General features: G+C 46.6%; 64 protein-coding genes and 1 tRNA gene (1 of these 65 running past the window's edge). 20 read left to right on the forward strand and 45 right to left on the reverse strand.

Features of this window, described 5'->3' with window-relative positions:
* Positions 1-3,123 (forward strand): MBG domain-containing protein (locus KJB30_RS16110; RefSeq protein WP_214301248.1); only part of this gene is annotated, 3,123 nt, incomplete at its 5' end.
* Positions 3,124-3,256: 133 nt separating this feature from the next.
* Here KJB30_RS16110 and rplI read toward each other — a convergent pair.
* The 5 genes from rplI to KJB30_RS16135 all read right to left on the reverse strand — a co-directional run bounded on the left by rplI (position 3,257) and on the right by KJB30_RS16135 (position 6,388).
* Positions 3,257-3,700: a 50S ribosomal protein L9 gene (gene rplI, locus KJB30_RS16115; protein ID WP_214301249.1), complete on the reverse strand. Its 444-nt coding sequence runs from the start codon at positions 3,698-3,700 to the stop codon at positions 3,257-3,259.
* 24 nt (positions 3,701-3,724) lie between these two features.
* On the reverse strand, positions 3,725-4,684 hold the full coding sequence (locus KJB30_RS16120) for a YybS family protein (RefSeq protein ID WP_214301250.1): 960 nt from the start codon (positions 4,682-4,684) through the stop codon (positions 3,725-3,727).
* 10 nt (positions 4,685-4,694) lie between these two features.
* Positions 4,695-4,985 (reverse strand): 30S ribosomal protein S18, encoded by a 291-nt coding sequence (gene rpsR / locus KJB30_RS16125; RefSeq protein WP_214301251.1) that lies wholly within the window; start codon positions 4,983-4,985, stop codon positions 4,695-4,697.
* Between the two features lie 21 nt (positions 4,986-5,006).
* Positions 5,007-5,387, reverse strand: coding sequence for a 30S ribosomal protein S6 (rpsF, locus tag KJB30_RS16130; protein WP_214301253.1), 381 nt, complete (start codon positions 5,385-5,387; stop codon positions 5,007-5,009).
* Positions 5,388-5,509: 122 nt separating this feature from the next.
* Complete coding sequence (locus tag KJB30_RS16135) at positions 5,510-6,388, reverse strand: DUF2156 domain-containing protein (RefSeq protein ID WP_214301255.1); 879 nt, start codon at positions 6,386-6,388, stop codon at positions 5,510-5,512.
* Between the two features lie 114 nt (positions 6,389-6,502).
* Between KJB30_RS16135 and KJB30_RS16140 the strand changes: the two genes are divergently transcribed.
* Positions 6,503-7,696 (forward strand): pyridoxal phosphate-dependent aminotransferase, encoded by a 1,194-nt coding sequence (locus KJB30_RS16140; protein WP_214301257.1) that lies wholly within the window; start codon positions 6,503-6,505, stop codon positions 7,694-7,696.
* Positions 7,697-7,717: 21 nt separating this feature from the next.
* Here KJB30_RS16140 and KJB30_RS16145 read toward each other — a convergent pair whose 3' ends face one another.
* From KJB30_RS16145 to KJB30_RS16155, 3 genes are read right to left on the reverse strand one after another with little or no spacing between them, the layout of a single operon-like run.
* Positions 7,718-8,245, reverse strand: a complete 528-nt coding sequence (locus tag KJB30_RS16145) for a DUF2721 domain-containing protein (RefSeq protein WP_214301259.1) — start codon at positions 8,243-8,245, stop codon at positions 7,718-7,720.
* 3 nt (positions 8,246-8,248) lie between these two features.
* Positions 8,249-9,133: a carbon-nitrogen hydrolase gene (locus tag KJB30_RS16150; RefSeq protein ID WP_214301261.1), complete on the reverse strand. Its 885-nt coding sequence runs from the start codon at positions 9,131-9,133 to the stop codon at positions 8,249-8,251.
* A complete protein-coding gene (locus tag KJB30_RS16155; RefSeq protein WP_214301263.1) occupies positions 9,130-10,155 on the reverse strand; it encodes an agmatine deiminase family protein in 1,026 nt (341 codons plus the stop codon). Before KJB30_RS16155 ends, KJB30_RS16150 begins: the two co-directional genes overlap by 4 nt.
* Before the next feature lie 204 nt (positions 10,156-10,359).
* Between KJB30_RS16155 and ispE the strand changes: the two genes are divergently transcribed.
* The 7 genes from ispE (at position 10,360) to ychF (ending at position 16,688) form a co-directional block, all read left to right on the forward strand.
* Positions 10,360-11,202, forward strand: a complete 843-nt coding sequence (ispE, locus tag KJB30_RS16160) for a 4-(cytidine 5'-diphospho)-2-C-methyl-D-erythritol kinase (protein WP_214301265.1) — start codon at positions 10,360-10,362, stop codon at positions 11,200-11,202.
* Positions 11,203-11,222: 20 nt separating this feature from the next.
* Positions 11,223-11,297: transfer RNA gene (locus KJB30_RS16165), tRNA-Gln, on the forward strand.
* Between the two features lie 89 nt (positions 11,298-11,386).
* Positions 11,387-13,246, forward strand: coding sequence for a B12-binding domain-containing radical SAM protein (locus tag KJB30_RS16170; RefSeq protein WP_214301267.1), 1,860 nt, complete (start codon positions 11,387-11,389; stop codon positions 13,244-13,246).
* 171 nt (positions 13,247-13,417) lie between these two features.
* Positions 13,418-14,362 carry a ribose-phosphate pyrophosphokinase gene (locus KJB30_RS16175; protein WP_214301269.1) on the forward strand — a complete coding sequence of 315 codons (945 nt, stop codon included), beginning with the start codon at positions 13,418-13,420 and terminating at the stop codon, positions 14,360-14,362.
* A gap of 54 nt (positions 14,363-14,416) precedes the next feature.
* The gene (locus KJB30_RS16180) at positions 14,417-15,001 is read left to right on the forward strand and encodes a 50S ribosomal protein L25 (RefSeq protein WP_214301271.1); all 585 of its coding nucleotides are present in this window, start codon (positions 14,417-14,419) and stop codon (positions 14,999-15,001) included.
* Between the two features lie 6 nt (positions 15,002-15,007).
* Positions 15,008-15,589 carry an aminoacyl-tRNA hydrolase gene (gene pth, locus KJB30_RS16185; RefSeq protein ID WP_214301272.1) on the forward strand — a complete coding sequence of 194 codons (582 nt, stop codon included), beginning with the start codon at positions 15,008-15,010 and terminating at the stop codon, positions 15,587-15,589.
* Positions 15,590-15,593: 4 nt separating this feature from the next.
* Entirely contained in the window at positions 15,594-16,688 is a 1,095-nt protein-coding gene (gene ychF / locus KJB30_RS16190) for a redox-regulated ATPase YchF (protein WP_214301273.1), read from the forward strand.
* 81 nt (positions 16,689-16,769) lie between these two features.
* Here the strand turns inward: ychF and lpxC are convergent, their stop codons facing one another.
* The gene (gene lpxC / locus KJB30_RS16195) at positions 16,770-17,597 is read right to left on the reverse strand and encodes a UDP-3-O-acyl-N-acetylglucosamine deacetylase (RefSeq protein WP_214301274.1); all 828 of its coding nucleotides are present in this window, start codon (positions 17,595-17,597) and stop codon (positions 16,770-16,772) included.
* 31 nt (positions 17,598-17,628) lie between these two features.
* Positions 17,629-18,324 (reverse strand): serine O-acetyltransferase, encoded by a 696-nt coding sequence (gene cysE / locus KJB30_RS16200; RefSeq protein ID WP_214301275.1) that lies wholly within the window; start codon positions 18,322-18,324, stop codon positions 17,629-17,631.
* A 261-nt stretch (positions 18,325-18,585) separates the two neighbouring features.
* On the opposite strand from cysE, the gene KJB30_RS16205 reads away from it, so the two are divergent.
* Together KJB30_RS16205 and KJB30_RS16210 are read left to right on the forward strand one after the other, a co-directional pair.
* Positions 18,586-20,211 (forward strand): fumarate hydratase, encoded by a 1,626-nt coding sequence (locus KJB30_RS16205; protein WP_214301276.1) that lies wholly within the window; start codon positions 18,586-18,588, stop codon positions 20,209-20,211.
* Between the two features lie 92 nt (positions 20,212-20,303).
* Positions 20,304-20,942 carry a response regulator gene (locus KJB30_RS16210; RefSeq protein ID WP_214301277.1) on the forward strand — a complete coding sequence of 213 codons (639 nt, stop codon included), beginning with the start codon at positions 20,304-20,306 and terminating at the stop codon, positions 20,940-20,942.
* 25 nt (positions 20,943-20,967) lie between these two features.
* Here KJB30_RS16210 and KJB30_RS18545 read toward each other — a convergent pair whose 3' ends face one another.
* Both KJB30_RS18545 and KJB30_RS16220 read right to left on the reverse strand, forming a co-directional pair.
* A complete protein-coding gene (locus KJB30_RS18545; protein WP_367619003.1) occupies positions 20,968-21,300 on the reverse strand; it encodes a PilZ domain-containing protein in 333 nt (110 codons plus the stop codon).
* A 184-nt stretch (positions 21,301-21,484) separates the two neighbouring features.
* Entirely contained in the window at positions 21,485-22,147 is a 663-nt protein-coding gene (locus KJB30_RS16220) for an outer membrane protein (protein WP_214301281.1), read from the reverse strand.
* A gap of 182 nt (positions 22,148-22,329) precedes the next feature.
* Between KJB30_RS16220 and KJB30_RS16225 the strand changes: the two genes are divergently transcribed.
* Positions 22,330-22,614 carry a hypothetical protein gene (locus KJB30_RS16225; protein WP_214301283.1) on the forward strand — a complete coding sequence of 95 codons (285 nt, stop codon included), beginning with the start codon at positions 22,330-22,332 and terminating at the stop codon, positions 22,612-22,614.
* A 49-nt stretch (positions 22,615-22,663) separates the two neighbouring features.
* Here the strand turns inward: KJB30_RS16225 and KJB30_RS16230 are convergent, their stop codons facing one another.
* The 5 genes from KJB30_RS16230 to KJB30_RS16250 form a co-directional block, all read right to left on the reverse strand.
* Positions 22,664-22,879 carry a hypothetical protein gene (locus KJB30_RS16230; protein ID WP_214301284.1) on the reverse strand — a complete coding sequence of 72 codons (216 nt, stop codon included), beginning with the start codon at positions 22,877-22,879 and terminating at the stop codon, positions 22,664-22,666.
* A 98-nt stretch (positions 22,880-22,977) separates the two neighbouring features.
* On the reverse strand, positions 22,978-23,241 hold the full coding sequence (locus tag KJB30_RS16235) for a hypothetical protein (RefSeq protein WP_214301285.1): 264 nt from the start codon (positions 23,239-23,241) through the stop codon (positions 22,978-22,980).
* Positions 23,242-23,307: 66 nt separating this feature from the next.
* Positions 23,308-24,147: a rhomboid family intramembrane serine protease gene (locus KJB30_RS16240; RefSeq protein WP_214301287.1), complete on the reverse strand. Its 840-nt coding sequence runs from the start codon at positions 24,145-24,147 to the stop codon at positions 23,308-23,310.
* A gap of 111 nt (positions 24,148-24,258) precedes the next feature.
* On the reverse strand, positions 24,259-24,618 hold the full coding sequence (locus tag KJB30_RS16245; RefSeq protein WP_214301289.1) for a hypothetical protein: 360 nt from the start codon (positions 24,616-24,618) through the stop codon (positions 24,259-24,261).
* Positions 24,619-24,660: 42 nt separating this feature from the next.
* A complete protein-coding gene (locus KJB30_RS16250) occupies positions 24,661-24,843 on the reverse strand; it encodes a MerR family transcriptional regulator (RefSeq protein ID WP_214301291.1) in 183 nt (60 codons plus the stop codon).
* Between the two features lie 221 nt (positions 24,844-25,064).
* Here KJB30_RS16250 and KJB30_RS16255 point away from each other — a divergent pair, with 221 nt between their 5' ends.
* Positions 25,065-25,958: an ATP-binding protein gene (locus KJB30_RS16255; RefSeq protein ID WP_214301293.1), complete on the forward strand. Its 894-nt coding sequence runs from the start codon at positions 25,065-25,067 to the stop codon at positions 25,956-25,958.
* 85 nt (positions 25,959-26,043) lie between these two features.
* Here KJB30_RS16255 and KJB30_RS16260 read toward each other — a convergent pair whose 3' ends face one another.
* The 6 genes from KJB30_RS16260 to KJB30_RS16285 form a co-directional block, all read right to left on the reverse strand.
* Positions 26,044-27,489 (reverse strand): glyceraldehyde-3-phosphate dehydrogenase, encoded by a 1,446-nt coding sequence (locus KJB30_RS16260; protein ID WP_214301295.1) that lies wholly within the window; start codon positions 27,487-27,489, stop codon positions 26,044-26,046.
* 306 nt (positions 27,490-27,795) lie between these two features.
* On the reverse strand, positions 27,796-27,999 hold the full coding sequence (locus KJB30_RS16265; protein WP_214301297.1) for a cold-shock protein: 204 nt from the start codon (positions 27,997-27,999) through the stop codon (positions 27,796-27,798).
* Positions 28,000-28,164: 165 nt separating this feature from the next.
* The gene (wrbA, locus tag KJB30_RS16270; RefSeq protein ID WP_214301299.1) at positions 28,165-28,776 is read right to left on the reverse strand and encodes an NAD(P)H:quinone oxidoreductase; all 612 of its coding nucleotides are present in this window, start codon (positions 28,774-28,776) and stop codon (positions 28,165-28,167) included.
* 69 nt (positions 28,777-28,845) lie between these two features.
* Positions 28,846-30,492, reverse strand: coding sequence for a putative manganese-dependent inorganic diphosphatase (locus KJB30_RS16275; protein WP_214301301.1), 1,647 nt, complete (start codon positions 30,490-30,492; stop codon positions 28,846-28,848).
* Between the two features lie 56 nt (positions 30,493-30,548).
* Positions 30,549-31,907 (reverse strand): DEAD/DEAH box helicase, encoded by a 1,359-nt coding sequence (locus KJB30_RS16280; protein WP_214301303.1) that lies wholly within the window; start codon positions 31,905-31,907, stop codon positions 30,549-30,551.
* A 107-nt stretch (positions 31,908-32,014) separates the two neighbouring features.
* Positions 32,015-32,215 carry a cold-shock protein gene (locus KJB30_RS16285; RefSeq protein WP_214301305.1) on the reverse strand — a complete coding sequence of 67 codons (201 nt, stop codon included), beginning with the start codon at positions 32,213-32,215 and terminating at the stop codon, positions 32,015-32,017.
* 410 nt (positions 32,216-32,625) lie between these two features.
* Here KJB30_RS16285 and secA point away from each other — a divergent pair, with 410 nt between their 5' ends.
* The 6 genes from secA to KJB30_RS16315 all read left to right on the forward strand — a co-directional run bounded on the left by secA (position 32,626) and on the right by KJB30_RS16315 (position 40,186).
* Positions 32,626-35,316 (forward strand): preprotein translocase subunit SecA, encoded by a 2,691-nt coding sequence (gene secA / locus KJB30_RS16290; RefSeq protein WP_214301307.1) that lies wholly within the window; start codon positions 32,626-32,628, stop codon positions 35,314-35,316.
* Positions 35,317-35,377: 61 nt separating this feature from the next.
* On the forward strand, positions 35,378-36,559 hold the full coding sequence (argJ, locus tag KJB30_RS16295) for a bifunctional glutamate N-acetyltransferase/amino-acid acetyltransferase ArgJ (RefSeq protein WP_214301309.1): 1,182 nt from the start codon (positions 35,378-35,380) through the stop codon (positions 36,557-36,559).
* A 258-nt stretch (positions 36,560-36,817) separates the two neighbouring features.
* Positions 36,818-37,972 (forward strand): response regulator, encoded by a 1,155-nt coding sequence (locus KJB30_RS16300; protein WP_214301311.1) that lies wholly within the window; start codon positions 36,818-36,820, stop codon positions 37,970-37,972.
* Between the two features lie 81 nt (positions 37,973-38,053).
* Positions 38,054-39,115 carry an anthranilate phosphoribosyltransferase gene (gene trpD / locus KJB30_RS16305; protein WP_214301313.1) on the forward strand — a complete coding sequence of 354 codons (1,062 nt, stop codon included), beginning with the start codon at positions 38,054-38,056 and terminating at the stop codon, positions 39,113-39,115.
* Positions 39,112-39,930: an indole-3-glycerol phosphate synthase TrpC gene (trpC, locus tag KJB30_RS16310; protein ID WP_246545753.1), complete on the forward strand. Its 819-nt coding sequence runs from the start codon at positions 39,112-39,114 to the stop codon at positions 39,928-39,930. Before trpD ends, trpC begins: the two co-directional genes overlap by 4 nt.
* Before the next feature lie 25 nt (positions 39,931-39,955).
* Complete coding sequence (locus KJB30_RS16315; protein WP_214301315.1) at positions 39,956-40,186, forward strand: hypothetical protein; 231 nt, start codon at positions 39,956-39,958, stop codon at positions 40,184-40,186.
* Positions 40,187-40,193: 7 nt separating this feature from the next.
* Here the strand turns inward: KJB30_RS16315 and KJB30_RS16320 are convergent, their stop codons facing one another.
* The 5 genes from KJB30_RS16320 to KJB30_RS16340 are packed head-to-tail and all read right to left on the reverse strand — an operon-like array spanning position 40,194 to position 47,185.
* Entirely contained in the window at positions 40,194-41,525 is a 1,332-nt protein-coding gene (locus tag KJB30_RS16320; protein ID WP_214301317.1) for a S41 family peptidase, read from the reverse strand.
* 32 nt (positions 41,526-41,557) lie between these two features.
* Entirely contained in the window at positions 41,558-42,931 is a 1,374-nt protein-coding gene (locus KJB30_RS16325) for a sigma-54-dependent transcriptional regulator (RefSeq protein ID WP_214301319.1), read from the reverse strand.
* A gap of 46 nt (positions 42,932-42,977) precedes the next feature.
* A complete protein-coding gene (locus KJB30_RS16330; RefSeq protein WP_214301321.1) occupies positions 42,978-45,197 on the reverse strand; it encodes a sensor histidine kinase in 2,220 nt (739 codons plus the stop codon).
* Entirely contained in the window at positions 45,198-46,883 is a 1,686-nt protein-coding gene (locus KJB30_RS16335) for an ABC1 kinase family protein (protein ID WP_214301323.1), read from the reverse strand.
* Positions 46,883-47,185: a phasin family protein gene (locus KJB30_RS16340; RefSeq protein ID WP_214301325.1), complete on the reverse strand. Its 303-nt coding sequence runs from the start codon at positions 47,183-47,185 to the stop codon at positions 46,883-46,885. Before KJB30_RS16340 ends, KJB30_RS16335 begins: the two co-directional genes overlap by 1 nt.
* A 145-nt stretch (positions 47,186-47,330) precedes the next feature.
* Between KJB30_RS16340 and KJB30_RS16345 the strand changes: the two genes are divergently transcribed.
* A complete protein-coding gene (locus KJB30_RS16345) occupies positions 47,331-47,774 on the forward strand; it encodes a YaaR family protein (protein ID WP_214301327.1) in 444 nt (147 codons plus the stop codon).
* Between the two features lie 98 nt (positions 47,775-47,872).
* Here KJB30_RS16345 and rplQ read toward each other — a convergent pair whose 3' ends face one another.
* The 17 genes from rplQ to rplE form a co-directional block, all read right to left on the reverse strand.
* Positions 47,873-48,346 (reverse strand): 50S ribosomal protein L17, encoded by a 474-nt coding sequence (gene rplQ / locus KJB30_RS16350; protein ID WP_214301329.1) that lies wholly within the window; start codon positions 48,344-48,346, stop codon positions 47,873-47,875.
* 37 nt (positions 48,347-48,383) lie between these two features.
* Positions 48,384-49,406, reverse strand: coding sequence for a DNA-directed RNA polymerase subunit alpha (locus tag KJB30_RS16355; protein ID WP_214301331.1), 1,023 nt, complete (start codon positions 49,404-49,406; stop codon positions 48,384-48,386).
* A gap of 66 nt (positions 49,407-49,472) precedes the next feature.
* Positions 49,473-50,099, reverse strand: coding sequence for a 30S ribosomal protein S4 (rpsD, locus tag KJB30_RS16360; protein WP_214301339.1), 627 nt, complete (start codon positions 50,097-50,099; stop codon positions 49,473-49,475).
* A 29-nt stretch (positions 50,100-50,128) separates the two neighbouring features.
* Positions 50,129-50,524 carry a 30S ribosomal protein S11 gene (gene rpsK / locus KJB30_RS16365; protein WP_214301341.1) on the reverse strand — a complete coding sequence of 132 codons (396 nt, stop codon included), beginning with the start codon at positions 50,522-50,524 and terminating at the stop codon, positions 50,129-50,131.
* 25 nt (positions 50,525-50,549) lie between these two features.
* Entirely contained in the window at positions 50,550-50,918 is a 369-nt protein-coding gene (gene rpsM / locus KJB30_RS16370) for a 30S ribosomal protein S13 (RefSeq protein WP_214301343.1), read from the reverse strand.
* Positions 50,919-50,940: 22 nt separating this feature from the next.
* Entirely contained in the window at positions 50,941-51,054 is a 114-nt protein-coding gene (gene rpmJ, locus KJB30_RS16375; RefSeq protein ID WP_173197078.1) for a 50S ribosomal protein L36, read from the reverse strand.
* An 18-nt stretch (positions 51,055-51,072) separates the two neighbouring features.
* Positions 51,073-51,822, reverse strand: coding sequence for a type I methionyl aminopeptidase (gene map / locus KJB30_RS16380; protein ID WP_214301345.1), 750 nt, complete (start codon positions 51,820-51,822; stop codon positions 51,073-51,075).
* Entirely contained in the window at positions 51,809-52,471 is a 663-nt protein-coding gene (locus KJB30_RS16385; RefSeq protein ID WP_214301347.1) for an adenylate kinase, read from the reverse strand. The genes map and KJB30_RS16385 overlap by 14 nt, the downstream gene beginning before the upstream one ends.
* Before the next feature lie 2 nt (positions 52,472-52,473).
* Positions 52,474-53,781 (reverse strand): preprotein translocase subunit SecY, encoded by a 1,308-nt coding sequence (gene secY / locus KJB30_RS16390; protein WP_214301348.1) that lies wholly within the window; start codon positions 53,779-53,781, stop codon positions 52,474-52,476.
* The gene (gene rplO, locus KJB30_RS16395; protein WP_214301349.1) at positions 53,781-54,224 is read right to left on the reverse strand and encodes a 50S ribosomal protein L15; all 444 of its coding nucleotides are present in this window, start codon (positions 54,222-54,224) and stop codon (positions 53,781-53,783) included. Before rplO ends, secY begins: the two co-directional genes overlap by 1 nt.
* A 12-nt stretch (positions 54,225-54,236) precedes the next feature.
* Positions 54,237-54,416, reverse strand: a complete 180-nt coding sequence (rpmD, locus tag KJB30_RS16400; protein ID WP_214301351.1) for a 50S ribosomal protein L30 — start codon at positions 54,414-54,416, stop codon at positions 54,237-54,239.
* An 18-nt stretch (positions 54,417-54,434) separates the two neighbouring features.
* Positions 54,435-54,923 carry a 30S ribosomal protein S5 gene (gene rpsE, locus KJB30_RS16405; RefSeq protein WP_214301353.1) on the reverse strand — a complete coding sequence of 163 codons (489 nt, stop codon included), beginning with the start codon at positions 54,921-54,923 and terminating at the stop codon, positions 54,435-54,437.
* 20 nt (positions 54,924-54,943) lie between these two features.
* Positions 54,944-55,303, reverse strand: a complete 360-nt coding sequence (rplR, locus tag KJB30_RS16410; RefSeq protein ID WP_214301355.1) for a 50S ribosomal protein L18 — start codon at positions 55,301-55,303, stop codon at positions 54,944-54,946.
* 21 nt (positions 55,304-55,324) lie between these two features.
* On the reverse strand, positions 55,325-55,864 hold the full coding sequence (gene rplF, locus KJB30_RS16415) for a 50S ribosomal protein L6 (RefSeq protein ID WP_214301357.1): 540 nt from the start codon (positions 55,862-55,864) through the stop codon (positions 55,325-55,327).
* A gap of 25 nt (positions 55,865-55,889) precedes the next feature.
* On the reverse strand, positions 55,890-56,288 hold the full coding sequence (rpsH, locus tag KJB30_RS16420; protein WP_214301359.1) for a 30S ribosomal protein S8: 399 nt from the start codon (positions 56,286-56,288) through the stop codon (positions 55,890-55,892).
* Positions 56,289-56,326: 38 nt separating this feature from the next.
* Positions 56,327-56,512: a type Z 30S ribosomal protein S14 gene (locus tag KJB30_RS16425; RefSeq protein ID WP_214301361.1), complete on the reverse strand. Its 186-nt coding sequence runs from the start codon at positions 56,510-56,512 to the stop codon at positions 56,327-56,329.
* A gap of 20 nt (positions 56,513-56,532) precedes the next feature.
* A protein-coding gene (gene rplE / locus KJB30_RS16430; protein WP_214301363.1) for a 50S ribosomal protein L5 crosses the window boundary here: on the reverse strand, positions 56,533-56,675 show its 3' end. Its footprint extends 397 nt past the window's final position; only the last 143 of its 540 coding nucleotides appear in the window; its start codon lies beyond the right edge, outside the window — the gene reads right to left on this strand; it ends in the stop codon at positions 56,533-56,535.

Here is a 56,675-nt window from a genome sequence, read left to right on the forward strand (position 1 = left end):
CTTTCCGTTGCAATTACCTATGCAGGTAGTGCGACTGCTCCGACTGCAGCAGGTTCTTACGCAGTAGTTGCTACGGTCTCCGACACCAATTACACCGGCAGCGCTACTGGAACTCTCGTAGTCGCCAAGGCCACCCCGGTGATCACTTGGGACAACCCTGCGCCGATTATCGTGGGAACAGCACTTTCCGCAACACAGCTTAATCCTAGAGCCAACGTTCCGGGTACCTTCACCTTCACCCCGGCTTTAGGCACAGTGATGAATACGGTCGGTACTCAGACCCTGTCCGCGTTCTTTACACCCACCGATGCTGCAAACTACAACAATGCATCGGTAACAGTTGCATTGACCGTAAACCCGGGTGTAAAGCAGGATCCAACTATCACCTGGAACAACCCGGCGTCGATTACCTACGGTACCGCCCTCGCCGCTACACAGTTGAATGCTACATCCGGCGGAGTAGCCGGTACCTTCGTCTACACTCCCGCAGCAGGTACCGTGCTGAATGCCGGCACACAGACCCTGTCGGTTACGTTCAATCCGACCGATACCACTACCTACAACAGTGTGAGCAAGACCGTTACCCTGACCGTAAACAAGGCGGCAGCAACGATAGCAATATCCGGCCTTAGCCAGACCTATAGCGGTACCGCCAAAAGCGTCACCACAACCACCACCCCTGCCGGTCTGATCAGCAATTGTACCTACAACGGCAGCACTACCCTCCCGACTGCAGCTGGTAGCTATGTTGTGGTCTGCACAATAACCGATGACAACTACACCGGCACTGCAACGTTCAGCCTGGTCATTTCCAAAGCTGCTTCGACCATCACCTGGGCAACCCCTGCTCCGATCACCGCAGGAACAGCTCTTTCCGCAACACAGCTTAACGCTACTGCAAACGTTCCGGGTTCCTTCGTCTACACCCCGGCTTTAGGCACAGTAATGAATACGGCCGGTACACCGGCCCTGGCCGTTGCCTTTACACCCACCGACGCAGCAAACTACAGCAATGCATCGGCAACAGTTTCATTGACCGTAAATCAGGGTGTCAAGCAGGATCCGACCATCACCTGGAACAACCCGGCGGCGATCACCTACGGTACCGCTCTCTCCGCAGCACAGTTAAATGCTACCGCAAGTGTGGCCGGTACCTTCGTTTACACCCCAGCTACCGGAACTATCCTCAATGCCGGCAACCAGACTCTGTCGGTTACGTTCAATCCGACCGATACGGTTACCTACAATAGTGTGAGCAAGACCGTGACCCTGACCGTGAACCAGGCGGCAGCATCGGTTACTCTCTCAGGACTAACCACTACCTACAGCGGGACAGCCAAGTCTGCAACTGCAACCACTTCACCGGCAGGGCTCCCGGTTGCCATTACCTATGCCGGAAGCGCAACAGCTCCGACCGCAGCAGGTACCTATCCTGTGGTGGCAACAGTTACCGATACCAACTACACCGGCTCCGCAAACGGAACTCTGGTCATTTCCAAAGCTGCTTCGACCATCACCTGGGCAACTCCTGCTCCGATCACCGTAGGAACAGCCCTTTCCGCAACACAGCTTAACGCTACTGCCAACGTTCCGGGTACCTTCGTCTACACCCCAGCTTCAGGCACAGTGATGAATGCGGTGGGTATCCAAACTCTGTCGGCGACCTTTACGCCGGCTGACAACACCAATTACACTGCAGCAACAACAACAGTGGCATTGACTGTGAACAGCAGCGGTTCCATCAACCAGCCACCGGTCATCTCATCAGCCCCACTGCTGACCGCCTACAAGGATGGCTATTATTATTATCAGGTGGCTGCATCGGATCCCAATGGGGATAAAGTCACTCTATCATTGACGACACGTCCATCCGGCATGGCCATTGACACCAACACCGGTATTATTTCCTGGAGACCTAGCGACTCCGGCTACTTCTCTGTCTCTATTAAGGCAACTAACTCGACCGGTCTTTCCACCACCCAGAGTTTCAAAGTTTATGTCCGTGACAGTTCTTCATCTAACAGCTCACCCAAAATTACCTCAACTGCGGTAACCACCGCCGTTGCCGGTGTCCCTTACACCTATGACGTAAATGCGACGGACTACAACGGTGATACCCTGTACTACCGCCTTTACACAGCCCCGACCGGCATGAGCATCAATCTTGCCACTGGAGTCATAAACTGGACGCCAGCAGCATCGCAGGTTGGGTCTCAAAACGTCTCGATCATGGTTGTTGATAGCAAGGGCGGGAAAACATATCAGAACTTCTACATTAAAGTCACAGCAGCAACGCTGGAGAAGCCTGTCATTACCTGGGCAGCTCCCACTCCGGTCCTAGTTGGAACTGTTCTTTCATCAGCACAACTCAATGCCCAGGCAAATGTACCTGGTACTTTCAGCTACACACCTCCTGCTGGCACTGTGATGAATACAGCGGGGGTACAGGCTTTATCAGTACTCTTCACCCCTTCCGATACCACCACATACAGCAGTGCAAGTGCAACTGTGGGCATTGCAGTTAACCCTGAGGTAGTCATTAACAAGGCACCTGTCTTTACCTCAACTGCCTCCCTCCCCGCTGGCAACAATAGCTCTTCGTATAGCTTCCAGGCAAAAGCAACAGATCCAGAGATGGATACTATTGTCTACACGCTTGCCAATGCCCCCTCAGGGATGACTATTGGAACAACCTCCGGGTTGATCAACTGGAGTACTCCGGTCGTAGGCAGCTACAATTTCTCAATCATTGCGGATGACGGCAAGGGAGGAAATACTGTTCAGTCGGCCACCCTTTCCATCAGCGGAGCCACAGTCAACCTGCCTCCTGTCATAACTTCCTTGCCTGTTACCATTGGATACAGAAACATTTCCTACAGGTATGGCGTTCAGGCGAACGATCCGAATGGAAACAGCCTGAGGTTTACACTTTCCAAAAAACCCTCGGGCATGACGATCAATTCGTCCACAGGTTTCATCAGCTGGGTACCGAGTAGTGAAGGGAATTATGCTGTTACTGTCAAAGTTACTGATTCCATGGGAGCATCTGCCTTTCAGAACTTTACAATTTCAGTCAAACCCCGAGGTGCCTGGACTGGTTCAAGCGTTAGAGACAAACACTGATTATTATTACGGGGAGACATTGAACTGTCTCCCCAGCGTAGCCAACCTTTTTTCTATATTTGCAATACAGGACACAAAAAAGCCCATCGGATACACCGATGGGCTTTTTCTGTAATACTGATGTCTAGGCAGTTTATGCAGCCGTTACATTAACCTTTAGTTTGGCAGTAATTTCAGGAAACATCTTAACAGGAACAGTGTACTCGCCAACCTGTTTGATGGGATCAGCAAGAACAATCTTCTTGCGATCAATATCAAAACCATTCTCTTTGAGATAAGCTGCAATTTCCATGTTGGTAACTGAACCAAACAGCTTACCCTCTTCACCGGCCTGATGTGACAGGTTTACGGTCAGCGCCTCAAGTTTTGAAACCAGCAGTTTGGCAGACTCGAGCGCCTTGTCCTTTTTGTAAGCCATCTGACGTTTGAGGTGATCAAGAGCCTTGGCGTTTTTCTCAGTAGCCTCAACAGCCAACCCTTTGGGGAGTAGGTAATTGCGGGCGTAGCCAGGTGCTACCTTAACGATGTCGCCAATGTGACCAAGTGTATCAATGTTCTCATTCAAAATAACCTTCATAATACTTCTCCTTTCAAGCCTGTTTTACAGGTTTTCCTGTTTTCTGGGGGTGCGAAAATCACCCCACAGGTCAAATATTCCAACTACCGCAACAACAAAAGCAAGGTACGGCTGAAAAATAAGCATTACATAAAGTGCTGCCCGAAGAATGCCTGAATACATCTGTCGAGCAATAACAGATGTAACAACCGCCAAGCCCTGCAAAAAGTAAAGCATTGACAGTATGACCAGTACATTCAAGGCCGGTACAGTTATTACAGGATAGGCAGCCAGCAAGGCAAAGCCGGAAAAAATCAGCAGCCACACAAGCGGTTCAGGATTCCTGAATTGAGAAAATTCACCGACTTTTAACTGGAAGCCCCATCGTGGTGAAAAGCGCTTCAGAAGCGCAATATTAAAGCCAGCCATGGCGATCAGCATGACTGTCATCAAAGATGGGTAAATCTTTATGAGTAAAGCACCTGCCATGGTCATTGATTGTTTCATTGCCGCCAATTCATCACCAGTGATTCCGGCTTTCTCATAGATCCCGGCAGCTTGAGCAATACTATGATTGATCTCCTGAACCGCAATCAGATGAATATTCTTTCCAGTTACAAAGGTGAAAACAAGCGCTGCAATAACATAGAAAACAAGGTTAAGCAGTGTTGTCCAGATCAATGAACGTACTACACCAAATTTACGCACCAGCAACTCAGACATCACCAAGGCAATAAAAGCGCACTGTCCTACATATAAAAGTCCCGCACGCATTCCGAAAACGGCAACCAAAATCGAGGTCGTACCAAGGGTGATGATGACAGCAGTACCCATGCCAAATTTGAATCGGGAAAAAAGTGCAGGAAATGGCGCCAGCAGACCAGAAAATATGCCTGCTGGCGGAATGACAATGTACGCTGCAAAAAAAGAAAATGAACAGGCCACGCCCAGAACTGCAACTGCTAATTGGACGACCGTGCTACTATTCTTTGATGTACTACTCATTCAGGATGGGTTACGGAAGTACATGAGTTGAAGCTACTGGCAATAACGCCAGGTTGCGAGCACGTTTGATCGCTTCTGTAATCTCCCGTTGATGCATTGAGCAGTTTCCTGAGATGCGGCGCGGAATAATCTTGCCGCGCTCGGAGATGAAATAGCGAAGGGTGCGAGGCTCTTTGTAGTCAATAGTTAAGTTTTTTTCAGCACAGAAGCGGCATACTTTCCTGCGCTGGAAGGGACGCTTCTTTCTTGGGCCACCTGGGCCTGAAGGTCTTTGCTGAGAAGTGGGTCTTTCGTTGCTCATGATTTTCTATCCTCCGGGAAATTATTCGCTTGCCGTTTCTTCAGCGGTTACGTCGGACTCGACAGCCTCAGATTCGGCCACAGGGGCCTTCTTCTCGACAGCAGGCTTCTCGGGCTGATCAGTGATGTTGACACTCTGATACCTAAGCACCTTCTCATCAAGTCTGAGTCGACGCTCCAACTCAGCGATCATCTCGCGACCGCCATTGTAGCGCAGATACAGATACCGACCTCTTGCGAACTTCCGGATGGGATAGGCCAGTTTCCTGACACCCCAGTCTTCCAGCCGCTGAAAGTCACCCTTGTAGGATGCAATCACGTCTTGAACCTTATCTGCGATGACTTTGATTTCGTCTTCGCTCAGGTCCGGCTGGAGGATGTAAATCGTTTCGTACTTCCTCATGTTGTGTTTCCTCCTCACGGTTTTCGAGCTCCGGTCCAACCCGGAACAAGGAGATTCGACCGAAGTCGATCTTAAAAGAACAGCATTTATACTGTTTTACCACTTAAAATGCAATATATATTTCAGCTAGACCCAAGAACAGCACGATACTTTTTAACCAGCTCAATCGGCTTGTAAGAAAGCTTAGCACTACGCAACCCAGCTTCCCCCAAATCCTGTTCACGATTGACATATTTACATTCTTGAAATATCAGCCTACTGAATTCTCGATTTACTAATTGTGCAATTCCATCCATAAAAGGATCACTTTTTTCAAAATGACAAACAGCCGTCTCTCTGTTGAGACGTTCACCAAGCTCAAATGCTCTTACGATACCTCCAACTGACACAACAACCCCTGCCAGCCCAAGCTCATCTGCCCGGACTACGGCCTCTGCAGCTGCCTTTACCTCATATCCCCCCGATAAATTAATTTTTCCGCGAATCCTGCGCCACTCATCAAGAAGCGCAAGGCACTCTAATTCATGTCGCCTTTCGAACAGCTCAACCTTATATTCATGATGAGAGGTGAAGTAGTTGATACGATTTTTTTTATTGTGAAAACGGTTGCCCGGAAGCGCAGCCAACTCCTCGCGCAAATATAAATAATCAAAAGCATCGCGGTCTTCTTTCGTCACAATTGCTCCCCTTAAATATCTGGAAACAAAAACATCGTCCGCGCCATACAACTCGATTCCATCTGCAAAAAGAAAATCAAGGGCTCCAGCAATATCTCCAGTGAGCGGCGGCAAAAAATAGCTGCGGCCATCATACCCTACCCCCATTACAACAAGTGCATCTGCCACCATTGTCAATTGATAGTCGTGGGCCTCCCGGAACAAATATAAACCGGCAAAGCTCATTTCTGATACGCGTGGTTGAATCTCCGAGAAAACAGTATCCAGCAACTGCTTATCGCCTATTTCAATCGCTCGGGCATGGGGATAGCGAGGAATTTCCATTGAGTTCTCCAACAATTGTTGTAGTATTCCACCGCTCAGCGTTTTGACAACCTTAACAGGCATACAGAGTTTGATTCTCCACTATGCCTGCAAAATTTTCTCGGAGAGATAATCATGGCAATTGCGAACAAAATAGCCAATCATATTTCCAAATCCTCATGGATCCGCAAGATGTTTGAAGAAGGCGAGCGCCTGCGTCTAGAAGTCGGAGCGGAAAAGATATTTGACTTCACCTTGGGCAACCCCGACGTAGAGCCTCCTGAAGCATTCCAACGAGAATTATGTACTCTTGCCCAGAATCCCCTGCCCGGCATGCACCGCTATATGAACAATGCCGGATATGAAGAAACCCGCGCAGCAGTTGCAGAAAAACTTTCACGCGATGCCGGCCTCAGCGTGAGCGCCAAGCATGTCATTATGACCTGCGGTGCAGGCGGAGCACTCAATGTTGTGCTCAAGACTATCCTGAATCCAGGTGAGGAAGTCATCATTTTGGCTCCTTTCTTCGTGGAGTACAAATTTTACATCGACAATCATGGCGGTGTGCCGGTGGAAGTATCGACTGAACAGGAAACCTTCCAGCTTGATATTGATGCCATAGAAAAAGCATTGACTTCCAAAACCCGCGCCATACTCATCTGCTCACCAAATAACCCTACCGGCGTGATCTATCCACAGGAAAGCCTGCGCAAACTGGGTTCCCTGCTCAAAAACATCCATAGACGCAACGGCCACCTGATCTATGTCATATCGGACGAGCCATATGCTCGCATTGCTTATGACGGCAAAAGTGTGCCGAATATTTTTCCGCTGGTGGAGAGCTCGATCATCGTTACATCCCATAGCAAGGACCTGGCTCTGCCGGGTGAGCGCATCGGATATTTAGCAGCCAACCCAACTATGGATACCGTCATGCAGTTCATGGAAGGCGCCATTTTCAGCAACCGTGTGCTTGGCTTTGTGAACGCTCCGGCACTGATGCAGCGCCTTGTGGCGAAACTTCAGGATGAATCTGTTGATATCGCAGCCTACCAGGCCAAGCGCGACCTGTTGGTGACTTCTCTTACAGGCATGGGTTTTGAGATGGTGGTTCCTGACGGTGCGTTCTACCTTTTCCCCAAGTCCCCCCTGACTGACGATCTGGAGTTCGTCAAGCTCGCACAAAAGCACCGCATCCTACTTGTCCCCGGTGCCGGCTTCGGCGCCCCAGGATTTTTCCGGATCGCCTACTGCGTGGACATTGATCTGATAAAGAGGAGCTTGCCAGCATGGAGTGAATTGGCCAAAGAGGCTGGCCTGAAGGGGTGATCAGCAACATTTTTTTCAAATTTATGTGTCACCGCGAGATCTGCTAGCCGCCCTTTCCTGCAAAAATTCGATAAAATCGATGTGCCGATTAACAAAGGTAAGGTTGAAGCGGCTTTCATAGAGCAGTATCGCGCTTGCCGCAAACAAGAACAAGCCTCCGCACAGGGCTATGAGCGTCGGAATCCAGGCATTCTGAGGACTGCCATAGGCTGTATTGATGGCAATAGCCAAACTGGCCGCAATAAAGAAAGCCGTAGAGGTATAAAGGGCTGCCATTGATTTCTGAATCAAGGTAGCCCTTTTTTTCGCGCACGCAATCTGGGCGGAAATCGATGCCATACGCTGTTCAGGGTAGTCCAGCTTTCCCGCCAAAATGTCTTCCAATTCGCTTTTCATGACATTGACCCTATCAAAGATCCGTCCCAGACGGGCTGAAGTTGAAAATATCAGCGTTCCGCAGGCGGATATCAGGACCGCCGGAGTGATCATGGAGGTCAGAATTCGGGAACTGGAAAGCGCATCTAACAAATCTTTATCATTAATAACCATAAACTAGTCCCGGTACCGTTTGACAATATCCCCATAAGCATCAATGCGTCGGTCGCGCAGAAAAGGCCAGATTCTTCGTACCGTTTCGCTCCGCTCCAGGTCCACTTCTGTCAACAGAATTTCCTCGCAATCCCGTGACGCTTCGGCAAGAATTTCACCCTGGGGTCCGGCAACAAAGCTACTCCCCCAGAACTGGATGCCACAGGCTGAAACATCCGCAGATGATTCAAAACCTACTCTATTGACTGCCAGCACCGGCAGGCCGTTAGAAACAGCATGGCCGCGCTGACTGATGATCCACGCATCGCGCTGACGTTCTTTCTCATCCTGACTGTCCGCCGGATCCCATCCGATGGCAGTGGGATAAATCAAAAGATCGGCGCCGGCCATGGCCATCAAGCGGGCACCTTCCGGATACCACTGATCCCAGCAGACCAGCACTCCCAGTGTCCCTACGGAGGTCTTTATGGGAGTAAAACCTAGATCACCCGGCGTAAAATAAAATTTCTCATAAAATCCCGGATCGTCAGGAATGTGCATTTTACGATAGGTGCCTGCAATACTACCATCCTTCTCGAACACCACAGCCGTATTATGATACAGACCCGGCGCCCGGCGCTCGAAGAGTGAGGAGACGATCACCACTCCCAACTTACGGGCCAGATTACCCAGCAACTCGCACGATGGACCGGGAATCGATTCAGCCTGGTCAAACAGTGTTGGGTCCTCAACTTGGCAGAAGTACAGCCCGGCATGCAGTTCCTGAAGAACAACCAGTTCTGCCCCGGCAGCGGCCGCCTTATGGATCAACTCCGCACTCTTTGCCAGGTTTGCCTGTCGGTCATCGCAACAGGTCTGCTGCACTAGCGCGATCTTGACTCTTTTCATAGCAACACTCCATGGGGAAGCTGCATGGTCACACAGTGAAGCGAGCCATGCTGTTCTGCCAATGGAAGGCAATCAATCCCAACAATTTCACGTCCAGGAAAAGCCTTCCGGATACATTCCAGGGCTAGAGCATCCTTTTCCTGCTCCCGATAGGTCGGAACCAGCACAGCTCCATTAATAACCAGAAAATTAGCATACGTCACCGGCAGCCTGCATGCTGATTCACTGAAACGTGCCTTTGGCCAAGGAAGCGGTATCAGCCGATAAGGTGAACCATCAGGTGCCCTGAAAGCAGACAATTCCTGTTCCATCAGCTTCAACTCGCCATAATGCTCGTCCCGCTCGTCATCACAGGCAACATACACAATCACGTTCCCCGGGCAGATGCGCGCCAATGTATCCACATGGGAATCCGTATCATCTCCGGCAAGAAAACCATGATTAAGCCAAAGCACCCGCTTGGCACCAAGCAACGCAGCCAGTGCCTGTTCGATCTCGCTCTGGTCAAGTTGTGGGTTGCGGTTCGGTGACAGCAGACATGTCGAGGTAGTAAGGATGGTGCCGAGGCCGTCACTTTCGATACTGCCCCCCTCCATTACCAGACCGATAGTCTTAAGATTTGGAATGAAGACTCCCTGCTCTTTAAGTTGCTTTGTGACCAGATTGTCATAATTAGCAGGGAACTTGAGCCCCCAGCCATTGAAACCGAAATCAAGCAGTACCGGCTGGCCGTTGTATTCCACCGTAATTGGCCCGAAGTCTCGCGCCCAGGTATCATTGGTCGGCATCTCACAGACAGAGATACGAGACAGGTCAATACCGGCGGCTTTCAGATACAGTTCAGCCTCAGCACGACGCGGGGCAGCCACTATAACTTGCTCGAAACGGCTCACTTGACGGATAATATCAAGAAACACAGGGCGAACATCATCCAGCATATAAGCCCAGTCAGTGCCTTCATGGGGCCAAGCCAACAGAACACCATCCTGCTGTTCCCATTCGGCAATAAGTCTCGGATTCATCGTATAGCCTCCATTGAATTTCTGCGTGAACAGCCTGTTCATGCAGACTTAAGTATCGAAGAAGTATATAGTGACACTTTGTCTGGTGCAATATATAACCATCTGCCACCCCCGCTCCAGGCACTGGATTAGAGTTTTGACTTGCTTTATATCGTCCTTTGCACTAGTAAAAGTTTTCGAAGATATTACGGTATGGAGAATGTGGTGAAACATCTTTCCCTTCAGGCACCAGCCAAGGTCAACTATCTGCTCGATGTCATCAGACGACGCACGGATGGGTATCATGATCTGCGCATGATCATGCAGCGGGTCAACCTTTGCGATGAAATCAGTATTATTTTACAGGACAAGCCCGACTTGAACGTCACCTGCGGCAGACAGGGTGTGCCGGATGGTCCGGGCAATATCGCCTGGAAAGCGGCTCGAACGATGCTGGACTTGGCAGAAACCGGAAAGGGTGCTGCCATTTCTATCACCAAGAAGATCCCTGTTGCAGCCGGGCTGGGGGGAGGAAGCAGTGATGCTGCCAGCGTTTTAATGGGCATGAATGAGTTGCTGGGACTGCACCTCTCTGATGAACAATTGATGCAAATTGGCGTTAAGTTGGGGGCAGATGTTCCTTTTTTCATATTCAAAAATACTGCCCTGGCTGAAGGCATTGGAGAGCAACTTCGTACCATGCCCACCATGCCCCCCGCCTGGGTTGTGTTGATAAATCCCGGAGTACATGTATCGACTGCCTGGGTATATAGAAGTTTACAGTTGACAAACGAAAAAAAGTTAGCTAAGCTTCCGAAGTTTTTCGATGATGTTAATAGTGTCTGCGGCATCTTCTCGAACGACCTGGAAGAAGTGACCATTCCCGCCTTTCCGGTTATAGGGGAGATAAAAAACAAAATGCTTGAATTGGGGGCATCGGGCGCCATGATGTCCGGCAGCGGGCCCACAGTTTTCGGCCTTTTTTCTGATAAAGACAAAGCTGAGAAAGCACAACAAGCATTGAGCGACAACAGCGGCTGGTTTTCTGCTGTAGTAGAAACACTTTAAATTGTTCCTTTAATTGATGATGGGGCGTCGCCAAGCGGTAAGGCATCGGATTTTGATTCCGACATTCCCAGGTTCGATCCCTGGCGCCCCAGCCAATAAAAAAGGGTTACGTTATATGCGTAACCCTTTTTTCATTTAACAACCTTTTGCACAAGTCAATATGGTTGAACATGAAGGATCTTACGTGCGTATTGTTATGGTTGCCATCCATCCCTACCCCTCACCCCAAGCCATCCCCTTATCCAACGCTTTCCTGCAAAGCTACCTGGCTGCAAATCATGGCATCGCCGCCGAAACACAACGTGCTGACTTTTATCTAAGTGACCCAACAGAAACATGCGCTGCCGAATTAGAGGCTTTACAACCAGATGCAATCAGTTTCTCGATATACGTCTGGAACCGCTCCAAGACCAGAGAGATTGCGGCCTTACTGAAAAAGCGCCTACCTAAAACAATCATCTTTGCCGGCGGACCTGAAACAACAGCCGATCCCGAAGGAGTGCTGGCCGAGATTTGTTTTGATTTTCTTATAATTGGAGAAGGGGAAATTGCCTTTAAAGAAGTATGCACACGCTTAGCATCAAGTGCCGATCTAAATGGCATTGCCGGTGTACTGACCCGCACCACGCCACCTCATGAGAAAAATACTACTCCTTTACTCCAAGACTTGGACGCGATTCCCTCACCATGGTTAACCGGTGTCCTGGACAGTCGCAGCTACAGGGGCATTTTGTGGCAATTATCCCGTGGCTGCGGGTTCACCTGCGATTTCTGCTTCGATTCTCGAGGCATCCATGGCGTACGCCGCTTTTCCCTTGATCGAATCAAGGAGGAATTGCGACTTTTTGCCTCTACAGAAGTTTCACAGGTTTTTGTTCTGGATTCTACCTTTAACATGGATATCAAGCGGGCTAAGGAAATCCTTCGGTTGATCAAAAAGTTTGCACGGGGAATTCACTTTCATTTCGAGATTCGCAGCGAATTCATAGACCGAGAAATGGCCCGCCTCTTTGCCGATATCACCTGCTCTCTACAAATTGGCCTGCAGAGCTCGAATGCCCAAGTAATGAAAAATGTGGGGCGAGTCTTTAACAGGGAAGATTTTACAGCCAAAGTGGATATTCTCAATCAAGTAGGCGCGGTCTTCGGCTTTGACCTAATGTACGGACTGCCCGGTGACACCCTCTCCGGCTTTACCGTAAGCTTGGACTACGCTTTAAGCCTTTACCCCAACCATCTTGATATTTTCCCACTTGCAATTCTGCCTGGCACTGCCCTGGCTGCTCGCAGCGGTGAACTTGGCCTACATTATCTCGCTCACCCACCTTATACACTTATCTCTTCACCAACTTTCGATGAACTGCAGATGGAACATGCTCATCGTCTGGCGCAGGCTTGCTCCATCTTCTATACCCGCGGTAAGTCAGTAGCATGGTTCAACAGCCTCATAGTAGCTCTTAACACAAAGCCATCAATTTTCCTCACACAGTTTGATGAGTGGATTAGAAAAAAAGCCGCAGATATAACCGAAGCGGAATTGAGTGATGAAGAAATTTGGCACCTGCAGAGAGATTTCATATCCCAACTACTCACTCCCAAAAAACTAAAGCGGCTGCTGCCGCTCGTATTAGATCTTGTAGATTACCATTTTTATTATGCTGCGGCCATGCAGGCTTCCCTACCCAGCCCCTTGAACGAACAGGAATTGCAGCAATTACAAGTGCTGGATCTCACCTGCCAGCTTGCCTCCTCAACCAGAATGGCTTCCTTTAACTACGAAATACTGGACATACTTGAAGCTGGCGAGCCAATTATTCGTACTTTTATTGAGCACCATCAAAAACACGGCTCACATGCTGTCATCTACCCTACTCATGACGGCATTGCCACTGAATCCCTCATTGAACCATATTACCGACTGCTGGAGCATCTAGACCCCAAAACTCCCTGCCGCCAGATTGCTGCACAGCTAAATATCCCGAAGGATGAAGCAGCTTCATTTCTGGAGTTTGCCCTTGCAGAAGGAATTATCATTAAAGCTTAATTTCAAGAGCTGCTTGAACCTGAAACCATACGTCCGGCACAACTACGACTCAGTTATCGAGACAGCAATCACAATATGAAAGTGGTTGCTTTTCTGTATTTCTTTTAGTATACCTTGCATTTCCTTTTATAGCTGTTACAGATTTTTAGGTGATCGAAAGGTATCAACGGCATGCAAAACAAAATAAGAATTTTCACCGGCAGCTCGAACCCGGAACTGGCCAAAAAGATATGTGAAAGTCTGAGTGTACCTTTGGGAACCGCTCGGGTCCGCACTTTTTCTGATGGTGAAGTCATGGTGGAAATTGGTGAAAATGTCCGCGGCCGTGACGTCTACATCATCCAGTCTACCTGTGCCCCCACCAATAACAATCTCATGGAACTGCTTGTCATGACCGATGCACTCAAGCGTGCTTCGGCGGCCACGATTACTGCAGTGATTCCATACTATGGCTATGCCCGTCAGGACCGCAAAGCCGCTCCGCGTACCCCCATAACCGCCAAACTGGTTGCGGATTTAATTACCACGGCAGGAGTTGATCGGGTTGTCACCATCGATTTGCATGCGGGACAGATTCAAGGTTTTTTCAATATCCCGGTTGACAACCTTTATGCCGCGCCGGTCATCCTCAACTACCTAAAAGGACGTTTCGAGGGTCAGCAGGTTGTTATGGTTACTCCGGATGCCGGAGGCACCGAGCGTGCCCGCGCCTTTGCCAAGCGTCTTGGCTGTAGTCTGGCTGTTATCGACAAACGCCGCACTGGACCAAATGTGGCCGAAGTGATGCACCTGATCGGTGACGTGCGTGATAAAGTAGCCATCATTCTTGATGACATGATAGACACCGCCGGCACCTTGACACAGGCTGCCAAAGCGCTGAAAGAAAATGGCGCAAAAGCGATTTATGCCTGCGCCACCCACGGGGTTTTGTCCGGCCCTGCAATTGAGCGCATCAACAATTCCGATATTGAAGAAATTGTTCTAACTGATACCATTCCACTTGGAGTGAATGAAACACAGACCAACAAGGTGCACATGCTTTCAGTAGCTGACCTGCTGGCCGAGGCGATCAAACGAATTCACCAGGACGAGTCAGTCAGTTCGCTATTCGTTTAAATAATTGAAGCGTACAGGGTAGGCAATGCCTGCCACTACCAGTGGAGGAATACTATGCAACAGAAACAGATGAACGTCGAATTGAGATCAAAAACCGGTAAGGGCATCAGCCGCCAGCTTAGAATAGCGAATATGGTTCCGGGTGTTGTTTATGGCAAAGGTATGGATCCCATGGCCGTCAGTATTAATTACCGTGAACTGCAGGCTGCCATGTCTGGCAGTGGCGGCCAAAACAACCTGATCACTTTGATTGGAGGCGGCAGCCTGGATCAATCTATGGCAATAATCGCCGACCTGCAAAGGGATCCCATCAAAGGCACCTACAAGCATGTCGACTTGCACCGCATCAACATGAATGAGAAACTGCGCATCGTTGTGCCAATCGTCCTGAAAGGCACAGCCATCGGCGTCAAGGAAGGCGGCCTGCTGGATCTGGGCCACCATGAGCTACATGTTGAATGCCTACCAGGCAACATCCCCGATCATATAGAGATTGATATTACCAATCTCCAGGTTGCCCATTCCATCCATGTAAACGAAATTACACTTCCGGAAGGTGTTAAGATTATCGATAACCCCAAAATTCCGGTAGTGAGCATTTTGGGCAGAGCCAAGGAAGAGGCCCCGGCCGAAGCATAATTTTCAATGCAAACTTTTCTTATAGCGGGGCTAGGCAATCCTGGCCCCCAATATCAATGGACCCGCCACAACGCGGGTTTCCTTTTTTTAGACCGTCTGGTTCATCTCGAGAACAGCCCTCTAAACCGCAAGTCTTTTTCCGGCCTAGTCGGCGAATGGAGCTACCGCGACAACCGCCATATTATCCTCAAACCCCAGACATTCATGAACCTGTCGGGTAAGTCCATCATGCAGGCGCTCCAGTTCTATAAGCTCCCCTTGTCACAATTGATCGTCATTCATGACGAGCTAGACCTTCCATTTGGATCGGTCCGTTTCAAACAGGGGGGCGGACACGGTGGCCATAATGGCCTGCGCTCAATCATGGATCAGTTGGGCAAGGGAGATTTTTTAAGGCTTCGCATCGGTATTGGCAGACCGCCTCACGGCGATACAGTCAATTATGTCTTGGGCACAATTCCACCTAAGCAGATGGAGCACTTGTCTCGGGTACTGGATGGTGGTGTTGAAATGCTGGAAATGATGTTGGACCAGGGCCTACCAAAGGCCATGAGCCTTTTTAACAACAAGAGTTTTCTGGAAGGATAACATTATGGGTTTCAATTGCGGTATCGTCGGCCTGCCTAATGTGGGCAAATCCACCATTTTTAATGCGCTGACTTCGGCCGGTGCGGAATCAGCCAACTACCCCTTCTGCACAATAGACCCCAATGTGGGTATAGTGCAGGTGCCGGATCCACGCATGGATCAGCTCTCGGCCATCGTAAAACCGCAAAAAATCCAACCTACCACCATAGAATTTGTCGATATCGCCGGATTAGTCAAAGGCGCCAGTTCAGGTGAAGGACTTGGAAATCAGTTCCTGGGCCATATCCGCAGCACTGATGCTATTGTTCATGTGGTGCGCTGCTTTGATGACGAAAATGTGGTGCATGTCAATGGCAGGGTTTCACCGGCAGACGATATTGAAGTGATCAACACAGAACTTGCTTTGGCTGACCTGGATACGGTTGAGAAGAAAATCATGCGGGCCGAGAAAATGGCTCGCAGCGGAGACAAGAAAGCCAAAGAAGAAGTCGATTTTTATATGCGCGTCAAAGCCTTGCTTGAGCAGGTTAAAAAGCTCAAGGGGGTCGCGGAAAATGAAGATGAGCGCCTCTGGCTTCGTGACATGCATCTGCTAACAGACAAGCCTGTGCTCTATGTCGCAAACGTTGCCGAGGATGATTTGGAGGGAAACCATCCTAATGTTGCCAAGGTACGAGAAATAGCTGCCGGCGAAGATGCAGGGGTCGTCGCCATATGTGGTCAATTGGAAGCTGAAATTTCAGAACTTGATTCCGAGGAGAAGCATGCTTTTCTGCAGGATATGGGCCTGGCCGAGGCTGGCCTAGATCGATTGATTCGAAGCGGCTATGAACTACTCGGCCTCATCACCTATTTCACTGCCGGTGTCAAAGAAGTGCGGGCATGGACCATCGTGAACGGCACCAAAGCCCCGGGAGCTGCAGGAGTAATTCATTCGGACTTTGAAAAAGGCTTTATTCGTGCAGAGGTGATTGCGTTTAACGATTTCATTGCCTGTAACGGAGAAGCCGGCGCCAAAGAAAAAGGGCTTATGCGCTTGGAAGGCAAAGAATATACTGTGAAAGACGGGGATGTAATGCACTTTCGGTTCAACGTTTAATTAGCTGGTTCTTACTCAACTGCAAAAGCCACTTTCAATCCAGTATAATGGATTGAAAGTGGCTTTTTTGTATGGAAATCATCAGTAAATGGAATAATTGGCAGTGTCCGAAAAAAGTTCCCTGAGCAGCATATTGTTAAGATAGTGCCCTGTCCGATTGGCCTCAACCTTGCCAAGAATGCGGTAGCCACTGGTATAGAAATCACCGATCAGATCCAATATCTTATGGTTAACCAGCTCTTTCCTGTACCGCAGTCCATGCGGATTTACAATATCATCCATTCCAATCACCACAGCATTATCCAGAGACCCGCCTTTAGCAAGACCGGCCTTCTTAATAGCTTCGATTTCTTCAAGAAGTGTAAAAGTACGCGAATTTATGATGGAAAAAGCATTTTCAACATCAGTTACCCTCTTTTTCTGTTTCCCCACCGGCTGACGAAACTCAATAGACATTGTTATATCAAGTGTATTGAGCGGCTTAATTCGAACCCAGGCATCTTTATGACTGACTTCAACCGGCCGCTGAACCTTTAAATAAACTCCACTATCGGGAAATTCATAGACACCCGCCTTCCACATTCCCTGATAAAACTCCCAGGCAGAACCATCAAGAATAGGTACTTCCGGCCCATCAATATAGACGAGGCAATTGGTTATTCCTGAAAAATAAAAAGCTGCCATGAGATGCTCAATAGTAGCTACAGAGATATCGCCATTGGAAATCTGTGTCGAAAGTCGGGTATCAGCCACCATGTCATAACGTGCCGGGATGATGGTTCCCTTGCAGACAAAGGCTATTCCAAATTCACGACGAGGCAAAAACTCCAGTGTAACCTGGCGACCGGTATGCAAGCCTATACCGGAAATCTTGAATATACGATTGATTGTTGTTTGGCGTTTGATCATGGGGTGACTATGGCAGAATAACGAAAATGCGTCAAGACGAGGCCGGTACGCGAGGCGGTGTGTTGATTAAACTCTTCAGTTGTTCGTGCTCTCTGGCAAGTGCATCGTATTTTCGCTCCAGTTCTCGAATTTGGTCAAACAGACAGGAAATCGCTTTGGCCTCAGGATCCGGCAGCTGACCATGCTGCAGGTCTGCCCTCCCTTCTTCCTTCTTCTGCTCCATTACCATCCTTCCGGGAATACCAACAACAGTTGCGTTTTCAGGCACAGCCTTTACCACAACCGAATTCGAACCTATCTTAGCCCCTTTGCCTACTGTAAATGGTCCCAAAATTTTTGCTCCAGAACCGATAACAACATTGTCTTCCAAAGTAGGATGGCGCTTCACCTTGTCCCACGTTACCCCACCAAGTGTTACGCCGTGATACAAGGTCACATTGTCGCCTATTTCTGCAGTCTCACCAATGACCACACCCATTCCATGATCAATAAAAAACTTACGCCCTATTTTTGCTCCCGGATGAATCTCAACACCTGTTAAAAAGCGACCGACATGAGAAGTAAAACGCCCCAGGAAGTAAAATTGACGTATCCAGAACCAATGGGCAATCCTGTAGATCCACAATGCATGCAAGCCGGGATAACAAAAAATAATTTCTAATATATTACGGGCAGCAGGATCGCGTTCAAAAACTGAATTCACATCTTCCCGGAGACCTTTAAACATTGCAAACTCCTAATACATCAGTAAACCATCGTTATTCACAGCTACCATACCCCATCAATTATGTCAAATACTTGCAGGTCAGTTTAAATATATCTTCCAGCACCGGATCCTTCACCGCTGTTCGTAACTCAACAATTACAGGTTTGAAAGCCGCAAACTTCTCTCGACAAAGAGATCAATCTTCTCTAAGATGCTTCAAATTGTATACACTATTATAGTGGTCCTTGAGACCATCATCACTATCACGAAAGGAGCTTCACAATGGCAACTCCCGAATTCATGTATCAGGATCCGTTTCCGCTAGACAAAGACAATACGAAATACCGGAAACTAGAGGGATCTGAAAAGTATGTAACCGTCGAAAAGTTTGCAGACAAAGACGTAGTGAGGGTTTGTCCAGAAGCTCTTTCGATTCTGGCAAACGAAGCGATGAAAGATGTTTCCTTCTTGTTACGCCCTGCACACAATGAGCAGGTTGCCACTATTTTGCGCGACCCTGAAGCTTCCATGAACGACAAAGGCGTGGCCATGGCCTTCCTACGCAATGCAGAGATCAGTGCCCAGTTTGAACTGCCGATTTGTCAGGATACAGGAACTGCCACTGTTGTTGCAAAAAAAGGACAGCAGATCTGGACCGGCGTCAGGGATGAAGAATACATCTCCAAAGGAGTTTACAAGACTTATACTGAGGAAAACCTGCGTTACTCTCAGACAGTAGCTCTTGATATGTATGAAGAAAAAAATACCGGCACTAATCTACCGGCTCAGATTGACATAATGGCTACGGATGGTGATTACTACAAGTTCCTCTTCATGGCAAAAGGTGGCGGATCAGCCAATAAAACCATGCTCTTTCAAGAGACCAAAGCTTTGCTCACCCCTGAAAAGCTTTACAAGTTTTTAGTAGAGAAAATGAAATACTTGGGCACAGCAGCCTGCCCCCCCTACCATATCGCTTTTGTAATCGGCGGCACATCAGCCGATGCCTGCATGAAAGCTGTGAAACTGGCCACCGCCAAGGAGCTTGATGCGCTACCAGCTGCGGGTAATGAACATGGTCAGGCTTTCCGGGATTTGGAACTTGAAGCAAAATTACTGGAAGCAGCTCAGAAACTGGGTATCGGTGCCCAATTCGGTGGCAAATATTTTGCCCATGACGTTCGAGTAATCCGCCTGCCACGCCACGGTGCCTCGTGTCCGGTCGGCATGGCTGTTTCATGCTCTGCTGACAGAAATATCAAAGCAAAAATCAACCGGGAAGGTCTCTTTATAGAAGAGATGGATCGTAATCCCGGGCGCCTGATTCCCGAGCAGTACCGCGGTAAACACGAGCATGGCGTGAAGATCAACCTCAACAGGCCAATGAATGAAATTCTCGCTGAACTTTCCAAACACCCTGTTTCTACTCCACTACTCCTGTCCGGTACAATCGTGGTCGGTCGCGATATTGCCCATGCTAAATTTAAAGAAATAATGGATAGTGGAAAACCGCTGCCTGAATATCTGCTTAATCATCCAATCTATTATGCAGGACCCGCCAAAACGCCAAAAGGCAAGGCTTCCGGCTCATTTGGACCAACTACAGCCGGGCGTATGGACAGTTATGTGGATGAACTTCAGTCAAAAGGTGGTTCACTCATCATGATTGCCAAAGGAAATCGCAGCCAACAAGTAACAGATGCCTGCAAGAAATACGGCGGGTTCTACCTAGGATCTATCGGTGGACCAGCTGCTGTTCTGGCCGAGGAAAACATAAAAAAGGTAGAGTGTATTGATTTCCCTGAGCTTGGAATGGAAGCCGTCTGGAAAATAGAGGTGGAAAATTTTCCGGCCTTTATCCTGGTAGACGACAAAGGCAATGACTTCTTCAAACAACTAGGACTGTGATGTAAGATATTATTAACCCGGCTGGATGCCCAGCCGGGTGTTTTTTTACCATATTTTTTTTAGATGCCCCGATCCCGCCCCGGAGGCAGAACATGGCTATTACCCTGATTATTGCAGATGACCACCCTTTGGTCGTAGCCGGACTGAGGAACCTATTCGCACAGGAAGAAGACTTCCGTGTGTTGGCGCATTGCAATGACGGTTCATCCACAATTCAGGCCGTAAAAGAGCATCAACCGGACATTGTCATCTTGGACATCCTCATGCCTGGCAAGGGAGGATTGGAAATCGTTCGCGAACTCCGAGAGTTGAATCTCCACCCAAAGATTGTACTTTTCACTGCCACCATTAGTGATGAATTGCTGCTGCAGGCTATTCTTCTTGGTGTCCAGGGGATTGTCCTGAAGGAAATGGCTTCCCACCTTTTGGTTCAGTGTATTCGAAAGGTATACGCTGGAGAACAATGGCTGGAGCGACGTTCTGCAAACGTTGCCCTGGAAAAAATCATGCGGAAAGAATCAGGCAGTAGAAGAGTGGCAGCGGTACTGACGCCGCGAGAGATTGAGCTTGTTAAGCTGATTTCTTTGGGCAGTCGCAACAAAGAAATTGCCGAGAAGCTTTGCATTAGTGTGGGCACTGTCAAAGTACATCTTCACAATATATACGAAAAACTCAATGTAAACGGTCGATTGGCATTATTGCGATATGCCAGGGAAAAAGATCTAGAGTAGTTAGGGTCTAATAGAACAAAACTTATCAGACACAAAAAGTATGTGAATCCAACTGCACCGCTACTCCATACCTTCCATCGTCAGGTCGAATCCTTATCACCGTCCCCCTACAATTCACATGCATCTGTCGGCCGGCGTCAAGATGGTTGAAGAGCAAGACGAAATCCACTTCCGTCGCCTTTGAAAGGTCGATATCTGTAAGAAAGTAGATCCCCACTGTGCTGTAGTCTCGAGTGACACCTGTACCTTTTTTGAATAGAATTGGTAGAGCTGCCTTTAAGCGCGGCGCGCGTCTCATATCTTGAACACTCATCTGGATCAACTCCATTAAAATGCAGTCTGAAAACAATTGCTCCATATTTTAAAAATAAATCTATTTTTCAGCAATACGCGAGAAGATATGTTTTTCTATATCTTTAGATATACAGTTCCACTTACTCTTGAAGCCTCGTTTCTATGCAGGAAGATCAGACATAAAACATAATTTAATCAAATAAGCCGCTCCTTTTCTGGGAAACGGCTTATAAACTAGAAACCGGAGATTAAAATTTGACGCGTACGCCTGCTACCGCGTTATGGCTCCTAAACTTCATGCTGGTAAACGTTTCGGGAGAATCAAAATCAGCATTATCAGTAGCAAAGTAACGGTATCCAAGGTCCATTGACAACCGTTTGTTCAAAGCGATATCAATACCTGCACCCGCTTGGTAAGCAAAAACTGTATCATCACCAGATCCATAAAAAAAAGTTCCAGCGTTACCCCTTGCAAAGGTATCACTCAGATGCAAGGTAGCAAAGCCGACACCTCCTCCAAGATAAGGAGTTACAGGAGACTCATTATGAAGATCAAAAAAACCATTGAACATCATGGCAAACACTCCTAGATTCCCATCAATCCTGCGAAATTGTGGGAGTCCTTGGACTGTGATAGAGTCTATCTCACTGTACCTATAAGAAAGTTCTCCTTCCAGCCGAAACATGCCGAAATCATAACCACCGCTACCCCCCAAATAAATCCCAGGATCAAATTTCACTGAATCATCAAAATCAGTAGTAGAATCAGTACCACTTGCCCTCGTATCTCTTGGCACACTGACTCCAAGAAATCCTGATACATAGGCGCCAGGCTCTGAGGAAGCCGCTGAACAAATACCGGGGATACCTGACATAAGAGCAACAACCACCATAATAATGATTTTTAGCATAGTAGACCTCCTGAAATTGAAATCAAAAAACAACTCCAATATACCCTACTTCACGAAAAACTCCAGAAGAACAGGAACTTTAAAGCTCATAATAGATATTAGATGTAACCAACCATCATCTTGACGACAACAAAAATGATGTTAAAATTTTTAGCAAGTCATCTATTTATAGGAGGTATGCCATGAAAAAAATAATCGTGTATTTGGCTATGGGAATTACATGTTGTGGCGCAGGAATGGTTTATGCCGAGAGTGCCTCTCCCAATGTATCGGCCGCGCAAAAGGATGAGTGTATCCTTATCTCTAAAAACTGTCAGAATCAGGTTTTGAGCATACAGGAGAAGATGAAGAGACTTCAGACAGAAATTAAAAAAGGCGATCGAGTCTACACTCCTGACGAGCTAAGAAGACTAGATGAGAAATTGCAGGACGTACAGAAAACGCTGGATGTGATGCTTAGACAATAATTTTCACTATGGCAACTACCGCCCTAGAATGGGCGGCAGTTGCCATATTTCATTTCACCTGTCCTTCTTCCTCGCTGATGGGTATGCAGTCCTCCTTATCCCAGGAATCCAATTCTCCATTTTCAAGACGCACCTGAACAGTAGTTCCGGCAAAAGTGCAGAGGTAAGAATATCCTATTTCCCCGGTTTTCTTATTTCGGAGCGGAACATTCTCCTCCTGTTGCTCGGTTGTATAACAGACTTTTTCGTATTCTCTCTTTTCCATGTCCCATACCTCCTGCCCATCATCAATCATGCTTCCCTAAAAAGTATATCAGGAAGGTCCGCAGATACTACTTGCAGAGTGAAGAAGGACGGAATCCATTACAACAAGAAAAGCTTCACTATCTTATGCATACCGCCACTTTCCCCTTCAACAGCAGCTTTACGTTCCTCCAATGTCAGCATGGCATGCAGATGTTTGCGAGCCTCCTTGCGGCTACCGGCAATCAATTCTGAAATATTGCAGAGGATCCCAACAGGCAGTCCCCCTCTATACCCTTCCACAAGTTTTGCTATCTCATCCCGTTTTTGCACAGCAGTCCAGGATTTATAAACTTCGGCACCCAAGTCGCTATTATTGAACACTGTTTTCCTCCTTTTCCTATTAAAAAATAAAATTTTACAAATGAATGTATATGGCTTCATCCTTTTTTATTTTTGAACATGCTCATATATCAAAGCACTGTAGCCAGCCCACAAGAGTACGCCAATTGTTCCAATAGCGCATATTGTGGCCAACAGCACGTGGAGCTTAGATGCCAGACTGTGTTCGCCATAACCCAAGAGTTTGCCTAAAATGATGCCGCTGATAACTCCTCCACCATGCCCCCAATTATTTATCCCAGGCATTATCAAACCGAAAATCAGAAGGCTGATGATCCAGCCTTTAACTTCACTGTACACGGCACTTCCATAAGCCCCTCCCCTACTCCGTCCGAAGTAGAGCAGAGCACCGATAAGACTGCAAACAGCTGCCGACGCTCCAACAGTGAAGGGTACCCCTGCCATATAGGAGGCCCAAAATCCTCCCGCGCCCCCCAATGTATAGATAATAAACATTCGGCTAACACCATACTCTTCAGTGGTCAGAGGCGCCAGGTTTCGCAGTGCCATAAGATTAAATGTGATGTGAAGCACGCCGGCATGAAGATAACTTGCACTAAAGAGTGTCCAGAGCCGTCCATATTGATCTATTGGTACTGTTCCTGTTGCACCTAAAAGCAAAAGACTTGTACGATCCGGTGCCAGCACTCCAAACAGACCTCCAGCGGATCCACCAATACGAGAACTGATCAACAAGGAGAAAACATACAATAAGATATTAAGAGTGATGATTGCTTTAAACACTCCGTTTTCACCTGACATCCCCTGAGCCAATGAGACCATATGCCACCAAGGAGAAGTACGGGAGGTACCACACCAGGAGCAGGTTGCTTCGTCGCTGCCTACTAGTTGGTGACAGCGGGGACATAGAATTGCTTTATTTTTCATTTAACCTCATCTTTTTATTTAGTCCAAAACCATTATATTTCATCAAAAATTGCTTAAACAGCAAAGGCTGCCAGTCTGGCAGCCTTTGCTGTTTTCTTATCAATTATCCCTCTAAGAGTCAACTGGATTACCTCTTGTTTCAACATCGAAAATAGCCATAAGAGACTGGGGGAGGTAGTCACAGACTTTGGTACTGACACCCGACCGACCTTCATGAAGCCATTCGATTTTGCTTCCTTCTGGATGTTCTAAAAGTCTTACACGTGCACCCATGCGCTTTAATTCATTCCACATCTCATCCATTGTTAGCATCTCGAAACCCGCGATTTCTCTGCCTTGGCCTGCATTTTCGACAAAATGATCAATCAATTCGTAATCCAGGAAATCCTCTTCATTCCGCCACCATTTTACGAAGCAGTGATTTTTAGTGCGGCGCTCTTCAATCAGTTGAACGGCGTCCCGCTCTGTCATTGTCTTTCTCCTTTGCCTGGGATTTTTGAAAATGCTTGTTTTTCATATTTTCGTCATCTCCTGCACCTTAAGCTCTACATCGTCAATATTTATTATCTGCACGCCAGCATCAGCCATCTCCGACCGCACAGTTCCATCTTCTATCCATTGAGCGATCATCCATCTTTCCAACCCAAACTTCTCAACGATCTCATCAATGGCGTACCAAGTCTTGGTGAGGGACATGAAATACCTCCTTCTTTCACAAAAAGTATATCACACAGAGGCCATGCCGCATTCAGGTAGATCAGTAAAATCAAGGTAAATTGCTGTAGGAATTGGGGAGTTGCCTGCAAATGTTTTATTTGACAGCAGGAAGAGGGTAACGTATACAACAAAGTTTGATTTATGCCGCTACCACCGTCGGACCTGTACAGGTTCGTGAATACTGCCTGGAGAAAGAAAAAATGTTCAATCTTAAACCTGATGTTGTTGCAAGGCTGGAGCGAGTTCTCAGCTCCGTTGAAATGCTGTTACCGCGGGCTATAGCTCCAGTTGACTGGTCAACATGTCATGCCGCCAATTGGCGCAGACATTCCTTTTCCGGCTACCTTGAAGCGGTTAAAGTCACAGACACGACTACACTGGACGAACTGTTAGGCGTTGACGAGCAAAAAGAAATCATGATCAATAATACGCATCAGTTCCTGGCCGGTCTACCCGCCAATAATGCCTTGTTATGGGGCTCACGAGGCTCGGGAAAATCATCTCTTGTCAAAGCCCTGCTAAATGAATTTGGTCCAAAGGGATTGCGGTTCATTCAAGTGGAGAAAGAAGATCTGATCTATTTATCAGAAATATTCACAGCAGTCGAAAACCAGCCCTATCGCTTCATCTTACTATGCGATGACCTGACATTCGAGGTAGGTGAGTTGAGTTATAAGATGCTTAAAAGTGCTCTGGATGGCTCGGTCTACTCGGCACCAGAAAACGTTCTGATTTATGTAACATCAAACCGTCGCCACCTGCTTCCAGAATATGAATCAGACCATCTGGGAGGGAAATATGTCAGGGGAGAACTTCAACAGAGCGAAGCGATGGAGGAGAAAGTATCTCTTTCGGACCGCTTTGGAATCTGGGTTGCCTTTTATGCTTTTTCGCAAGACCGCTACCTGGACGCCGTGCGACTATGCGTTGAACGCGAGGCACGTCAACGCAAGGCGGAAATCCTCTGGAGTAAGGAACTGGAGGAAGATGCCATCAAATGGTCCCACGAGAAGAGCAAACGTTGCGGCCGCACCGCATATCAGTTTTCCAAAAACTGGGTAGGCCGGTATTTGCTGGACAAAAGCCGCAGCTAAAACAGATTTTGCACCACTAAACAAGAACGCCCCGGAGACTAACACTAACGGGGCGTTCTTGTTTAGAGAGGTAGAGCAGTATCTATCAATTTGGAATGCTGGGCAATTCAACACCCGCCATCTTCTGAACCATGCGTACCACCTGACAACTATAGCCGAATTCATTGTCGTACCACACATAAAGGACGCAGCGGGTCCCTTGAACAATTGTGGCTAGGGAATCGACCACGCATGCGTGGCGAGAGCCGACAAAGTCGCTGGAAACAACTTCTGGGGAATTGGTGTAATCAATCTGATTCTGCAGCGGTGAATCGAGCGAGATGTTCCTCAGATAACTATTCAATGAAGCCACATCTGCTGCTTCGGCCAGTTCAAGATTAAGAATCGCCAGTGAAACATTAGGCGTCGGCACTCGGATAGCGTTTCCGGTCAGTTTACCAGAAAGCTCCGGAATAACTTTGGCAACAGCCTTGGCTGCACCTGTTTCAGTAATGACCATGTTCAGCGGAGCACTCCGTCCGCGTCGTGAATTTTTGTGATAGTTGTCGATCAGATTTTGATCGTTGGTATAGGAATGACACGTCTCCACGTGGCCGTGTACGATGCCGAAACGATCATTAATGGCTTTAAGAACCGGTACAATAGCATTAGTAGTACAACTGGCAGCCGAAAAGATTGTTTCTTCCTGAATAATTAGCTCATTATTGACTCCTGCCACTACGTTGGGGACATCTCCCTTTCCGGGTGCAGTTAGGATTACCCTGCTGATCCCGGGAGCTTTGATATGCCTCCCCAACCCTTCACGATCACGCCATTTACCGGTATTATCAATCAGGATGGCATTCTGGATACCATATTGGGTGTAATCAACATTTTCGGGCGCATCTGCATAGATGATGCGGATCATGTTCCCATTGGCAATAATGGCATTTTCCTCCTCGTCCACAGTAATAATGCCATGAAAGGGACCGTGCACTGAATCGCGACGCAGCAGACTGGCTCGCTTCACCAGGTCGTCGGCACTTCCTTTACGCACTACTGCGGCACGTAACCTTAATTTTTCTCCACTTCCCGATTTTTCAATCAAGATACGGGCAAGAAGACGGCCGATACGCCCGAATCCGTAGAGTACAATGTCTTGAGGCTCTTCAAGAATTGGAGTTCGGCCTGTATTAATGACCGCAAGTTCCTGGCGGACAAACTCACCTACTTCCAATCCTTTGCCATCTGCCTGATAGCGGACCGTCAGTTTTCCAATGTCTATTCTTGCGGGTGCCAGATCAAGTTTGGTCATTGCCTCAAGCACCGGAAACGTGTCCCGCACAGAAAGTTCATTGTCCAATATCAGACGGGCGAAACGATGAGCCTTAAGTATATCGATAGTGGCGCAATGCACCAAGGAGCGACCATATACCGTGGTAACTATGTTGTGATCGCGGTAAAGACGACCAATCATTGGCAGCATCCATTCCGCATATTCTTCAAGACTTTGCCAATCTTTAAGATAATCTGTCTGCTTCTGGTTATTCATTTGTGTCCCTCCTTGCTCGATATTCCAGTTTTACATTATTAGAAATTGCAATAACTGTATGAGCCTTGCTTTTAATTTTGATAAAAAGATCACGTATTGAAGGAGTACGTCAACAATAAAATCAAGCTAAATACAAAGAGAGGGAATTTTAAGTATTAAGGGATAACAGCGAAAACATAGGAAATTTATTTTATGAGGGTAGTGAGATTGCGGGTACTGACAACAAATTTTTATTCAAAATTTTTATGGTTTGAAAACAAAAAAGCCTGCCGAAGCAGGCTTAGCTGGCTTTTTTTATTTATTCCATCAAAGCTTTTGGACATTTTCCGCCTGGAGCCCTTTGGGTCCCTTGACAACCTCGAATCTGACCTTGTCTCCTTCACCCAGCGTTTTGAAGCCGCTGCCGGTGATGGCGGAGAAGTGCACAAAAACGTCCCCGCTTCCGTCATCCTGTTCAAGAAAACCGAATCCTTTACTTTCATTAAACCATTTTACTGTACCTGTGGCCATCTTCTCTGTCTCCTTTGTCTGAAATCCGTTTTCCGAATGCCGGTCTTTGTGGCCTTTGTCACATGCACCGCCTTCCGTTCCACCTTGTACTGTACACTTTAGCATGGAAAAAAAGTTTTTCCAGAGAGCCAATTAAAATTATGTTAGCAACGGAAACTGGATCAGCTATGCGTTCAACTTGGCAGCGATTCCCCCCATGTATTTACCCTGATGGCGAGCTGCAGCAAGCTCATTATCGCTTGGGAAGCGTTCACCTTTACCACCACAGATTGTAGAAGCTCCATAGGGCGATCCCCCGGTGATCTCATCCATACGCATTTGACCGGCAAAAGCATAAGGAAGGCCAGTTATAATCATCCCCTGATGCAATAAGAAAGTATGAAAGGTGAGAACGGTCGATTCCTGCCCACCATGCTGGGTGGCGCTACTGGTGAAAACGCTGCCGACTTTTCCGACCAGTCCGCCATTCATCCAGATGCTGCCAGTCGCGTCCAGAAACTGGCGCATTTGGCCGCACATATTGCCAAAACGAGTTGGAGTACCGAAAACAATACCTGCATAACCGGTAAGTTCATCAACAGTGCAAACCGGGATATGGGCAAAGGTTTTCTGCGCCTCAGTAGCACCCATTTTTGCAAGCACATCCGTTGGAAGGGTTTCCGGAACCCGCCGCAATACCCCCTCAGCACCAGGCACTTCAGCAATACCCTCTGCAATGGCTTCGGCCATTTTGTGGATGTGTCCATACATGGAATAGTACAATACAAGAATCTTCATACGTCCTCCTGTGGTTGGTTATCGAACACCAAGCAAAAACTATATCACCCAACGTCCATTCTGCAATGCCTACAGTGCGCCCAACACTTTCAACAGATGAGGTACCATCTGTTTTTTACGAGACATAACTCCTTTAAGCTCATAAAGATGGGATTCTATCTGCGGATATCCCATGACATGGGCAATTTCATTCTTGCCTTCTGCAAGAAAAAAAGTTGTCTCACTGTAGATATCGGTAACCATTAAACCAGCCAAAGCAAGACCATCTTTTTCCTTAATCTGTTTGAGAGCGACACGTAGTTCATCTTTGTATTCAAAAAATTCATCAAATCCCACCACCTCAACCTGCCCGACACCAAAACCCACGTCGGCGGCAGTGAAATGTTTGAAATCGCTTCGAATAGCCTTTTCGGCTGAACCATGGGCGCTGAACCCACTGCATGACATGAAAATATCTCTTCCAAATGCACTATGATCCAGTCCGGAGCATGCTTCCAGCCAGACAACCGCTTCACGATCACGGGAAGTGGTTGTAGGAGATTTGAGAATGACAGTGTCCGAAAGAATACCCGCAAGAAGCAGTGCGGCGATTTTTTTCTCCGGCTCCAATCCCCGTTCACGATAGAGAGTGGCAACCACAGTACAGGTGCTCCCGACAGGTGCAGCCATAAAGGTGATTGGCTGATTTGTAGGTGGATTCCCAAGCTTGTGATGGTCAATAACCTCCAAAATCTCCACAGCCTCAGCTCCGGGAACTGCCTGTGCCAATTCATTATGATCAACAAGTATCAGAGCATAGGGAAGCGGAGTTAAAAGTGATGATTTGGTTGCCACACCGGCAATGGTGTCGTCTTCCTCAATGGCAACCACAGCAGTTTCTCCTGAGTGAAGCAGTTTGAGACGCAAGTGATCAAGTGGCTCTCCGACACTGACCTTCTCAAATTTTGGCTCTACAAAACAGGACAAGGGCATGGATAGTCGCGCCATCCAGGTTGCAGTGGCTGTGTCATAAGGGGTGGATAATACTGTAACGCCTTTCTGACGCGCCCTGTGAAGCAGTTCATCACTGACCACAAAACCTCCGGTTACCACCAGCAGCCGCACACCTCTTTCAATAGCAGACTGTTGAATGGAAGGCCTGTCGCCGGTCATGACGAAGAGGGACATTGGATCATATCCATCAATTTTTTCGGAAAAAGATTCCTCCACCATGGCACCTATGAAAAGGTGCAGATGTTCAATCTTAGTAGTTGGCTCACCCGTCAGAAAAATGGCCTCCAGACAATCTGCGATAGAACGAAGAGAGGTATCGACCCCACGCTTACGGTCAGTTCCGGCAACGAGATACTTCTCAGAGAGCTTCAGCAGTGTAACAAGTCCAACGGGCCGACGCGAGTCATCCACAACAGGCAGAACTCTGATGGTATGTTGATGAAACAGCTGCAGTACATCTCTGAGAGGCATGTCCGTCCGGGCTGTTACTGGCTGGCGGTTGATGACGTCCCTCACCTTGGGAAGGACATCCGTCAGGTACAATGGGGCTGTGATGTCAAGCCGATCCAAAATATAGCGGGTCTGGGGGTTTAGTTCTCCAGCAGCTGCAGCAATCACATTCTTTTGCCCTAGTTTTTGCTTCAATTCGGCATAGGCAATTGCCGAAGCAATTGAATCAGTGTCCGGGTTTCTGTGCCCAATGACATAAATCCGTTTGGTCATACACACTCCAAAGTTGTTATCTACAAGCCACTTACTTGATGGGGTTGCTATGCAATTTACCTTGCTCTCGGTGCTCGTTTTGGATGCCGAGCTGTCGGTGCCAGGCCTGGATGGACCGGCTTTTCCGAGTGTCCTGCCTTACCGGCAGAAGCACTTTTTTTAACATCCTTGGAGGTACTGGCACGAGTACCTGAAAAACTTCCCGCTTTCTGTGCCGCAGCCTTGGCAGCAGGCTTGCGCCCCTGGGGCTGCCTCGGCGGACGAGCAAATTCACTGTCTTTCTGAGGAGCTGGCACCGTGTAATCAAAGTCCTCTATGGTGCGACGTTCCAGAGAATAACCCAGCTTCTTCTCTATGACGTGAACCATGACTGTATCCTCGGAGGTAACCATTGTGAAAGCATCGCCGGTACGGGCGGCTCGGCCGGTACGTCCAATACGATGAATATAAGCTTCAGCTGTATCTGTGATGTCATAGTTAATAACATGGGAGACTTGGGAAACATCAATTCCCCGGGCAGCAATATCAGTGGCAACAAGGATTTGATAGGTGCCATCACGAAATCCATCCAAAGCAGCCTGTCGCCGGTTTTGAGAAAGATTGCCCTGCAACGACGCTGCCTTGTAACCCGCCTTTTCCAATTGTTCACCCAGCCGCTTGGCGCGATGCTTAGTGCGGGTAAAAACCAGCACCGATTCAGTGTCAGTATGACGCAACAGCTCGAGCAGCAGTGGTGTCTTAAGATGCTGCTCCACCGGATAAAGTGCATGGGTCACGGTGACCGGGGGAGCGGAATTTCCTGCCTGCACTGTTACCGGGCGAGTTAATATCTCGCTGGCAAGTTTGCGGATATCATCCGGCATGGTAGCGGAAAACAGCAGGGTCTGACGCTGCACTGGAAGATGTTTGAGCACTTTCCGGATGTCGGGGAGAAAACCCATGTCAAACATCTGATCAGCCTCGTCCAGCACCAGAACCTCGACTTTCGTGAGATCAATGGTTCCTTGGTTGATGTGATCGAGCAACCGACCAGGGCAGGCCACAACTATTTCTACCCCACGTTTCAACTTCTCTATTTGAGGATTGACAGTTACTCCGCCATAAATGGTGATACTCCGCAAACGAGTGTGACTTGCCAGTTGCTCAATGGTATTGTGAATTTGTTCTGCCAACTCACGAGTGGGGGCAACTATCAGGGCACCTATTTGCCCACGTGGATTCTGCTGCAAACGATGGAGAATAGGCAACACAAATGCAGCAGTTTTTCCGGTTCCGGTCTGGGCCAGGCCCATGACATCACAACCGGCCATAACTGAAGGAATGGCCTGTTCCTGGATGGGAGTCGGCGTCATATAACCGGTCGCTTTGATTCCGGCATTAATGGTGTGATGAAAATTGAATGTCTGAAAACTCATACTGCTCCTTCTGTTTTATTCACGCAAAAGGCCCCGACATGCGCCGGGGCCTTCCTGTCTATTTCGCTGCATTGTTTTTAATGCGATCTTCCCGATTGGAATTGAAGTTATATCCTGGCTACGTTAGCAGCCTGCAAACCTTTAGGGCCTTTAACGATATCGAACTGAACTGCATCACCTTCGGCAAGCGATTTAAATCCGTTACCAGTGATAGCAGAAAAATGAACAAAAATATCTTCACCCTGCTCCTGCTCAAGAAAACCAAAACCTTTACTGTCATTAAACCATTTTACCCTACCTGTTGTCATACCTGCGCTCCTTCTGTCCAGCTGTGTAATGCACTCACGATAGCGTGATGTGGTATAAAATCGGTTTTTCCTGCTAATCATTCTGCTTTTAAAAGATTTAAATTTATACCATATATTTAATTGCCTGTATGTAAAAAACAAACACGATCTGGTATGCCAATCACTGGCATTTCAAAACCATAGCCAAACAATTCATTAATAAAGATGAAACGAATGGTTAAATTTTTATTTGGGCAGAACGTCCTACTCTGGGCTATTTAGCCCCCCACAACTTCTGTCGGATGTTAGTTCTGCAATGCCATCCGCTGAGGACTCCACCCGCCCGTCTAGCCTTTTATGTTGAGTACCCTCCCGATGTGTGCTAATTTTATGAGCTAATTTAGATATCACCTAAGCAGTGGGAGATTTTAATGTTTGGTTCCCTTATTAAAAAGATCGTTGGCAGCAAAAATGAGCGTGAGTTAAAAAAACTCTGGCCTGTTGTCTACAAGATCAATAACCTGGAAAGCTCCGTTGCACAACTCTCCGATGAACAACTCCGCGCCAAGACACTTGAATTCAAGGATCGTCATTCTAAGGGTGAATCTTTGGATGCCCTGCTTCCTGAGGCTTTTGCTGTTTGCCGCGAGGCGAGTAAACGGGTACTTGGTATGCGCCATTTCGATGTCCAGTTAATTGGCGGTATGGTGCTGCATTCGGGTAAAATTTCGGAGATGAAAACCGGTGAGGGCAAGACCCTGGTCGCTACCCTCCCCGCCTACTTGAATGCGATCAGCGGCAAAGGCGTTCATGTCGTAACAGTCAACGATTACCTGGCACGACGTGACTCGGAGTGGATGGGCAGATTGTACGGTTTCCTTGGGTTGACGGTTGGGGTGATCGTACACGGGGTCGAAGACGAACAGCGCCGTGAAAATTATGCTGCGGATATCACCTACGGCACCAATAACGAGTTCGGGTTTGACTATTTGCGGGACAACATGAAGTTCTCACTGGAAGATTATGTCCAACGCGGCTTCAATTATGCCATCGTTGACGAAGTCGACTCCATTCTTATCGACGAGGCGCGGACTCCTTTGATCATTTCCGGCCCTACAGAAGAGTCCACCGACAAGTATTACATCATTGACCGCATCATCCCTGTGCTGGAAAAAGGCGAAACGATTGAGGTCGAAGCCAATACACTTTCCGGCAAGCGCAAGCAGTACAGCGGCGACTTCGTCATTGATGAAAAAGCCAAGAGCGCCACACTCACCGAACAAGGGGTACTCAAGGTTGAAAAATTGCTCAAGGTCGACAATCTTTACGACCCGCGCAACATTGAATTTTTGCACCATACGCAGCAAGCCTTGCGTGCCCATGCCATGTACAAGCGCGATGTAGACTATGTCGTCAAGGACGGCGAAGTCATGATAGTGGACGAATTTACCGGCCGCCTCATGCCCGGTCGACGCTGGTCCGACGGACTGCATCAGGCTATTGAGGCCAAGGAAGGGGTCAACATAGAAAATGAGAATCAGACCCTGGCCACTATAACATTCCAGAACTATTTCCGCATGTATACCAAACTCTCCGGCATGACCGGCACAGCCGACACCGAGGCCGAAGAGTTCCACAAAATCTATAAACTCGACGTGGTGGTAATCCCCACCAACCGTCCGCTGCTGCGACCTGACTTTCCGGACGTGATTTACAAAACCGAAATGGAAAAGTTCAATGCAGTGATTGAAGACATCAAGGAACATTATGCTACTGGGCAGCCATGCCTTGTAGGTACTATTTCTATCGAAAAATCAGAGGTGCTGTCAGAACTGCTCAAACGCCAAGGCATTCCCCATAACGTTCTCAACGCAAAACAACACGAACGAGAAGCAGAAATCGTATCACAGGCCGGACGCCTGAAGGCCATTACCATTGCTACAAACATGGCAGGTCGTGGTACAGACATTCTGCTGGGAGGCAATGCCGATGCGCTAGCCAGACAATGGCGCCGTGAAAACCCTGAGGCGACTGACGAGCAGTATGATGCCGAGTTAGCCAAACTCAAAGCCCAGTGTGCGGCAGAGCATGCAGAGGTGATCAGGCTAGGCGGTTTGCACATTTTGGGTACAGAACGTCATGAATCACGCCGCATAGACAATCAGCTGAGGGGACGTTCCGGCCGCCAAGGTGATCCCGGTTCATCAAAATTCTACCTCTCGCTTCAGGACGATCTGCTGCGCATTTTCGGATCAGAGCGTGTAGCAAAGATCATGGACTTGCTCAAGATAGAAGAAGGTGAAGCCATCACCCATACCATGATCACCAGATCAATCGAAAATGCACAGAAAAAGGTAGAGGCCCACAACTTCGATATCCGCAAGCATCTCATTGAATACGATGACGTCATGAACAAACAACGTGAGGTCATCTATACCCAGCGCCGTGAAATCCTTGCCGGCAACGAAATTCGCGAGAGTTTTCTGGAGATGCTGGATGAAACTGTGGAGGAAATTGTCGCCACATACTGCATCGACAAAGCTCCTGCAAACGAGTGGGACTGGCAGGGGATCGGAGAAGTAGTATACAAGTGTTTCAACTTGCAGCTGGATCTGCCGCAGGAAATGCTCCCGCGACTTAACCCGACCAATTTTCGTGATACGCTTAAAGAGCAGGTTACTGCTATTTTCCAGGCCAAAGTTGCCGAAATGGGCGATGAGTTGATCGATCACTTGATCAAGGTCATCATGTTACAAGCAATTGACACCCATTGGAAAGACCACCTGCTTAATATCGACCACCTCAAGGAAGGCATCGGACTACGCGGCTATGGTCAGAAAGACCCAAAACAGGAGTACAAAAAGGAAGCCTACAACCTGTTCATGGAGTTGATCATCCGCATTCGCGAAGAAGTTGTCGAGCGCGTCTATTGGGTTCAGGTGGAACATCCGGACGAAGTAGAAGAACTGGAAGAAGAACAGCGCAGCAAAAAGTTGATCTTCAATCTATCCGGTGATGAGGAGCGTCCACAAGAGCCTGCCAAGACCGCCAAAGTTGCCGGCCGAAATGAGCCCTGTCCTTGCGGCAGCGGGAAAAAATTCAAAAAGTGCTGTGGGAAATAGGTTTTTACCAAACGCTATTGCCCCCAATGCAGCAATTGTTTTAGAAACACATGAGGACTCCATGGATATCAAAGGATTTCAATTCTCAGCTATTGAAGCTGCCATAAAAAAACCAGGACGCAAGGATCTGGCCCTGATTTTCTCCGAAACACCGGCTACAACCGTTGCAGTTTTCACCCTCAATGCGGTCAAAGCCGCTCCAGTACTTATTTCCATGGAGCGTATCAAAGGGGGAAAATCCCAGGCGCTCTTGGTAAACAGTGGGAATGCCAATGCCTGCACCGGTACACAAGGGATGAATGCTGCCCGAATAACATCACAGATGGTTGCAGAAGGATTGGGGATACCTGACGAAACAGTACAGGTTTCTTCCACCGGAGTAATAGGCGTCCAAATGCCCCTTGAACGCATCAAGGCCTCTATCCCTGCCCTCATTGAAGGCCTTTCCTCAGGCACCCTTGATGACATTGCCCAGGCAATCATGACTACGGACACCTTCCCCAAGATGGAAGCACGTAGCGGGGTAGCTGACGGGACATCTTACTGCGTAGCCGGTGTAGCCAAAGGGGCCGGCATGATCATGCCTAACATGGCCACCATGCTTTCGTTTATTATCACTGATGCAGCTGTTGAGCCTGTCTTTCTTGACAAAGCCTTCCGGCGTGCCGTGGATACTTCGTTTAACGCCATCACTGTTGATGGTGATATGTCCACCAATGACACCTGTCTGATAATGGCCAATGCAATGGCTGGAAATCCTTTGATTACGGAAGGGACACCTGAAGCCATTGCGTTTGAATCCCTGTTAAGTGAGGTTTTGCTTTCACTCGCTCGTCAGATTGTACGTGATGGTGAAGGTGCCACAAAATTCGTCCAGATTCGTGTCAATGGAGCAAAAAATAATGCTGATGCAAAACGTGCCGCCATGGCCATTGCCAATTCCAGCTTGGTCAAAACCGCTTTCTTCGGTCAGGACGCCAACTGGGGCAGAATTTTCGCAGCAGTCGGGTACTCCGGTGCAGAGGTAGATCCTTCAAAACTGTCTTTGCATTTCGATGATGTATGTATGGCTAAGAATGGTGTATTCAGCGGTGGAGATGCAGAACAGCTAGGCAGTGCAGTGCTCAAAAACAAAGAATTTAGTGTCGTAGTTGATTGTGGGCTCGGTAGCGGAACGGCAACTATCTATACCTCTGACCTTTCTCACGATTATGTCAGCATTAATGCTGACTACCGAACCTGATAACTTTTTGCCTTTTATCAATTTAAGCTTATACAAAGGGGATGGCTGGTCTGGCATCCCCTTTTGTGCGCGCAGTTAAGCATATTTCTGTATATTAGCCCAAATATTGGGCAAACAATTACTATAAATTTGCACAGATTCCTAAGACAAATGGCCATAAGTTCTTGGATGCTTATAACTTGACACGCAAAAAGTGGTATGCTAGTTTTTTCGAGTATTTACCCGTCTATTTGGAAAAAACCGCAATATGGAGGGCCGATGAGTATTAATATACTCCTTGCCGACGACAGCATCACCATCCAAAAAGTGATCGGTATAATTTTTGGAGGAGAGGAATATTCTCTTTCAATTGTCGACAATGGCATGGCTGTCCTTGACAAAGCCCGCCAGACAGCTCCCGATATACTACTCATCGATGCCCTTATGCCTGGAATGTCGGGGTATGAGGTATGTGAACTTGTTCGGGCAACTCCTGAACTGGCCCATAAGCCCATTCTGCTGCTAACTGGTTCTTTCGAACCTTTTGACGAAGATAAGGCTAAAAGCTGTGGGGCAGATGATTTCATTGCCAAACCTTTTGAATCACAACAGATCATTGCAAAAGTGAAAGAACTTTGTGAAGTAGCTGCCAAACGATCCACACAATCTACTCAAATATCGACGGGACCTGGTGGGCTTGAACCTATTGTAGCACCGGCGATTCAAGCCGCAGCTGCCACACCAATTGAAGATGATATTTGGGGAGCCTTTACAGCAGCACCAGAAACAACTTCATCTCAACCGCTTTCTCAATCCGCTGAATCCGATGCCTTTGAACCTGATGTATTCGATTTGATCAACGAGGAACCGAGCGCGCTTTTCACGGCTCCCTCGCCTCCTCCGCCTCTCCACACGCCAGAGTCCACTCCACCACAATGGACTTCTGTAGATGAAAATTTTTTTGAATTTACTGAAGAAACACCAGCAGAAACACCCTCCCCCTCTTTGTCCCAGCCCTCCACAGCCATGGAGGAGGTGAGCTTTGGCGATATCTCATTCGAATCCCCAAAAGAGAGTGAAAATATTCCATTCCAATCTGCACCTGTTGCTGCAGCTACCTCTCAGACCGATTTTCCAGAGATAACTAAGGCATTTGAAGAATTCCCTACCCCTGTATTTGAAACATCCGCACCGGAAATTCCTACTCACCCAGCAACTGTGGAAAGGGAAAATCCGCCCACTCCAACAGCTCTTGCAGATCAACCCACACACTCTGTGTCGGAAACAGCTGTACCCCTATCAGAAGAACAGATAAAAGCTGCCATTGCAGGACTTTCCAAGGAAGTTATTGAACGAATAGTATGGGAAGTAGTTCCCGATCTGGCCGAAAATCTTATCATTGAGGCTATCCGCAAAATACGGGAAGGTCGTTAGACTCTTTTCCCATATGTCAGCCAGAATTGGAGGGGATGCCGCTACATCCCCTTTTCTTATTTAAAGGCAGAAAGGATTCAAATGATCAGGAAAGCCATTGCCAAAGTTGTCGAAAAAGAAAATCTGTCCGAAGGCGAGATGATTGAAGTAATGAACCAAATCATGTCAGGAGAAGGCACACCAGCCCAGATTGGTTCTTTCATTACTGCATTGCGCATGAAGGGTGAGACCGTCGACGAAATAACCGGTGCTGCCAGAGTTATGCGCGAGCGGGCCACTCCGATCCTGGCCGGGAGAGGAGTACTGGACATTGATCGGGATGACATCAATATCGATCAAGAGACTATTCTCGATGTAGTCGGCACTGGGGGTGACGGCACCAACACCTTTAATGTATCTACCACAGTTACATTCGTGGTCTCTGCATGCGGAGTGAAAGTAGCCAAGCATGGCAACCGGTCAGTCTCCTCCATGTGCGGAAGCGCCGATGTTCTCGAAAAACTGGGAATTAATCTGGATGTAACCCCGGAAACGGTCGAGAAATGTATCACTGATATTGGTGTCGGTTTCCTGTTTGCCCCTGCTCTGCATGGCGCTATGAAACATGCAATCGGTCCCCGTCGTGAGATTGGCATCCGCACCATCTTCAATATTTTGGGACCCTTGACTAATCCTGCAAAAGCGGATAGCCAGGTAATGGGCGTCTACAATGAGAGTCTTGTTGAAAAACTGGCCGGCGTACTGCACCGCCTTGGCTGCCGCCACGGCTTTGTGGTTTGCGGAATGGACGGAATGGACGAAATAACCTTAACTACAGAAACCTTGGTAGCTGAAGTCCAACCCAGTGGCATCAAGCTGACTTTGATAAACCCGGAACAGTTTGGATTAGCACGTTGCAGTATGGCAGCACTCAAAGGTGGCGATGCGGCAGCCAATGCGGCGATTGTACGTAGCGTGCTTTCTGGGGAAAAAGGGCCGCGGCGGGATATTGTTCTGCTCAATGCCGGATATGCCTTGATAGCTGCTGACAAAGCATCCACGCCACAGCAAGGAATTGCCCTTGCCGCAGAAGCAATTGATTCTGGCCGCGCACTACAGCAGCTTGAAAAACTGGCGGACCTGACCAAACGGGGGAGCTTATGACCCCCCGGCGAAACATGGATATTCCCGATATTCTTAAAAAAATACTTCTTCATAAATTTGAAGAAGTAACTGCTACCAAAGCTGCTACTCCACTTAACGAACTTAGATCACGTATCGCTGATTTGGAAGATGTACCACGCGGGTTTGAGCGTCATTTGCGTGATGCAGCTGTCTCAGAGTGGACTGCAATTATCGCAGAGGTAAAAAAAGGGTCGCCCAGCAAGGGAATCATCCGAGCAGACTTCGATCCAATTGCCATTTCGGAAATTTATCAGAATAATGGCGCCACCTGCCTTTCGGTACTAACCGATGAGAAGTTCTTCCTGGGGCACCTGCGCTTCCTGGCCCTGATACGTGAAGCAGTTCGTCTGCCGCTTTTGCGCAAAGACTTCATCATTGAGCCCTACCAGATCTACGAAGCTCGTGCCGCCGGTGCCGATGCGATCTTGCTGATTGCTGCCTGTCTCGAGCTGCCCCAGCTACAGGAATTTTATGCTGTAGCAAAAGAACTGCACCTGGATGTGCTGCTGGAAGTTCATGATGAGGAGGAGATGGAGAAAGCGCTCCAGACCAAATGCCCCTTGATCGGCGTCAACAACCGCGATTTGCGAACCTTCGAAATAAACATGACCACCACAGCTCGTTTGGCTCGCCTGATGCCGGCCGAACGCCTGCTGGTTGCCGAGAGCGGCATAAACAGCCGGGCAGAGATCGAACAACTGATGGCAGATGGGGCCAAAGCGTTCCTGATCGGTGAATCACTGATGAAAGAAAACGACATAGGGGCGAAATTGAAGGAAATGATCAATGTTTGAGAAAGCACTTCTAAGGGAGGTTCAGATGCCAAAAAAACAGGGAATTGGGCTGGCGATGCTGGCATTTGGTGTCTACATATTAGGTGGGATCGGATGTTTCGGCGGCATCGCACTAATTGCCCTGATGAAAGGGCGTGACCTGTGGGGATGGGGTGACGCCAGGACTATAGGATACTTGGCTCTTTGCGTCGGCGTCTGTTTCTCCATACTTGGCGTTTTGCTGATGCGACTTTTCCGCAACCGAGGTTTGAGCTGATCCATCATTATCTGATTGGCACTAATTTTTGTTCCCGCACCAGAGATAAAGATCTGAGCAGTTCCAGTGCCCGTAACAACTGATTATCTTCTGACACCTTAGGATCACTCCCAAGATGCGGTATTGGAGCTATATTGCCACCAGCACCATGCTTCGCCGGAGCCAACCCGTTTTCGAGATCGTTCTCGTGGAATTTCATTTCTTTTGTTTTTATATTTTCAACAGGATTTCCGCTTCCGACCTCAACATCAGGGATTATTCCCTTTGCCTGAATTGACCGTCCACTTGGTGTATAATAATGTGCAGTTGTTAGCTTGAGAGCCGCATTATGCGGCAACGGATAGATCGATTGGACTGACCCCTTCCCAAAACTCTGTCGCCCCATAATGATCGCGCGCTTATGGTCCTGAAGGGCACCTGCGACAATTTCCGATGCACTGGCACTGCCTCCATTCAGCAATACAACTATTGGGTAATGTGCTTCCTTCTGTCCCAATGAGGCATGGAATTCATGATTGGAATCAGGGGTACGTCCTTTGATTGAAACAATCATAGTGTTGTTGGCATCATCACCGATAAAACAATTGACTACCTCGACGGCTGACCCAAGTAAGCCTCCGGGATTGAAACGAAGGTCTAATACCAGCCCCTTAATCTCTCCGCCTGATGAGAGTTTAAGATCGGAAAGCGCCTTCCTGAATTCGTTGCCGGTTCGTTCCTGAAATTGAGAAATTTGGATCAAACCATAACCATCACCCAAATCTCGCAGTTTCAAACTCTTGATTTTGATAGTATCACGGATTAGACGTACAACAGATGGCCTGGAATCTCCGTTGCGCTGAATGGTAAGCGTGACTGCTGTCCCCTTTTCACCCCTCATACGCTTTACCGCATCCATAATTCTCATGCCCTGAGTTGCTGTTGAATCAATCTTCACGATATAGTCATTAGGTTGCACACCTGCCCTGTATGCAGGGGAACCTTCAATTGGCGCTATAACAGTCAAATGTCCATTCTTTATACCAAGTTCAATGCCAACGCCGCCAAAAGCGCCAGTTATCTGCGTTTCCATTTCTTTGTATGGTTCAGGGGGAAGATAAGCGCTGTGAGGATCAAGGGACATCAACATTCCGTCAATCATACTTTTTATTACTTTAGGCTCATCAGGTTTTTCTACATAAAATGAGTTTACGGCAGCGTACGCCTCCTGCAAAAGGCTCAGGTATGTTGCATCTGTGCGGGTATTTCCTTGGTTATGCCACCGAGTTGTTAGAATCAACGTAAAACAGATAGCAATACCTATAACTGTGATAAATAAGATTTTTTTCTTAAAAAGCAATTCGTTGCCTCAATAACTTTTAAAGTGACCTGCTATTTTCTAATATCTATACCGTAACTTTTGATTTTTCTATGAAGGTTACTTCTTTCAAGCTCTATGGTTTCCGCTGTTCTGGAAATATTCCAATCATTCTCCTCCAATTTTTGAGTAATGAAATCCCGTTCAAATTCCTCGCGAGCCTCCCTGAGAGTACCCTGTCCAAAAAGACCACCTGTTTTTTCCTCATCAGACTCTGGAAAATTTCGTCCTGAAGAAAGAGCTGGAATGTCAGCGGGTGTAATCACCTTGTCCGATGTCATTATAAGTATTCTTTCAATAATGTTCTTCAGCTCGCGTACATTTCCCGGCCAATCATGAAGCTTGAGCTGTTCCAGAGCTTCAGGGAGGAAGGTTTTAGGTTCCCTCCCTTCCCGTCGATAAAATTGGCTCACAAAATAAGAAACCAACAACGAAAGGTCTTCTTTATGATCCCGTAATGCTGGGATTTTAAAAGGAATTACATTTAAACGGTAATACAAATCTTCGCGAAAGCGATTAGCTTGTATTTCTTCTTCAAGCTCCTTATTTGTAGCTGCGATTATTCTGACATCAACAGCAACCACCCTAGTGCCTCCAACACGCTGAAAACACCTCTCCTGAAGGATTCGAAGTATCTTAGCCTGCGTCCGAAGAGACATATCACCTATTTCATCGAGAAAAAGCGTTCCACCATCAGCCAAGTCAAACTTTCCTTTTTTCTGAGCTGTGGCTCCTGTAAAAGCGCCTTTCTCATGCCCGAACAATTCGCTTTCAATCAATTCTTCGGGTATGGCTGCACAATTAATGGCCACGAACGGCATATCACGCCGGTGACTGTAATAGTGTATAGATCGTGCCACCAGCTCTTTGCCGGTACCGTTTTCACCAGTTATTAAAACTGAGGCGGTCGTCGTTGCCACTCTGGAAATTTGCTCCCGCAACAGAGTCATCAACTTACTATCGCCAACCAATTCATACTCATTGCCAACCGCTCGTTTGAGTTCCTGATTTTCAACCTGCAGATCCTTTAACCGCAATGCATTGGTAACGGCAATTAGTACCTTGTCCAACGAAAGGGGCTTTTCAATGAAATCGAATGCGCCCAGCTTTGTAGCGCGAACAGCAGTTTCAATCGTTCCATGTCCGGAAATCATGATCACCGTTATTTTAGGAAATGAAACTTTCAGCTTTTCCAAGGTTTCCAAACCATCCATACCGGGCATCCAGATATCCAGCAGTATCAGATCCGGCAAGTCCTGTTTAACACTTTCCAATGCTTCAACACCACTGGCTGCTAACAGCACCTGGTAACCCTCATCCTCAAGAATTCCGGAGAGGGAAATTCTAATATCCTTTTCATCATCTACTACAAGAATAGTTTTCGACATGCTTCATCCTTCTTAAAGTTATGGTTGTGTGGCATCTATCAGCATCCTAACCAGCTGGCAATTCAACAACAAAGCAGGCTCCATGCGGTTCGTTATCCCTTACACGCACGAACCCATTGTGATCCGAGACGATGCTGCTGACTATGGCAAGACCAAGGCCTGTGCCCGTTTTTTTTGTTGAAAAATAAGGTTCAAAGAGACGTGGCTTATCTTCTGGAGATATTCCTGGCCCGTTATCTGAAATAGTTAAAGATGCCATTTTCAATTCAGCATCGTAGCTGCTCCTGATAACGACCGTTCCCTGCTCGTTCATGGCTGAAACGGAATTTTCCAGTATGTTTATCACTACCCTTTTAATCTGGTTTCTGTCGATTTTTAGCTGTGGCATGCTTATATCCGGTACAAAATCAAAAAGAACTCCACGATGGGCCTCTTGATAAAGCGTTAATGTTTCTTTAATGATTGCATTCAGGTCATTTGGTTCAGGCTGAATGGCGGGCATCCGAGCGAAATTGGAAAACTCATTCACAAGATTTTTAAGGTCATCTACTGACTTAATAATCATTTCTGTACATTCGTCAAAAACTTTTTCATCGTCACTGAAACGTGCCAAATATCTTTTGCGCAAGCGTTGAGCTGAGAGTTGAATTGGGGTGAGAGGGTTTTTAATTTCGTGCGCAATCCGACGGGCGACTTCACGCCATGCGGCCATTCGCTGGGCTTTCATAACCTGTGTCAGGTCATCAAGAACCAGGACAGTTCCAATAAAGTCACCAGCGTCGTCCCGCAGTACTGTTAGATGGAGATGAAGCGCCAGACGTGCTCCTTTAACATCAAGAAATATCTGACGATTAATTGTATCCTGTTTGGAAAGCATTAACTCTTTAAGAGTTTCTTTGACGATTTCCATGTGCGTATCGCACAAAATCTCACGAAAATTCTGACCAAGGACTGTACCGGGATTAATGCTTAAAAGCTTTTCTGCCGATTTATTTATTGTAGTAATAGAACCAGTCTTATCTACCGATATGACACCGGCAGCAACATTCCTAAGCACTATTTCCATGTACCTTCGACGTTGCTCACTTTCCTGATTGATACGGAACAATTCGAGATTAGAATTATTCAGAGCAAGCTGCTTTGCCCGCAAATCATTCGTCATCAGATTGAATGACTGTACAAGCATCCCAATCTCATCAACTGAAACCGATTTTATGTGAACCGATAGATTTCCGTCTGCAACGGCGCGTGTTGCTTCAACTAACTCCTGAAGTGGCTTCGTCATACTGTTAGCAAGGTATACTCCCATCCAATACGCAAAGAACGCCAAAACCATGGTGATTAGAAAAAGAGTCAGAATATAGCCTGCACGAATAGGATTCTTAAGGATCTTCAACTGCCGAAATTCATGGTAGGACTCTGTGATCTCCTTCATTTTGTTAACCAGCGAGTATGGTACGTAATAGTTGACCACTACTGCACCAACAATATCTTTTTCATTCCAGGTCGAGTAGATGGGAACGATTCCGCGAATAAGGTCAGCTTTTCCCATTGAATTTATGCGTGTCAATTCGGCTCCCTCAAGGCCGCGGTTGATATCTTCAGAGGTTGGATTTGTAAACTCACTTTTAGGGACGGAAGGGTTAGACACCCGGACAAGTTCTTCCCTCTGGGCTGAATAAACCTCAACAACCCCTAGATTATATTCACTCTGCTTCTGTCGAATCAGCTCTTTCAGCTGCGGCAGATTGTCTTGATTTATCAGTTTATTTTTCCTGATAAACCCACTTATCTGACGACCATAGTAGAGTGCATTAGAGGCGGAGTTCTTATAATAAGTCTGGGCCACTTCCAGAGACTCACTCAACGATGTTTCAACCTGATTATTAAACCAGTTGTGCACTGTGTTATTTATGAAACCCGCGGCAGCAAAGAACAGCAGTAAGGTAGGCACTAATGACAAACCAACAAAACAAAAGACAAGCTTTGTCCTGAGTCGTGTCGCCAAAGGATTGGTCCGACTCTCCAGCAACAACTTGACCACATTCCGGCAAACAAGGTAAACCAGCAAAATCACAAGAAGAATCACTACATTTATCACGGCAAAAATGGCGATATTATTACCCATTGGAGCATTCGCACTCAATTGAGTCAATCGTATCTCTGCGGTCGTCAAAACCAATATAAGCAATGTGGCCAGGACAATGATTATTGCTTCGCGAATTCGCTTATTGCGTTCCTCTTTAGGCAGGTTGTGAGGAGTCACTCACAGCCTCCCAGAACGAATGATGGCATACACAAGCCAAAGACCGATGACACCAGCGACGGTATATCCCATAAATGCAAGAACAGGAAACCCAAGTAATTGGGGACCTTTGTCTGTTTGCATAATAATTGAAGAACCAATAATGAGAGCCGATAGAATAAGGCTGGACGATAAGCGATTCATTGATCTATCAAAGTCATTTAGAAGCCGGTCAAACCCACGATGCTCAACATCGATTTTAAATTTGTTACGATTAATTCGATTTATTATTTCCTTAAGGTCTCGAGGTAAGTTGCGGGCAAGGCTTACGTAGGAAGAGAAAATAGAATTGATATCTTTTGAAATTTTGCCTGGAGAATACTTTTGGCGTACTGCCCTTTCCATATAGGGACGTAAATGTTCAACCATATTGAAGTTTGGATCAAGATTACGTCCCATTCCTTCAATTACTACAAGAGCCTTGGTCAGAAGCATAAGGTCTGGTTGAATACGAATATTATAGTGAGAAATCAGATCAATAAATTCCTGCAACATCCGACCTACTTCTACATCTTTGAGTGGTATTTCATAATATCCATCTATAAAGTTAAACAGATCGTGCTTCAGTGCTCTGGTATTGAGCGAATCAGGAACATCACCGGCATGGAAGAGCAGTGAAACTACCTCATCCATGTTCCGCCCAACTATAGCAAACAGGATATCGCTTAGAAAATTTTTAAGTTCTTCATCAAGCCGACCAACAATTCCGTAATCCAAGAGACAAATCACGTTTCCAGGCATAATCAAAACATTGCCTGGGTGGGGGTCTCCATGAAAAAAGCCATGTTTAAGTACCATTTCTAAAAAAACATCTGCTCCACGATGTGCCAACAGTTGGCGATCGTAGCTAGCACAATCAAGGGCATCAAGATCTGAAACCTTGATCCCATCAATATACTCCATCGTTAAAACGCCGCGTGCGCTAGCTTCCCAATACACCTTTGGGAAATACATCCCCTTAAAGTCTAAAAGATTGGACTTAAATTTTTCAATAGTGTGCCCTTCTCGTGTAAAGTCCATCTCACGCCTGATGCTACGTGTAAATTCCCTTACAAGCCCGACCGGATCATATAGATCACTACTAGGAATGTGCTTTTCTGCTAGACGTGCCAATCCCATTAATGCAGATATATCAGACTCAACCAGTTCAACCACTCCTGGTCGGCGAACTTTAATGGCGACTACTTCCCCTGTAAGTAGATACGCGCGATGGACCTGAGCTATGGACGCAGCTGCAAGAGCATCGGGTTCAATACTTGAGAAGAAATTGCCAGTAGGGCCTCCCAATTCATATTCGATCTGTTTTTTTACAGCTTCAAAAGAAAAACAAGGAACACTGTCCTGAAGTTTCTCAAACTCAAGTACAAATGCACGGGGTATTACATCAGAGCGTGTAGAAAGTATTTGACCAAGTTTTATGAAAGTTGGCCCCAACTCTTCCAAAGCCATACGAAGTCGCTCAGCAGCAGTAAATCGTTCTAGAATAGACGCATCTCTTTTTAAAAATCTACGGCTTCTTTCTACAATCTCACTTAAACCAAGCATTACAAATACCTGGTCAAAACCGTAAGAGCTGAGTACTCGAACAATGTTCAGGTATCGCTTAAGATTACGAATGTTCCCAGTTATTTTAAATAAAGAAAGCATTAACCTAATCCGTCTGATTTGCACTCAAGTATTTGTATGCGTTTTTCTAATCTTTCAAATTCTTCACGAGTAACAAGGCCAAAACGGTCGACTGCTTTCTGCACTTCGAAATCAGCCATTTCTTGGATTTTTCCCCTGCTTTCTTTTGCAAGTGATTGAAGTCTGTCAATGTACCCACGACCCTCTTCCTCTGTCATTTTGTATTTGTCTTTCATCTCAGAAACTAGCTCTTCTGCTTTTTTTTGTGTTAACGCAGCAGCCCCAATGGTAGTCAGTACAGCTTTTTCTAGAAGTTCGAACATTTTACACCTCCGAAAAATGACGGTAGTTTCTGACGAAATAATATCATATGACAATGGTCTTGCAAAAGGACATTGTGGCTTTTTTGCATCATTTAATGGTAGATTGTATTTACTTTGATGATTAGACCACAACAAAGGGATCAATATGCGTATCAGTGAAAAATTGAGTAGAGCTAATCTGGCTAAGAAGGAAAATAAATGTAAGATTGCAGGAACAGCTGATAGTGTTTTTGCGGTGCAGATGCAACAGAAACAACTTGTCGCCAGTGATTATGAGCAGGAAGTAATAGATTTACGTCAGAATATCGATCAGGTAGGACAGGAACTAGAGAAGGAGCCAAACCTCGGAAATTTTCGAAAATTTCGTGAGTTGCTTAGCAAACTGGTAACCCGAATTGGAAAGGAAGCATACAGGCTAGACAAAATAGGGGGGACAAGTCAGAATCCTCGATATTATGAAATTGTAACAATAATAAACCAGGAAGCCGATCGTTTATATGAAATGATAGTCAATGAACAGCGTGACCGCATGGCAATTACCGCTAAAGTGATAGGCATTAAAGGATTGGTTGTAGACCTAATCACATAAGGTGTTGGAAAAGCTTGTCCTGCCTTTCTAACAGTTGTTATAAATAAAAAAGGGCTTTGGTTTACTCCAAAGCCCCCATAAAAATATTTTCTTACGGTTTAGTCGGCACTTGCTTCACAAGCTAGTTCATCTGAAGCGCCTGTCTCCGCAGGAGCAGCCACTACTTTTTCAGCCACTGGCTTTACGGGTTTTTGTTTTGGTGCCTTAGGTGTAAAGGCTTCTTCAACCAATTCAATCATAGATACCGGGGCAGTATCACCCTGACGAATACCAAGCTTGATTATTCGAGTATATCCACCAGCTCGTTCTTTATATCGAGGAGCAATGGTACTAAACAATTTAGTTACCACTGACTTTTCGCGAATGTAAGAAGCGGCCAAACGCATGGAATGAAGATCACCTCGCTTGCCAAGGGTGATCATTTTTTCAGCAACTGAACGTATTTCTTTAGCCTTTGCATCAGTTGTTGTGATTTTCTCATGGCTCAATAATGAAGTAACCATGTTTCTGAACATTGCTTCTCTGTGGCTAGTTTTTCTACCAAGTCGCCTGCCTGCTTTACTATGACGCATAACTATTTCCTTTCTGAAACGGTAACAGTAGTGACTATTACTCTTCTTCTTTTTGATCGCCTCGCAGGCGGCGCACAATTTCGGGGTCCGGGAAAGATTCTAATTTCATCCCGAAAGTAAGACCCATATCACAAAGAATATCTTTAATTTCGTTTAAAGATTTCCTTCCAAAATTTTGAGTCTTGAGCATTTCAGCTTCTGTTTTGGAAACCAGCTCGCCAATAAATTTTATTCCTGCATTTTTTAAACAGTTTGCTGAACGAACTGAGAGCTCAAGTTCTTCAACAGTACGATATAAATTTTCGTTAATCTTATCGGTATCTTCTTGGGACTCTTCAAGTTGTTGAGGTTCCAATTCCTCGTCAAAGTTTATAAAAATGGTAAGTTGCTCTTTCATGATTTTAGCAGCATAGGCAAGTGCATCTTCAGGCTTTGCACTTCCATCTGTCCAAATCTCAATAGTAAGCTTATCATAATCAGTCATCTGCCCTACACGAGCATTGGAAACAGTGAAATTAACCTTTTTTATAGGGGCATAAATGGAGTCGATTGGGATTGTGCCTACCGGTGCTTTCTCATCGCGGTTGCGATCGGCAGAAACGTATCCTTTACCCATACGGACCGTCATGTCCATTTCAAAATTTGCATCCTTGCCGCAAGTAGCTATATGATGATCTGGGTTCATTATTTCAACATTATGACCCACAATAAAATCACCAGCCTTTACTATGCCTTCACCCTTATGGACAACACGAATAGAAGTCTGGTCCATCGTGTGCATTTTAAGGCGTACACCTTTTAGGTTGAGGATAATATCAGTTACATCTTCGGTAACACCCTGAATAGCAGAAAACTCGTGTAAAACCCCTTTTATACGAACAGATGTTATTGCAGCACCCTGAAGTGAAGAGATTAGAATTCTCCTGAGTGAATTACCTAGTGTAGTCCCAAAACCACGTTCAAAAGGCTCTGCAAAAAATTTTCCATACGTATCTGAAAGCGATTCTTTCTCAACCTGTAACTGTTTCGGTCTGATAAGATCGCGCCAGTTTTTATACATTACAACCTCCTCCGGAATTATTTAATCCGGTTCTGGATGTTACGAGCAAATTACATACTCCCCCGTTTATTTGGAGTATAGTTCAACTACTAACTGCTCCTGAATTGGGGTTGTTATATCTTCGCGGGTTGGCGTACCTTTAACGCTACCCTTATACCCGTCCCGATCAAGTTCAAGCCATTGTGGTACTCCACGACGCACTACAGCCTCAAGAGCATCATTTACAGTTACAATAGTTCGACTTTTTTCGCGGAGAGCAATAATATCTCCTACTCTGACCTGGATTGATGGAATATCAACCTTTCTACCATTCAAAGTAAAGTGCCCATGGCGTACAATCTGTCGCGATTCACTTCGTGAGGAGGCAAAACCGAGACGATAGACGACATTGTCCAAACGTCTTTCTAGTAAAGAAAGTAGATTTTCGCCCGTAACACCCTTCATACGATCAGCTTCTTGGAAATAGCCACGGAACTGTTTCTCTAAAAGCCCGTAAATTCTACGGACCTTTTGTTTTTCACGAAGCTGTACACCATAAGCCGATGTTTTAGTACGCCCTTGGCCATGTTGGCCCGGGGGATAATTACGACGCTTTATTGCACACTTATCAGTGTAACAACGATCGCCTTTCAGAAAAAGTTCCATGTTTTCTCTTCTGCACAAACGGCATGAAGGTCCTGTATAGCGAGCCAATGAAAACCTCCTTAATCTTGGTTACTTGATTATACCCGACGTCTTTTCGGAGGACGGCAACCATTGTGTGGTATTGGCGTCACATCCTTAATAAAGCTTATGCTAAACCCGGCAGCTTGAAGTGCACGCAAAGCAGATTCACGACCAGAACCGGGACCTTTTACATAAACTTCCACATTCCTTAAGCCGTGCTCTTGAGCTTTTTTTGCGCAGTCTTCTGCAGCAATTTGAGCAGCGAATGGCGTACTTTTCCGGGATCCTTTAAATCCTTTGGCCCCTGCTGTAGACCAGGCTATGACATTTCCGACCGGATCAGTAATGGTAATTATTGTGTTATTAAAGGTTGCTTGAATATGAGCCACACCATTGGTTATATTCTTGCGTTCTTTTTTCTTGCGAACAACTTTTTTTGCGGGACTAGCCATTATAATTCTCCGGGCTTATGGTGGATTATTTCTTTTTACCGGCAACTGTGCGAGCAGGACCTTTACGCGTACGGGCATTGGTTTTAGTACGTTGTCCCCTCACCGGCAACCCTTTTCTGTGACGAAGACCACGATAACAACCAAGATCCATTAGTCTTTTAATGTTCATAGAGATTTCTCTGCGGAGATCCCCTTCAACTTTACTGTTGCGATCGATCTCTTCACGCAGACGAGACACTTCGGCCTCTGTAAGTTTATCTGTCCGAGTGTCGGGATCAATATTTGTTGCAGCAACAATATTCTCTGCCGTCGAAGTACCTATTCCATAAATATAGGTTAGGGCAACCACTATCCGCTTGTTCTTTGGTAGGTCAATACCAGCAATTCGTGCCAATTGAACGTCCTCCTTTAATTACTCATCCCTGACGCTGTGAATGTTTGGGGATATCGCAGATAACGCGGACAACACCCTTACGTTTAATGATCTTGCACTTGTCACAGATTTTCTTAACTGATGCACGCACTTTCATGTAACTCCCCTTCACGCATTATATAATCTGCGTCAGAATATCAGGTCCATTTTCCGTTATCGCCACAGTGTGTTCAAAATGAGCTGAATAACCGCCATCTTTTGTTACAACAGTCCAACCATCGTTAAGTATTTCTACTTCGTGAGATTTTTCATTAATCATTGGCTCTATCGCAAAAACCATACCTGGCTTTAGCTTAACACCTTTGCCGGGCAATCCAAAATTAGGTATTTGCGGCTCTTCGTGCAAGCTACGGCCAATACCATGGCCAACAAACTCACGTACGACAGAAAAACCTCGGGTCTCTACATACTTTTGAATAGCAAAAGAGATATCAGACAGCCTTGCTCCGGGTATGGCTTTCATTATACCCTGATGCAGGGATTCCTCAGTTACCTTGAGTAAAGACTGTACAGATTCATTAACAACACCAACGGGAACCGTTATAGCTGCGTCGCCGTAAAAATCATCATAAAGAATCCCAAAATCAAGACTTAGAATGTCTCCGTTTTTTAGAGGCGTCGAATTAGGTATTCCATGGACCACCTGCTCATTCGGAGAACAGCACAAAGAGCTTGGATAACTCATGTAACCTTTAAATGCCGCTTTTGCTTTGTGTTTTTTTGCTGCATGAGCTGCAAGAGCGTCTAAATCATTGGTTGTAATGCCAGGCAAAACTTGCTCTTTTAAAAAAGCAAGCACCTCAGCAACGATCCGACAGGAAACCCGCATTCTCTCGATCTCTCGAGAAGACTTAAGAATGATCACCAGATAATCCCTGAACAACCCCGACTATTCTCTGCCTTATTTCCTCAACACTACCAACACCCTGGACGCTACGCAGCAATCCAAGTTGCTCATAATAAGCTTTGAGCGGGGCGGTCTGGTTCTCATAGGTTAATAGTCTATTTTTAATAGACTCCTCATGATCATCTGTCCTCTGAACAAGCTCACCCTTGCACCAATCACAGACCCCTTCTACTTTGGGCGGGGCATACATGTTATGGTAACCTTTGCCACAGGCGACACATGTCCTGCGACCAGAAAGACGCTGGATAATCATGTCACTAGGAACTTCAAGTGAAATAACATGGTCAATTTTCACTTGCAATCCCGACAAAATATCGGCCAGACCGTCAGCTTGCTGAATTGTCCGAGGGAAGCCATCCAGAATAAAACCCGCAGCACAATCCTGTAGAACAATGCGATCGCGAATGACACCTAAAACGACTTCATCAGGCAGGAGGCTTCCTGCGTCCATAATTGCTTTAGCCTTCAAACCGAGGTCTGTTTGAGCCTTTACAGCAGCACGTAAAATATCTCCAGTTGAAATCTGGGGAATATTAAAACGATCTACAATGAACTGCGATTGAGTTCCTTTGCCAGCCCCAGGCGGGCCGAAAAGAATCAGGTTCATACTTACTTTCTCCCCTTGATTCTAACGCCCTTCAAGAAACCTTCATAGTTCCGCGTAATGAGGTGTGATTCAATTTGCGCAACAGTATCCATGCCAACACCAACAGCAATCAACAACGCTGTTCCACCAAAGTAGAACGGGAGATTGAACTTGCCGATGAGTATCGAAGGCAATACACACACGATTGATATATATATTGCACCAGCAAAGGTAAGCCTAGTCAATACACTATCCATAAAATCTGATGTCTCTTTACCGGGCCTAATGCCGGGTATATACCCACCATGCTTCTTAATATTTTCAGCAACATCCACAGGATTAAACGTTACAGCCGTATAGAAGTAACAGAAAAATACTATGAATGCAACAAAAAATATATTGTAAACCCAGTTTCCTGGCGTAAGGCTATGAGCAGCCTTCTGGACCCATGGAATACCAATGAAATTGGCAATAGTTGCCGGAAACATAATAATGGAGGAAGCAAATATCGGTGGTATAACTCCAGCCATATTTACCTTGAGTGGCAAGTGAGACGACTGTGCATTAAAGGTTTTAAGGCCGACGACTTTTTTTGCATAATGGATAGGGAGCCGCCGCTGACCACGTTCAACAAATACAACACCAGCAATGACCAAAAACATAAGCGCAAAAACAAATAGAATGGCAAACAGAGAAATTTGTCCGGCGCTTAAAAGTCTTAGTGTATTACCTATCGCCGCTGGTATCCTAGCGACAATACCAGCAAAAATGATGAGTGATATACCGTTTCCAATGCCTTTCTCCGACATTTGCTCGCCAAGCCACATTATAAATGCGGTTCCTGCAGTCAAAGTGAGAACTGTCATTAAACGGAACGACCATCCTGGAGTTGGCACAACCAACTCGCCAGCGGGTCCACGCATACTTTCAAGCCCAATTGAGATTCCTAAACCTTGTACTAAGCTTAATAGCACAGTGCCATATCGGGTGTACTGTATTATTTTTTTCCTGCCAGACTCCCCTTCCTTAGAAAGTTTTTCAATAGCAGGAGCCACCACAGTAAGAAGCTGAAATATAATAGAAGAGGAGATATAGGGCATAATCCCCAAAGCAAAGACAGTTAATCTTTCAAGAGCACCACCAGAGAACATATCAAAAAGACCAAGTAGGGTGCCTTGTGCCTGCTTAAAAAAATGTGCCAGAGCTAACCGGTCTATCCCTGGGACAGGTATATGGCAACCAATCCTGTAAACAGCCAGCATCCCCAGCGAAAACAAAACTCTCTTCTTAAGTTCAGGTATCTTGAAAATGTTCTTGAGTGCATCAAGCACTAGTTCTTCTCCTCTGCCGATCCACCCGCTGCAATGATTTTTTCTTTTGCGGATTGGGTGAATTTAGTTGCACAAATTTTAAGAGATTTAACAATCTCACCATCACCAAGAATTTTAATGTTACAGCCTGCGGATTTAATTAACCCTTTGGATGCAAGAGCAGCGGCATCGACAGTAGATCCCGCGTCAAAAACATCAAGCTGCTTAAGATTTACAAGAGAATACTCAATACGACTGAGTGGGGTAAAACCGCGCTTCGGCAAACGGCGTTGAAGCGGCATTTGTCCACCCTCGAATCCGGCCTTGATACTTCCCCCGGAACGAGCCTTCTGGCCTTTATGTCCTTTGCCTGCTGTTTTTCCATGCCCAGAACCTGGCCCACGTCCGATTCTTTTTCCTTGCTTTGTTGAACCCAGTGCTGGTTTAAGAGTGTTCAAATCCATAATTTTCACCTTTTACTGTGCGATATTCAACATGTGACTAATTTTGGCAATCATACCACGAACCTCTGGTGTGTCAGCTAACTCAACGGTTTTGTTAAGTTTGGTTAGACCCAGTCCAGCGACGATGTCACGGTGCTTTTTTGCTTTCCCTATAGTGCTTTTTACAAGCGTTATTTTTATTTTTTCGCTCATGGCGACTCACCTCAAAAATTATTCGGTTAAACCGCGGCGTGCAGCCATTTCCTCTGGGGACTTTAAACGCTGAAGTCCTGCAAAAGCGGCTTTAACAACGTTATGTGGATTGTTTGAACCCAGGCACTTGGAGAGGATATTGTTGATTCCCGCGGCTTCAAAAATAGCACGTGCAGCGCCACCAGCGATAACACCGGTACCTGCGGAAGCAGGCTTCATCAAAAGTTTACCTGCACCAAACTTCCCCTCAATTTCAAAGGGAATGGTCTGACTCTGGTTTACTGGAACCTTAATAAGACTCTTCTTCGCCTGTTCCACACCCTTTCGGATGGCTTCCGGAACTTCATTCGCTTTACCTAAGCCATAGCCAACATGTCCATTACCATCACCGACAACAATCAGTGCTGAAAAGCTGAAGCGTCTTCCGCCTTTTACAACTTTGGCAACTCGACTGATATGTACTACACGGTCAGTAAGATTCAGATCCGCCGGATTTATTCTACTCAATGAAAACCTCCTCGAACTCTTTAAAAAAGAAGTCCGGCCTCGCGGGCCGCATCTGCCAGTGCTTTAATTCTGCCATGGTAAAGAAAACCGTTGCGATCAAAAACTACTGAAGCATAACCTTTTTCAATAGCCAGTTTGGCAACATCCTTGCCGACTTGTACTGCAGAGTTGACGTTACCGGTATAACCTGAACTCTCTACAGATAAGGTGGAACATGCTGCTAGAGTCACACCTTTTGTGTCATCAATAAGTTGAGCGTATATATGACGCGCACTTTTGAATACATTTAAACGCGGACGTTCCGCTGTGCCGCGAATTTTTTTCCGAACTCGTACCTGACGTTTCAGCCTTGTTATTGTTTTAAGTGCAGTCTTTGCCACAGCTATCTCTCCTTATAAAGACTATTTCTTGCCAGTTTTCCCGGCTTTTCTCAGGATAGTCTCGTCAGCATATTTGATTCCCTTGCCCTTGTAAGGTTCTGGTGAGCGAAAGGACCTGATTTTAGCGGCGGTCTGTCCTACCAGTTCTTTATCAAAGCCTTTAATAGATAATTTTGTCATTTTTTCAACATCAATAACAATACCATCAGGGATAGGAAAATTAACAGGATGGGAATAACCAAGGCTTAATACAAGTTCCTTACCCTTGACCTCGGCACGATAACCGACGCCATTTATTTCCAGGTCGGTTTTAAACCCCTTTGTAACACCAACAACCATGTTGTTGATCAGTGTACGTGTCAGGCCATGGGCTGATCGCGTAGCGGTGAGTTCGTCATTGCGAACTACACTGAGACTTGTCTCCGATATATTCAGAGTGACGCAATCCATTATCTGACGTGATAGCTTACCGTTTGGTCCCTGTACTGTAAGTACCGAGTCGGTGAATGCAAGTTTTACGTCTTTAGTTATTTCTATCGGGAGTTTCCCTATTCTCGACATTGCTTCTTACTCCTTGATTTCAAAATTACCAGACGGTGCAAAGAATTTCGCCACCCACACCAGCTTTACGGGCAGCACTGTCAGTAATGATACCCTTAGAAGTGGAGAGGATAGCGACCCCTAATCCACTCTTTACTGACGGGATCTCTTCAGATTTAACATAAACCCGACCGCCTGGTTTACTGACGCGTTTGATTTCATTGATAACAGCGTCTTTTTCATCAATGTATTTCAGATATACTCTCAACACACCCTGAAGATTGTCTGAAATAACTTTATAGTTCTTGATGAAACCTTCCTGTTTGAGGACGGTTGCAATATTGACTTTCAAGGTTGAAGATGGAATGTCAACTTTTTGGTGCTTAACCATGTTGGCGTTTCTTATTCTGGTCAGCATGTCGGCGATAGGGTCTGTCATGGACATCGTACTATACTCCTGTCAATTTCTTAAAGAGTTGTTGATTACCAGCTAGATTTAATCACGCCGGGTATTTGCCCAATAGATGCATATTTACGTAGGCATATTCTGCACATCTTGAATTTGCGGTAAAACGCCTTGGGACGACCGCAAACCTCACAACGACTATGCTGTTGTACTTTGAACTTTGGTTTACGCTGGGATTTAATGATCATTGAAACTTTTGCCACGGAATCCTCCAAATATATCTTTAGTTCCTGAACGGCATGCCCAGGTACTTAAGCAGCGCCCTGCCCTCTTCATCGGTTTTAGCGCTTGTAACGATTGTTATATTCATACCCTTGATCTTGTCAACAGTATCATAATTAATCTCAGGAAAGATAAGTTGTTCCT

The organism is Pelotalea chapellei (assembly GCF_018531195.1).
Classification (GTDB): Bacteria; Desulfobacterota; Desulfuromonadia; order Geobacterales; family Pseudopelobacteraceae; genus Pelotalea; species Pelotalea chapellei.

What these genes read in the sequence shown, in the direction of transcription:
- rplI (WP_214301249.1), bottom strand. Translation starts at nt 3,700, where the DNA reads ATGAAGGTTATTTTGAATGAGAACATTGATACACTTGGTCACATTGGC.
- KJB30_RS16120 (WP_214301250.1), bottom strand. Translation starts at nt 4,684, where the DNA reads ATGAGTAGTACATCAAAGAATAGTAGCACGGTCGTCCAATTAGCAGTT.
- rpsR (WP_214301251.1), bottom strand. Translation starts at nt 4,985, where the DNA reads ATGAGCAACGAAAGACCCACTTCTCAGCAAAGACCTTCAGGCCCAGGT.
- rpsF (WP_214301253.1), bottom strand. Translation starts at nt 5,387, where the DNA reads ATGAGGAAGTACGAAACGATTTACATCCTCCAGCCGGACCTGAGCGAA.
- KJB30_RS16135 (WP_214301255.1), bottom strand. Translation starts at nt 6,388, where the DNA reads ATGGAAATTCCTCGCTATCCCCATGCCCGAGCGATTGAAATAGGCGAT.
- KJB30_RS16140 (WP_214301257.1), top strand. Translation starts at nt 6,503, where the DNA reads ATGGCAATTGCGAACAAAATAGCCAATCATATTTCCAAATCCTCATGG.
- KJB30_RS16145 (WP_214301259.1), bottom strand. Translation starts at nt 8,245, where the DNA reads ATGGTTATTAATGATAAAGATTTGTTAGATGCGCTTTCCAGTTCCCGA.
- KJB30_RS16150 (WP_214301261.1), bottom strand. Translation starts at nt 9,133, where the DNA reads ATGAAAAGAGTCAAGATCGCGCTAGTGCAGCAGACCTGTTGCGATGAC.
- KJB30_RS16155 (WP_214301263.1), bottom strand. Translation starts at nt 10,155, where the DNA reads ATGAATCCGAGACTTATTGCCGAATGGGAACAGCAGGATGGTGTTCTG.
- KJB30_RS16175 (WP_214301269.1), top strand. Translation starts at nt 13,418, where the DNA reads ATGCAAAACAAAATAAGAATTTTCACCGGCAGCTCGAACCCGGAACTG.
- KJB30_RS16180 (WP_214301271.1), top strand. Translation starts at nt 14,417, where the DNA reads ATGCAACAGAAACAGATGAACGTCGAATTGAGATCAAAAACCGGTAAG.
- pth (WP_214301272.1), top strand. Translation starts at nt 15,008, where the DNA reads ATGCAAACTTTTCTTATAGCGGGGCTAGGCAATCCTGGCCCCCAATAT.
- ychF (WP_214301273.1), top strand. Translation starts at nt 15,594, where the DNA reads ATGGGTTTCAATTGCGGTATCGTCGGCCTGCCTAATGTGGGCAAATCC.
- lpxC (WP_214301274.1), bottom strand. Translation starts at nt 17,597, where the DNA reads ATGATCAAACGCCAAACAACAATCAATCGTATATTCAAGATTTCCGGT.
- cysE (WP_214301275.1), bottom strand. Translation starts at nt 18,324, where the DNA reads ATGTTTAAAGGTCTCCGGGAAGATGTGAATTCAGTTTTTGAACGCGAT.
- KJB30_RS16205 (WP_214301276.1), top strand. Translation starts at nt 18,586, where the DNA reads ATGGCAACTCCCGAATTCATGTATCAGGATCCGTTTCCGCTAGACAAA.
- KJB30_RS16210 (WP_214301277.1), top strand. Translation starts at nt 20,304, where the DNA reads ATGGCTATTACCCTGATTATTGCAGATGACCACCCTTTGGTCGTAGCC.
- KJB30_RS18545 (WP_367619003.1), bottom strand. Translation starts at nt 21,300, where the DNA reads ATGGAGCAATTGTTTTCAGACTGCATTTTAATGGAGTTGATCCAGATG.
- KJB30_RS16220 (WP_214301281.1), bottom strand. Translation starts at nt 22,147, where the DNA reads ATGCTAAAAATCATTATTATGGTGGTTGTTGCTCTTATGTCAGGTATC.
- KJB30_RS16225 (WP_214301283.1), top strand. Translation starts at nt 22,330, where the DNA reads ATGAAAAAAATAATCGTGTATTTGGCTATGGGAATTACATGTTGTGGC.
- KJB30_RS16230 (WP_214301284.1), bottom strand. Translation starts at nt 22,879, where the DNA reads ATGGAAAAGAGAGAATACGAAAAAGTCTGTTATACAACCGAGCAACAG.
- KJB30_RS16240 (WP_214301287.1), bottom strand. Translation starts at nt 24,147, where the DNA reads ATGAAAAATAAAGCAATTCTATGTCCCCGCTGTCACCAACTAGTAGGC.
- KJB30_RS16245 (WP_214301289.1), bottom strand. Translation starts at nt 24,618, where the DNA reads ATGACAGAGCGGGACGCCGTTCAACTGATTGAAGAGCGCCGCACTAAA.
- KJB30_RS16250 (WP_214301291.1), bottom strand. Translation starts at nt 24,843, where the DNA reads ATGTCCCTCACCAAGACTTGGTACGCCATTGATGAGATCGTTGAGAAG.
- KJB30_RS16255 (WP_214301293.1), top strand. Translation starts at nt 25,065, where the DNA reads ATGTTCAATCTTAAACCTGATGTTGTTGCAAGGCTGGAGCGAGTTCTC.
- KJB30_RS16260 (WP_214301295.1), bottom strand. Translation starts at nt 27,489, where the DNA reads ATGAATAACCAGAAGCAGACAGATTATCTTAAAGATTGGCAAAGTCTT.
- KJB30_RS16265 (WP_214301297.1), bottom strand. Translation starts at nt 27,999, where the DNA reads ATGGCCACAGGTACAGTAAAATGGTTTAATGAAAGTAAAGGATTCGGT.
- wrbA (WP_214301299.1), bottom strand. Translation starts at nt 28,776, where the DNA reads ATGAAGATTCTTGTATTGTACTATTCCATGTATGGACACATCCACAAA.
- KJB30_RS16275 (WP_214301301.1), bottom strand. Translation starts at nt 30,492, where the DNA reads ATGACCAAACGGATTTATGTCATTGGGCACAGAAACCCGGACACTGAT.
- KJB30_RS16280 (WP_214301303.1), bottom strand. Translation starts at nt 31,907, where the DNA reads ATGAGTTTTCAGACATTCAATTTTCATCACACCATTAATGCCGGAATC.
- KJB30_RS16285 (WP_214301305.1), bottom strand. Translation starts at nt 32,215, where the DNA reads ATGACAACAGGTAGGGTAAAATGGTTTAATGACAGTAAAGGTTTTGGT.
- secA (WP_214301307.1), top strand. Translation starts at nt 32,626, where the DNA reads ATGTTTGGTTCCCTTATTAAAAAGATCGTTGGCAGCAAAAATGAGCGT.
- argJ (WP_214301309.1), top strand. Translation starts at nt 35,378, where the DNA reads ATGGATATCAAAGGATTTCAATTCTCAGCTATTGAAGCTGCCATAAAA.
- KJB30_RS16300 (WP_214301311.1), top strand. Translation starts at nt 36,818, where the DNA reads ATGAGTATTAATATACTCCTTGCCGACGACAGCATCACCATCCAAAAA.
- trpD (WP_214301313.1), top strand. Translation starts at nt 38,054, where the DNA reads ATGATCAGGAAAGCCATTGCCAAAGTTGTCGAAAAAGAAAATCTGTCC.
- trpC (WP_246545753.1), top strand. Translation starts at nt 39,112, where the DNA reads ATGACCCCCCGGCGAAACATGGATATTCCCGATATTCTTAAAAAAATA.
- KJB30_RS16315 (WP_214301315.1), top strand. Translation starts at nt 39,956, where the DNA reads ATGCCAAAAAAACAGGGAATTGGGCTGGCGATGCTGGCATTTGGTGTC.
- KJB30_RS16325 (WP_214301319.1), bottom strand. Translation starts at nt 42,931, where the DNA reads ATGTCGAAAACTATTCTTGTAGTAGATGATGAAAAGGATATTAGAATT.
- KJB30_RS16335 (WP_214301323.1), bottom strand. Translation starts at nt 46,883, where the DNA reads ATGCTTTCTTTATTTAAAATAACTGGGAACATTCGTAATCTTAAGCGA.
- KJB30_RS16340 (WP_214301325.1), bottom strand. Translation starts at nt 47,185, where the DNA reads ATGTTCGAACTTCTAGAAAAAGCTGTACTGACTACCATTGGGGCTGCT.
- KJB30_RS16345 (WP_214301327.1), top strand. Translation starts at nt 47,331, where the DNA reads ATGCGTATCAGTGAAAAATTGAGTAGAGCTAATCTGGCTAAGAAGGAA.
- rplQ (WP_214301329.1), bottom strand. Translation starts at nt 48,346, where the DNA reads ATGCGTCATAGTAAAGCAGGCAGGCGACTTGGTAGAAAAACTAGCCAC.
- KJB30_RS16355 (WP_214301331.1), bottom strand. Translation starts at nt 49,406, where the DNA reads ATGTATAAAAACTGGCGCGATCTTATCAGACCGAAACAGTTACAGGTT.
- rpsK (WP_214301341.1), bottom strand. Translation starts at nt 50,524, where the DNA reads ATGGCTAGTCCCGCAAAAAAAGTTGTTCGCAAGAAAAAAGAACGCAAG.
- rpmJ (WP_173197078.1), bottom strand. Translation starts at nt 51,054, where the DNA reads ATGAAAGTGCGTGCATCAGTTAAGAAAATCTGTGACAAGTGCAAGATC.
- KJB30_RS16385 (WP_214301347.1), bottom strand. Translation starts at nt 52,471, where the DNA reads ATGAACCTGATTCTTTTCGGCCCGCCTGGGGCTGGCAAAGGAACTCAA.
- rplO (WP_214301349.1), bottom strand. Translation starts at nt 54,224, where the DNA reads ATGGATTTGAACACTCTTAAACCAGCACTGGGTTCAACAAAGCAAGGA.
- rpmD (WP_214301351.1), bottom strand. Translation starts at nt 54,416, where the DNA reads ATGAGCGAAAAAATAAAAATAACGCTTGTAAAAAGCACTATAGGGAAA.
- rplF (WP_214301357.1), bottom strand. Translation starts at nt 55,864, where the DNA reads ATGTCGAGAATAGGGAAACTCCCGATAGAAATAACTAAAGACGTAAAA.
- rpsH (WP_214301359.1), bottom strand. Translation starts at nt 56,288, where the DNA reads ATGTCCATGACAGACCCTATCGCCGACATGCTGACCAGAATAAGAAAC.